At 60.2% G+C, this 57,671-nt stretch carries 42 protein-coding genes (1 of these 42 running past the window's edge); 31 read left to right on the top strand and 11 right to left on the bottom strand.

Annotation, left to right across the window (positions count from 1 at the left end; all coding sequences use genetic code 11):
• The 5 genes from ACYU7Z_RS16665 to sucD form a co-directional block, all read left to right on the top strand.
• Positions 1-1,613: the 3' portion of an NADP-dependent malic enzyme gene (locus ACYU7Z_RS16665; RefSeq protein ID WP_460572527.1), read on the top strand. The gene continues 715 nt to the left of window position 1, outside the view; the window shows 1,613 of its 2,328 coding nt (coding positions 716-2,328); its start codon lies off the left edge, out of view; its stop codon occupies positions 1,611-1,613.
• Between the two features lie 4 nt (positions 1,614-1,617).
• On the top strand, positions 1,618-2,364 hold the full coding sequence (locus ACYU7Z_RS16660; RefSeq protein WP_460572525.1) for an MlaE family ABC transporter permease: 747 nt from the start codon (positions 1,618-1,620) through the stop codon (positions 2,362-2,364).
• On the top strand, positions 2,361-3,206 hold the full coding sequence (locus ACYU7Z_RS16655; protein ID WP_460572523.1) for an ABC transporter ATP-binding protein: 846 nt from the start codon (positions 2,361-2,363) through the stop codon (positions 3,204-3,206). The genes ACYU7Z_RS16660 and ACYU7Z_RS16655 overlap by 4 nt, the downstream gene beginning before the upstream one ends.
• A 172-nt stretch (positions 3,207-3,378) precedes the next feature.
• Entirely contained in the window at positions 3,379-3,912 is a 534-nt protein-coding gene (locus ACYU7Z_RS16650; RefSeq protein WP_460572521.1) for a hypothetical protein, read from the top strand.
• Positions 3,913-3,979: 67 nt separating this feature from the next.
• Positions 3,980-4,858, top strand: a complete 879-nt coding sequence (gene sucD, locus ACYU7Z_RS16645) for a succinate--CoA ligase subunit alpha (protein WP_460572519.1) — start codon at positions 3,980-3,982, stop codon at positions 4,856-4,858.
• 74 nt (positions 4,859-4,932) lie between these two features.
• On the opposite strand, the gene ACYU7Z_RS16640 is transcribed toward sucD, so the two are convergent.
• Positions 4,933-5,748: a DUF4476 domain-containing protein gene (locus tag ACYU7Z_RS16640; protein ID WP_460572517.1), complete on the bottom strand. Its 816-nt coding sequence runs from the start codon at positions 5,746-5,748 to the stop codon at positions 4,933-4,935.
• 144 nt (positions 5,749-5,892) lie between these two features.
• Here ACYU7Z_RS16640 and ACYU7Z_RS16635 point away from each other — a divergent pair, with 144 nt between their 5' ends.
• From ACYU7Z_RS16635 to ACYU7Z_RS16550, 18 genes are all read left to right on the top strand, one after another.
• Entirely contained in the window at positions 5,893-11,940 is a 6,048-nt protein-coding gene (locus ACYU7Z_RS16635) for an alpha-2-macroglobulin family protein (protein ID WP_460572515.1), read from the top strand.
• Between the two features lie 15 nt (positions 11,941-11,955).
• Entirely contained in the window at positions 11,956-13,020 is a 1,065-nt protein-coding gene (locus ACYU7Z_RS16630) for an NAD(P)/FAD-dependent oxidoreductase (RefSeq protein ID WP_460572513.1), read from the top strand.
• 400 nt (positions 13,021-13,420) lie between these two features.
• Positions 13,421-13,582: a hypothetical protein gene (locus tag ACYU7Z_RS16625; RefSeq protein WP_460572511.1), complete on the top strand. Its 162-nt coding sequence runs from the start codon at positions 13,421-13,423 to the stop codon at positions 13,580-13,582.
• A 19-nt stretch (positions 13,583-13,601) separates the two neighbouring features.
• Complete coding sequence (locus ACYU7Z_RS16620; protein ID WP_460572509.1) at positions 13,602-14,201, top strand: zinc ribbon domain-containing protein; 600 nt, start codon at positions 13,602-13,604, stop codon at positions 14,199-14,201.
• Between the two features lie 18 nt (positions 14,202-14,219).
• Positions 14,220-15,212 carry a hypothetical protein gene (locus ACYU7Z_RS16615; RefSeq protein ID WP_460572507.1) on the top strand — a complete coding sequence of 331 codons (993 nt, stop codon included), beginning with the start codon at positions 14,220-14,222 and terminating at the stop codon, positions 15,210-15,212.
• 81 nt (positions 15,213-15,293) lie between these two features.
• The gene (locus ACYU7Z_RS16610) at positions 15,294-17,060 is read left to right on the top strand and encodes an OmpA family protein (protein WP_460572505.1); all 1,767 of its coding nucleotides are present in this window, start codon (positions 15,294-15,296) and stop codon (positions 17,058-17,060) included.
• Between the two features lie 51 nt (positions 17,061-17,111).
• Positions 17,112-17,885, top strand: coding sequence for an ABC transporter permease (locus tag ACYU7Z_RS16605; RefSeq protein WP_460572503.1), 774 nt, complete (start codon positions 17,112-17,114; stop codon positions 17,883-17,885).
• Position 17,886: 1 nt separating this feature from the next.
• Positions 17,887-18,681, top strand: a complete 795-nt coding sequence (locus ACYU7Z_RS16600; protein WP_460572501.1) for an ABC transporter ATP-binding protein — start codon at positions 17,887-17,889, stop codon at positions 18,679-18,681.
• Between the two features lie 39 nt (positions 18,682-18,720).
• Positions 18,721-19,047, top strand: coding sequence for a hypothetical protein (locus ACYU7Z_RS16595; RefSeq protein ID WP_460572499.1), 327 nt, complete (start codon positions 18,721-18,723; stop codon positions 19,045-19,047).
• Positions 19,044-19,385: a hypothetical protein gene (locus tag ACYU7Z_RS16590; protein ID WP_460572497.1), complete on the top strand. Its 342-nt coding sequence runs from the start codon at positions 19,044-19,046 to the stop codon at positions 19,383-19,385. Before ACYU7Z_RS16595 ends, ACYU7Z_RS16590 begins: the two co-directional genes overlap by 4 nt.
• Positions 19,386-19,406: 21 nt before the next feature.
• Entirely contained in the window at positions 19,407-20,570 is a 1,164-nt protein-coding gene (locus tag ACYU7Z_RS16585; RefSeq protein ID WP_460572495.1) for a glutathionylspermidine synthase family protein, read from the top strand.
• A gap of 96 nt (positions 20,571-20,666) precedes the next feature.
• Positions 20,667-22,496: an aspartate--tRNA ligase family protein gene (gene aspS / locus ACYU7Z_RS16580; protein WP_460572493.1), complete on the top strand. Its 1,830-nt coding sequence runs from the start codon at positions 20,667-20,669 to the stop codon at positions 22,494-22,496.
• Between the two features lie 43 nt (positions 22,497-22,539).
• Complete coding sequence (locus tag ACYU7Z_RS16575) at positions 22,540-23,022, top strand: hypothetical protein (protein WP_460572491.1); 483 nt, start codon at positions 22,540-22,542, stop codon at positions 23,020-23,022.
• A gap of 418 nt (positions 23,023-23,440) precedes the next feature.
• On the top strand, positions 23,441-24,268 hold the full coding sequence (locus ACYU7Z_RS16570) for an alpha/beta hydrolase fold domain-containing protein (protein ID WP_460572489.1): 828 nt from the start codon (positions 23,441-23,443) through the stop codon (positions 24,266-24,268).
• Between the two features lie 30 nt (positions 24,269-24,298).
• Positions 24,299-25,171, top strand: coding sequence for a prolyl oligopeptidase family serine peptidase (locus tag ACYU7Z_RS16565; RefSeq protein WP_460572487.1), 873 nt, complete (start codon positions 24,299-24,301; stop codon positions 25,169-25,171).
• A 203-nt stretch (positions 25,172-25,374) separates the two neighbouring features.
• Positions 25,375-26,220: a DUF4846 domain-containing protein gene (locus tag ACYU7Z_RS16560; protein ID WP_460572485.1), complete on the top strand. Its 846-nt coding sequence runs from the start codon at positions 25,375-25,377 to the stop codon at positions 26,218-26,220.
• 274 nt (positions 26,221-26,494) lie between these two features.
• Positions 26,495-27,760, top strand: a complete 1,266-nt coding sequence (locus ACYU7Z_RS16555; RefSeq protein WP_460572483.1) for a replication-associated recombination protein A — start codon at positions 26,495-26,497, stop codon at positions 27,758-27,760.
• 122 nt (positions 27,761-27,882) lie between these two features.
• Positions 27,883-29,367, top strand: coding sequence for a sensor histidine kinase (locus ACYU7Z_RS16550; RefSeq protein ID WP_460572481.1), 1,485 nt, complete (start codon positions 27,883-27,885; stop codon positions 29,365-29,367).
• Positions 29,368-29,411: 44 nt separating this feature from the next.
• Here the strand turns inward: ACYU7Z_RS16550 and ACYU7Z_RS16545 are convergent, their stop codons facing one another.
• Positions 29,412-29,912 (bottom strand): GAF domain-containing protein, encoded by a 501-nt coding sequence (locus ACYU7Z_RS16545; RefSeq protein WP_460572479.1) that lies wholly within the window; start codon positions 29,910-29,912, stop codon positions 29,412-29,414.
• A gap of 320 nt (positions 29,913-30,232) precedes the next feature.
• Between ACYU7Z_RS16545 and ACYU7Z_RS16540 the strand changes: the two genes are divergently transcribed.
• The 4 genes from ACYU7Z_RS16540 (at position 30,233) to ACYU7Z_RS16525 (ending at position 33,796) form a co-directional block, all read left to right on the top strand.
• Positions 30,233-31,585 (top strand): M20/M25/M40 family metallo-hydrolase, encoded by a 1,353-nt coding sequence (locus ACYU7Z_RS16540; RefSeq protein ID WP_460572477.1) that lies wholly within the window; start codon positions 30,233-30,235, stop codon positions 31,583-31,585.
• A gap of 153 nt (positions 31,586-31,738) precedes the next feature.
• A complete protein-coding gene (locus tag ACYU7Z_RS16535) occupies positions 31,739-32,050 on the top strand; it encodes a GIY-YIG nuclease family protein (RefSeq protein ID WP_460572475.1) in 312 nt (103 codons plus the stop codon).
• Positions 32,051-32,167: 117 nt separating this feature from the next.
• Entirely contained in the window at positions 32,168-32,680 is a 513-nt protein-coding gene (locus tag ACYU7Z_RS16530) for a GNAT family N-acetyltransferase (protein WP_460572473.1), read from the top strand.
• 132 nt (positions 32,681-32,812) lie between these two features.
• Entirely contained in the window at positions 32,813-33,796 is a 984-nt protein-coding gene (locus ACYU7Z_RS16525; protein WP_460572471.1) for a hypothetical protein, read from the top strand.
• Positions 33,797-34,356: 560 nt separating this feature from the next.
• Here the strand turns inward: ACYU7Z_RS16525 and uvrA (ACYU7Z_RS16520) are convergent.
• A complete protein-coding gene (uvrA, locus tag ACYU7Z_RS16520) occupies positions 34,357-37,359 on the bottom strand; it encodes an excinuclease ABC subunit UvrA (RefSeq protein WP_460572469.1) in 3,003 nt (1,000 codons plus the stop codon).
• A 206-nt stretch (positions 37,360-37,565) separates the two neighbouring features.
• Here uvrA (ACYU7Z_RS16520) and ACYU7Z_RS16515 point away from each other — a divergent pair, with 206 nt between their 5' ends.
• From ACYU7Z_RS16515 to ACYU7Z_RS16505, 3 genes are all read left to right on the top strand, one after another.
• On the top strand, positions 37,566-38,375 hold the full coding sequence (locus ACYU7Z_RS16515) for a hypothetical protein (RefSeq protein ID WP_460572467.1): 810 nt from the start codon (positions 37,566-37,568) through the stop codon (positions 38,373-38,375).
• Positions 38,376-38,453: 78 nt separating this feature from the next.
• Positions 38,454-39,110: a phosphatase PAP2 family protein gene (locus ACYU7Z_RS16510; RefSeq protein ID WP_460572465.1), complete on the top strand. Its 657-nt coding sequence runs from the start codon at positions 38,454-38,456 to the stop codon at positions 39,108-39,110.
• A 19-nt stretch (positions 39,111-39,129) separates the two neighbouring features.
• Positions 39,130-41,064 (top strand): sensor histidine kinase, encoded by a 1,935-nt coding sequence (locus ACYU7Z_RS16505; RefSeq protein WP_460572463.1) that lies wholly within the window; start codon positions 39,130-39,132, stop codon positions 41,062-41,064.
• 57 nt (positions 41,065-41,121) lie between these two features.
• On the opposite strand, the gene uvrA (ACYU7Z_RS16500) is transcribed toward ACYU7Z_RS16505, so the two are convergent.
• The 8 genes from uvrA (ACYU7Z_RS16500) to ACYU7Z_RS16465 all read right to left on the bottom strand — a co-directional run bounded on the left by uvrA (ACYU7Z_RS16500) (position 41,122) and on the right by ACYU7Z_RS16465 (position 52,274).
• Positions 41,122-43,674 carry an excinuclease ABC subunit UvrA gene (uvrA, locus tag ACYU7Z_RS16500; RefSeq protein ID WP_460572461.1) on the bottom strand — a complete coding sequence of 851 codons (2,553 nt, stop codon included), beginning with the start codon at positions 43,672-43,674 and terminating at the stop codon, positions 41,122-41,124.
• A 45-nt stretch (positions 43,675-43,719) separates the two neighbouring features.
• Positions 43,720-43,941 carry a hypothetical protein gene (locus ACYU7Z_RS16495; protein ID WP_460572459.1) on the bottom strand — a complete coding sequence of 74 codons (222 nt, stop codon included), beginning with the start codon at positions 43,939-43,941 and terminating at the stop codon, positions 43,720-43,722.
• Between the two features lie 203 nt (positions 43,942-44,144).
• On the bottom strand, positions 44,145-45,065 hold the full coding sequence (locus ACYU7Z_RS16490; RefSeq protein WP_460572457.1) for a pirin family protein: 921 nt from the start codon (positions 45,063-45,065) through the stop codon (positions 44,145-44,147).
• Between the two features lie 52 nt (positions 45,066-45,117).
• Complete coding sequence (locus ACYU7Z_RS16485; protein WP_460572455.1) at positions 45,118-48,006, bottom strand: DEAD/DEAH box helicase; 2,889 nt, start codon at positions 48,004-48,006, stop codon at positions 45,118-45,120.
• A 48-nt stretch (positions 48,007-48,054) separates the two neighbouring features.
• A complete protein-coding gene (locus ACYU7Z_RS16480) occupies positions 48,055-49,995 on the bottom strand; it encodes a T9SS type B sorting domain-containing protein (RefSeq protein WP_460572454.1) in 1,941 nt (646 codons plus the stop codon).
• A gap of 153 nt (positions 49,996-50,148) precedes the next feature.
• Complete coding sequence (locus ACYU7Z_RS16475; protein ID WP_460572453.1) at positions 50,149-50,823, bottom strand: ferredoxin reductase domain-containing protein; 675 nt, start codon at positions 50,821-50,823, stop codon at positions 50,149-50,151.
• A 9-nt stretch (positions 50,824-50,832) separates the two neighbouring features.
• Entirely contained in the window at positions 50,833-51,486 is a 654-nt protein-coding gene (folE, locus tag ACYU7Z_RS16470) for a GTP cyclohydrolase I FolE (RefSeq protein ID WP_460572451.1), read from the bottom strand.
• Between the two features lie 128 nt (positions 51,487-51,614).
• A complete protein-coding gene (locus ACYU7Z_RS16465) occupies positions 51,615-52,274 on the bottom strand; it encodes a sigma-70 family RNA polymerase sigma factor (RefSeq protein WP_460572450.1) in 660 nt (219 codons plus the stop codon).
• 476 nt (positions 52,275-52,750) lie between these two features.
• On the opposite strand from ACYU7Z_RS16465, the gene ACYU7Z_RS16460 reads away from it, so the two are divergent.
• Positions 52,751-57,671: beta strand repeat-containing protein (locus tag ACYU7Z_RS16460; RefSeq protein WP_460572449.1), on the top strand; the 4,921-nt coding region annotated here is incomplete at its 3' end.

Raw genomic sequence — 57,671 nt, 5'->3', positions numbered from 1 at the left:
CTTTTGCCAACGCCAGGCCCGGCACGACGCTCGATATGGCGATGAAAAACGCCGATGTGTTTGTCGGCCTCTCCATCGGCAACGTCGTTACCGCCAATATGGTGAAGAGCATGGCCAAGCACCCCATTGTGTTCGCGATGGCCAACCCCGATCCCGAGATCCCCTGGGACGAGGCCAAGAGCGCCCGCAAGGACCTCATCATGGCCACGGGCCGCTCCGACTTTCCCAACCAGGTCAACAACGTACTCGGCTTCCCGTATATCTTCCGCGGCGCCCTCGACGTTCGCGCCACCGGTATCAACGAGGCAATGAAGCTCGCAGCCGTCAAGGCCCTCGCCGAGCTCGCACAGAGCCCCGTGCCCGATATCGTGAACCTCGCCTACAACACGAAGACCATCTCCTTTGGTCCCGAGTATATCATTCCGAAGCCGCTCGACCCGCGCCTGCTGGCCACCGTGGCCCCTGCCGTGGCGCAGGCCGCGATGGAAAGCGGTGTGGCACAGCGCCCCATCACCGACTGGGACGCCTACCGCACGGAGCTCAACAAGCGCCTCGGCCTCGACAACCAGGTACTCCGCGTGCTCAACTCGAAGGCCCGCCGCGACCCGCGCCGCATCGTCTTCGCGGAAGCCGACAACATCAAGATCCTGAAGGCGGCGCAAGCCGTTATCGACGAAGGCATCGGCTATCCCATCCTCCTCGGCGATGAGAACCGCATCCGCAGCATTGCCCTCGCCAACGGCATCGACCTCGAGGGCCTGCCCATTTACGACCCGCGCTCCGATATGATGGAGGACCTCCGCAACCAGTACGGGGAGCTCTTCTTCCAGAAGCGTGGCCGCAAGGGCTTCAACGCCTACGAGAGCAAGAAGGTGATGAAGGACCGCAACTACTTTGGCTGCATGATGGTGGAAACCGGCGATGCCGACTGCATGATCTCGGGCCTGTCGAAGAATTATCCCGATACGATCCGTCCCGCCATCCAGTGCATCGGCACCGAGGAAGGCGTGAGCAAGATCGCGGGCATGTACCTCATGCTCACGAAGCGCGGCCCGATATTCCTGGCCGATACCACGGTGAACTTCCACCCCACGGCCGAGGAGCTCGCGGAGATCGTCCGGCTCGCGGCCAAGGAAGTGCGCCACTTCAATATCCAGCCGCGGATCGCCATGCTGAGCTATTCCAACTTCGGATCGTCCAACTCCGAGGAAGCGCACCTCGTGGCGCGTGCCCGCGAGATCGTGAAGAAGCAGGACCCCACGCTGATCGTCGATGGCGAGATGCAGGCCTCGGTAGCCTTCAACAACGACCTGATGAAGGAAAACTACCCGTTCAGCGAGCTGGTCGACAAATCGGTCAATACGCTCATCTTCCCCAACCTGTCGGCGGGCAACGTCGCCTACAACCTCCTCAAGGAGCTTGGCGGCTCCGAAGCCATTGGCCCGATTTTATTAGGTCTGAAGAAGCCCGTCCATATTCTGCAGCTCGGTAGCTCGGTACGGAATATTGTGAATATGGCTACTATTGCAGTGGTGGACGCACAGATCAAGAACCAGCAGGCTGCGGCGGACGCGATCCGGCGCTCTCCCTGGTGGAAACGATTGAATAAATAAACGAATGACGAAATTTCTTACGGACGTAGGGCGGTATATCAAAATGATCCGCAGCATGTTTTCCCGCCCGGAGAACCTGAAGATGTACTGGAAGGAATTCATGCACCAGTGCTCGGAGATCGGTATCGGCTCGCTGGGCATCGTGGTGATCATCTCGGTGTTCATCGGTGCCGTATCGGCCGTACAGACCGCCTACCAGCTCACCAACCCCCTCATTCCGGCCGAAACGATCCCGCAGATCGTGCGCGACACCGTGATCCTCGAGTTCGCCCCGACGCTCGTCTGCATCGTGCTGGCGGGTGTGGTCGGCTCCAAGATCGCCGGCGAGCTGGGCAACATGCGCGTGTCGGAGCAGATCGACGCCCTCGAGATCATGGGCATCAACACGAAGGCGTACCTCGTGATGCCGAAGATCATTGCCTCGCTTGTGGTGATCCCGATGCTGATCGTTCTGGCGGCCGTGCTCGGCATCTGGGGCGGACGCATCGCCTCGGTGGCCTCGGGCATTATCGACGCCACCACCTACGACCGCGGCCTCCATATGGCGTTCATTCCCTACAACGTATTCTTCGCCCTGTGCAAGGCCTACACGTTTGCCTTTTTCATCTCGAGCATACCCGCTTACTTCGGCTACCACGTCAGCGGCGGCGCCCTTGAGATCGGCCGTGCCTCCACCAAAAGCGTGGTGGTCACCTGTGTAACGATCCTGTTCGCAGACTATGTACTCTCCGCCCTACTGCTACAAGTATGATTGAAGTTAAGAATCTCAAGAAAGGCTTTGCCGGCAAGACCGTGATCTCGGACGCCAACGTAACGATGGAGGCCGGTAAGTGCAACCTCATTATCGGCTCTTCGGGCTCGGGCAAAACGGTGCTGATGAAGTGCATGGTTGGCCTCTTTGAGCCGGATGCCGGGCAGATCCTGTATGGCGGCCAGGACTTTACCGCGATGGATGTGAAGCAGAAGAAGGAAATACGCAAGGAGATCGGGATGCTTTTCCAGGGCTCGGCGCTCTTCAGCTCGATGACGGTGGAGGAGAATATCATCTTCCCGCTCGATATGTTCACCCAGCAAACGCACCGGGAGAAGCGCAACCGTGTCAACGAAGTGCTGGAGCGCGTCAACCTCAAGGGCGCCAACAAGAAATTCCCCGCCGAGCTATCCGGTGGTATGATGAAGCGTGTCGGCATAGCCCGCGCCATCGTACTCAACCCGAAATATCTTTTTGTCGACGAGCCCAACTCGGGCCTCGATCCGCAGACCTCCGGCCTGATCGACCAGTTGATCAAGGAGATCACCATGGAGTATAACATCACCACGGTCGTCAACACCCACGACATGAACTCGGTGATGGAGATCGGCGACCATATCGTGTACATGTACCAGGGGCACAAGGAATGGGAAGGCAACAACAAGGAGATCATCTTCTCCAAGAACCAGCGCCTCAACGATTTCATCTTCGCCTCCGAGTTCCTCCGCGACGCCAAGGATATGCGCCAGCTCGAGGAAACCGGCAAGATCGCCAACGACCGCAACATGGAGCAGCTCACCAGCGACGACGCTCCCGAGCTCGTGCCCCCGCCGGAGGAGTAATGTGGTGATGTGGTAATGTGCTGATGTGGTAATGGGGTCGTCTTCAACCAGCGTGACGCTATGCTCACGAACCTGTCTGAACCTTCCCTGAACCCTACCTGAACCTTCGTGAACCTCCTCAACCTTCCCTGCTAACAATTTATTTCCCTAACTTCCTTCCCAAAACCTGCTAATGGAATACAATGCAACTGCGGAGCAGGAAGTGCTCCGCGACAACCTCCCCCCGAAATTACCCCAAGGCCTCAATGTGCTGACCATCCTCACGTTCATCGGCTGCGCGCTCGGGATCATCGGCGTCCTTGCCGGTACGGTGATGAGCAAAGACTACGCGACGCAGAAGGCGCAGCTCGAAGATGCCGCCGATAAGGCTGGTGATGGCTTTGCCGGCAAGATGGTGCAGTCACAGCTCGAGTCGCTCAACAAGCATCCCGAGTATTACCAGAATATGTACGACTACCGCTACATCCTCTTCGGATCGATGCTGGTATTTATCGTCATGTGTGCTGTCGGCGCCTACCGGATGCGGCAGCTGCGCAAGAGCGGCTTCCTGATCTACACTATCGGCGAGCTGGCACCCATCCTGGTGACCATCATCCTCGTGGGCTTCGGTGGCGACGGTACCTGGAAAACCTACAGCGGCTACCTCCTTCCGATTATTTTCGTGGCCCTGTACGCCATGCAGCGCAAGTACCTCGTGCGCGAGTAAGGACTGCTCGCCTTCTTTCGGGGCATTACGGTATTTCCTTACTTTTGCCCAACTTTTAAAAACCGATATGAGCATTCTTGTCAATAAGGAATCGAAGGTCCTGGTCCAGGGCTTCACCGGCACGGAAGGCACCTTCCACGCCTCGCAGATGATCGAGTACGGCACCAACGTCGTTGGCGGCGTTACCCCCGGCAAGGGCGGCAGCGACCACCTCGACCGCCGTGTGTTCAACACCGTGGCCGATTGTGTGAAGGAAACCGGCGCCAACGTGTCCATCATCTTCGTACCGCCGGCATTTGCCGCCGATGCCATCATGGAAGCCGCCGAAGCCGGCGTTGCCCTCATCGTGTGCATTACCGAAGGCATCCCGGTGCAGGATATGGTGAAGGTGAAAAACTTCCTCCAGGGCAAGAACGTTCGCCTCATCGGGCCCAACTGCCCCGGTGTTATCACCGCCGACGAATGCAAGGTGGGTATCATGCCCGGCTTCGTATTCAAGAAAGGCCGCATCGGCATCGTTTCCAAGTCGGGTACCCTCACCTACGAGGCGGCCGACCAGATCGCCAAGGCAGGCCTCGGTATTTCCACGGCCGTGGGTATTGGTGGCGACCCCATCATCGGCACCACTACCAAGGAAGCCGTTGAGCTCTTCATGAACGACCCCGAAACCGACGCCATCGTCATGATCGGCGAGATCGGTGGTGGCATGGAAGCCGAAGCAGCCCGCTACATCCAGTCGACCGGGAACAAGAAGCCGGTTGTTGGTTTCATCGCCGGCCAGACCGCTCCTCCCGGACGCCGCATGGGCCACGCAGGCGCCATTGTCGGCGGCGCGGAAGACACGGCTGCCGCGAAGATGAAGATCATGGAAGAATGCGGCATCCACGTGGTGTCGAGCCCCGCCGATATCGGCAAGACCATGGCCTCTGTTATCGGAAAGAAATAATCCAACAGCATTCATAGAAAAAGCCCCGACGTTTGTTGGGGCTTTTTTATGGCGTTTTTCAAGGAAAGGGTTGCTCAGGGATTTTGCGTGCGCATCCAGGCCGTGAGCGATTCCTTGGAGCTCGAAAACTCGAAGGCGTCCATCACCTGGAAAAAGTTGTTGCGGTCGGTGGTGCGGGGGTAAGCCGTCTTGGCCACTTCGAGCCGGTCGTTGTCGAAGCTGAATTGCTGCATCAGCTGCTTCACCTGCGCCGCGGTTACGCGGTTGGAAGCCAGCGCATTTTTTACGAGCGAGAGCCTGGTGTTGTCGAAGTTCTCGTTGTGCAGCTGCTGCAGGAGGGCTGTGAAGTTCGATGCAGACATCGTTCCGTAGCCGCCATTGTTGTAACCACCGTTGCCGTAGCCACCGTTGTTGCCGTTGCCGCCGTTGCCCCAGCCGCCGGAATTGTTGTTACCGCCGCCGTTGCCGTTGTTCCAGTCATTGTCGTTCCAGCCGCTGTTATCGGGATAGCCACCGTTGCCCCACTGGTCGTAATCCGTATACACGTTGCCGTTGAGGCGCCGCTCGTCCACATAGGCGCGGCCAAACCGGTTGATCATGACATCGACGTGCGTGTAGGGCTTCACCTGCACCTGCGTGCTGAAAAGAACGTTCCGGCCGCCGCCATTGCCGTTGCCGTTGCGCCGGCTGAAAACACGGATGCTGTGGCGACCCGCGGGAACGTGGTCGATGTACACGACATTGTCGCTGGGCGTGTAATAGCGGTTGTCCACTTGCACCACCAGGTTGGTGATCCCGGCGAACGTTACGGTCAGGCGTCCTTCGTCGTAATAATGCGCGAAGCTGCTGCTGAATGAGATGGCGAGTAAGAGGGTAAAAATTGTTCTCATAAAAATTGTCTCCTTGTTGGTAAGATCGGGAAAATGGATGAGTGGTTTGATGCTGGTTTATAAACAAACGTTAAAGCAATCGGGGCAATTGCCGGCTGACCATTCCGCTCTATATTCACAGCTGCACCGGAAACCGCAAACAATATGAAACGCCTCCTCTTGCTCCTGCTGCTCGCGGCGGGCAGCCTCTCCAACGTTCATGCGCAATCGAAAATATGGTATGATGCGCAATGGGCAAGGGTCGACAGCCTGGTGAATGGGGCGGGCCGCCCGCAGGCTGCGCTCCGCATCACCGACACGGTATATGCTGCTGCACGCCGCCAGGGCAACGAGGCGCAGTTGCTCCGGGCCATCTATTACCGCGGCACGCTCCGGAGCCAGAGCCGTGAAAACAATACGGCGGCCAGCATCCGCGAGCTGGATTCTGAGGCCGCGTCGCTCAAGGCTGTGCCTGCGGCGGTTGTCCATGCCATGATTGCCCGGCAATACAATGATTACCTCGTGGCCAACCTATGGCGCATCCGGCAGCGTGGCGAAGTCACAACAGACACATCGTCCGACATCGGAACCTGGTCGGTGCGCCGGCTACTGGCCGCTGCCGAAAACGAATACCGCCTTGCCCTGCAGCCGAAGGCCGCCCTGCAGGCCCAGCGCACCGATACCTGGGCGCCCTTGCTGCTGCGCGGCACCGAGCCGCGCCTGCGGCCCACGCTTTACGACCTGCTGGCGCATCTCGCCCTGGAATTTTATGCCAACAGCTCGTTCAACAATGCGCTTCCGGGCCGCGACTACAAGCTCGACGCCCCCTGGCTGTTCGCCCCTGCGCCCGTATTTATACGGTCGGTACCCGACAGCAGCAATCGCCCCGAGCTGCAGTCCGTACGCCTCTACCAGGAGCTGACAAGACTCCATCTTCGGCGCGGTGATTCGATGGCCCTCGATGCTGTCGAGGCAGAGCGCCTCTTATTTGCTTACGACCAATACGACGGCGCCGACAAGGACAGCCTGTATGTGCAGGCCCTGCGGGCACGGATTGGCGGCGAAGGCGCACGACCGAACGCGGCTGCACGCTATCTGCTTGCCCTCTGGTACCGCGGACGCGCCGACGGCTACCAGCCACTGAAAGACACGACCTGGCGCTTTGCGAATCAGGCAGCCCTCGACCTGCTGCAGCCGCTCCTCTCCGATAGTGCCCGCAGCCCCTTCTATTGGGCCCAGGCCAGCAACCTCGTGCTGCAGATCCGGCAGCCGTCGCTCGAGGTACGTGTCGAGAAGGTCAACCTGCCGGGCGCTCCGTTCAGGGTACTGCTTGACTGGCGCAATCTGCAACAGGTGTATTTCAAAATCATCCCGGTAGAAGATTCGCTCTCGTTCATGCTGGCCCGGTCGGAAGACTGGAAACGCTTCTTCGCCCGCAAGCAGGTGGCCGGCTGGGCCCAGTCCCTCCCCGACACACGCGATGCGCAGCTGCACAGCAGCGAGCTGAAAGCGGATGCCCTCCCCGTGGGCCGCTACCTGCTCCTGGCAAGCAGCACGCCGGAGTTCAGCCCCACCGAGAGCTATGTAGCCGGCACTTTCTTTTACGTATCCGGCCTGGCTTACCTGCAACAGGAAAACGAATTGATCGTCCTGAACCGGTCTACAGGCCGCCCGGTAGCGGATGCTAACATCCAATTGTACTTCGTTCAGTACCGTAGCAGCAACGGCCGCATGATGCGCAACAGCCTCGGCAGCGCCGTCAGCAATGCACAGGGACGCGCCCGCCTGCCGTTCCAGGCTAATGGCTACGGCCCTTACCAGCTCGACATCCGCCATGGAAACGACCACCTGTTTCTTTCAGATCAAACCGACGTCTTCTACAAGCCCTGGTCGCCGCCGGCAGTAGCGCAGCCAACTGCCAGCAACGTGTACCTGTTTACCGACCGGTCGATCTACCGGCCGGGGCAAACGGTTTATGTGAAAGGACTCGTAGTGGACCAGAACGAGGTGACCCGTCTTGTTCCAAACAGCACATCCTGGCTTATTCTCCGGGACGTCAACGGCAAGGAGCAGGGAAAGCTGCAGGTAACGACCAATACATTTGGCTCCTTCCAGGCCAGCTTTGTGCTTCCGGCAGGCGGCCTTACCGGCAGCTTCACACTGTCTACCGAAGGCTGGAACGGCTATGCGCAGGTTTCGGTTGAAGAATACAAGCGCCCGAAGTTCGAGGTCCGCTTCGACAGCCTGCGGCAGGCCTACCGGGTGGGCGACTCGGTACGCAGCAGCGGCCGTGCCGTTGCGTACGCCAGCAATCCCCTTGGCTCGGTGCCGGTGCGGTACCGCGTTACACGGAGTACTATCATACCGTATTTCTACTACTGGCGCTGGCCCGTAAACGAACCGGCCGTCGAGATCGCACATGGCGAAACCAGTACCGACGCAGACGGGCAGTTTGCCATCCGCTTCCTGGCGAGGCCGGCAACCGGGATTGATTCGGCCAGCAATCCAAGCTTCGAGTACAGGGTATACGTCGACGTCACCGACGCCAACGGCGAAACCCACAGCAGCCTCCAGCTGATCCGTGCCGGCTACCGTTCGCTGTTCCTCGAGGCAAATCTGCCGGAGCGTCTTCCGGTCGACTCTTTCCGCCTCATCCCACTATCGCTGACCAACGCGAACGGGGAGCGCAGCCCCGGCCGCATCGAAGCCCGTATTTCTACAGTGAAAGCAGAAGAGCGTCTCCTACGCCCCCGCCTGTGGGAAGAACCGGACCTGCACCTGCTCCCACGCGACAGTTTTGTGCGCTGGTTCCCCAATGACCCCTATGCCTCGGAAGCGCAGCCGGCGAGCTGGCCGCTTTCCGGCGAAAAGCTGCGCTGGGCCGACAGCCTGCGGGAGAATGCGCTCCTCCTGCCAACGGGAACGAAACTGCCTCCCGGCTTCTACGAACTCGAACTGATCACGGCCGACAGCGAAGGCCGCACCGTACGTGAGCGCCGTCGCTTTGAGCTCACTGCCCCGGGCCATAGCAACCGGCCGCAGTATTTCACAGTCACTCCCTCCACAACGAGCACGGAGCCCGGAGTACCCGTCCGGGTGACGCTCCAATCGGCTACCGGTCTGAGTGTGTACCAAATGCTGCAGCGACGCGGTACAGGCGCCCGGATCACCCAGTCGTTGACCAGCCTGGAATTGAGTGCCCCGGGTACAACGGTGGAGTTGCCCGTCACAGAGGGCGACCGCGGGGGTCTCAGGGCCGATTATATTACGGTTCGCGACAACCGCGTGTTCCGGGAAACCATTCCCGTTGACGTGCCCTGGTCGAATAAGATGCTCCGGGTTTCACTGGCAACATTCCGCGACAAAGCGTTACCGGGCAGCAGGGAACAATGGCAGCTGACGGTGCGCGGCCCGAAAGGCGAGCAGGTAGCGGCCGAAATGCTGGCATCGATGTACGACGCATCGCTCGACCAGCTGAAGCCGCATAGCTGGCCGGTACCTGCTGTCTGGACGAACAACAACTTCCCGGAAAGGGTGACCAGCGATGGCGGCTTCAGCAGCAGCCAGCCGCACACACTCTACCGGGAGCTGGTACAGAAAACAATTCCCGACATAACATCTGACCGCTTTTTGTTTGATGAAAATTACCAGTACTACAGCAATGCCCTTCAGGGGAGGATATCCGGGCTGAACGTTTCCGCCAATGGCCAGCGGCGCATGCGGATGGCCACGGCGATGCCAGCGGCGCAGGCAGGGTTTGACATGGCTGAAGCGGCCGAAGTGGACAAGGTCATGGAGAACAGGTCGTTTAAATATACTACTGCGAAAACAGACACTGCATCTGCAGAGCCGGCCGCGCCCGGCGGAGCAATCGTACCGCGGCGCAACTTCAACGAGACGGTCTTTTTTTACCCGCAGCTCCAGACCGACAGCAGCGGCGCCATCCGGTTTTCCTTTACGTTACCGGAGGCACTCACCCGCTGGAAGTTCAACGCCCTCGCGCACAGCCAAGACCTCGCTTTCGGAACAGCTTCAGCCTCGATCATCACTCAGAAGGATCTTATGGTGCAGCCCAACCTGCCGCGCTTCCTGCGGCAGGGGGATCACCTGCAAATCGCTACCAAGGTTGTGAACACGTCCGGGAAAGAAATGACCGGGCAGGTGCAGCTGGAGCTCTTTGACGCCGCAACCGGGACGGCCGTGGACGGCTGGTTTCAGAACGTGTTCCCGAACCAGTACTTCACCGTTGATGCCAACAGCAGCGAGGCCGTCACCTTTCCTGTGGAAGTACCGTATTTATACAACAGCGCCCTTACCTGGCGCATCACGGCGCGCTCCGGCGACTTTTCGGATGCGGAAGAAAACACGCTGCCCGTGCTGAGCAGCAAAATATTGGTCACAGAAACGTTGCCACTACCGATGCGGGGCAACGGCAGCAAGAGCTTTACGTTCGAAAAACTGCTGCAATCGGGTAGCAGCGAAACGCTCCAGCAGCAGGGCCTGACGCTTGAATACACCGCAAACCCGGCCTGGTATGCCGTGCAGACACTCCCCTACCTCATGGAGTACCCGTATGAATGCACCGAACAGACCTGGAACCGGTATTATGCCCATGCGCTTGCAGCCTTTGTGTTGCAAAAAGCACCACGCATCAAGGCCGTTTTCGAACGCTGGCAGCACTTCGACACTGCGGCCTTGCAGTCAAACCTGGAAAAAAACCAGGAGCTTAAATCGGCACTGCTCGAAGAAACACCCTGGGTGCTTGCCGCTACGAGCGAATCGCAGCGGAAGAAGAACATTGCCCTCCTGTTCGACCTCAGCAAACTGGCCGCGGGCCAGCAGCGTGCGGTCGAAAAACTGCAGCGCCTGCAGCAGGACGATGGTTCCTTCCCCTGGTTTGCCGGCGGCCCCTCCGATCGTTATATCACCGAATACATCATCAGCGGCATCGGCCACCTCCAGGAATTAGGCGTACCGGTAGACGCCGTGCTCCCGATCCGCGAACGCGCGCTGCTCTATACCGACCAGCAGCTGCGTCGGGACTATGAGCAATTGCGCGCATCAAAAGCCGACCTCAAAAAAGTAACACCCAACGGGCTCCAGGTGCTGCACCTGTATGCACGCAGTTTTACACGCAATCGACCTGGCGACGCGAACCGCGCCGCTTTCGACTATTACCTCGGTCGTCTCGACAAGGCCTGGCTCACTATGTCCAAACGTCTGCAGGGCATGACGGCACTGGCCCTTTCCCGGTATGGATCGAAGAAAGTGCCGGGGGATATCCTGCAATCGCTTCGGGAGACCGCGGTGCACAACGAGGAGCTCGGCATGTATTGGAAAAATGTAGGCTTTGGTCGTAGCTGGTATTGGGCGGATGCGCCCATTGAAACGCAGGCCCTGCTGATCGAAGCATTCGCAGAGATCGGAAGAGATACGGCGACGGTGAATGAGCTCCGGACCTGGCTCATCAAAAACAAGCAGACCAACAGCTGGAGTACGACCACAGGGACAGCTGATGCCTGCTACGCGCTGCTGCTTCGTGGCAGCGACTGGCTAACATCGACTCCTCGGGTGCTGCTGCAGGCCGGATCAGTGCAGGTGAGCAGCGATACCGCCTCCGAAGCCGGCAGCGGCTATTTCCGGAAAACGGTACCGGGTAACCTCGTTCGCCCCGAGATGGGACACATCAGCGTGCAGGTCCAGGGCGACAGCAGCCGGTCGGGAGCACCCAGCTGGGGCGCCGTTTACTGGCAGTACTTCGAGGAAATGGACAAGGTCACAGCCGCTGCTACTCCGCTCTCGATCGAGCGAAAGATATTCCGCGAGGTCGTCACCGATAAGGGTCCCGAGCTCCACGCGCTCGAATCGCCGGCGTCGCTGCACGTGGGCGATAAAGTGCGGGTACGCCTTTTACTGCGCTCCGACCGGCCTATGGAGTACGTGCATCTCAAAGACCTCCGCCCCTCCTGCCTGGAGCCTGTAGACGTGCTCAGCGGCTACCACTGGAAAGACGGGCTTGGATATTACCAAAGTACACGCGACCTCAGCACGAACTTTTTCATTCACTACCTGCCACGCGGAACCTATGTATTTGAATACACGCTTTTTGTAACGCACAAGGGTGACTTCAGCGCGGGCCTGGCAAGCATCCAGTGCATGTATGCACCGGAGTTCAGTGCGCACAGTGAAGGACAAAGAGTAAGCGTGGAATAGGCCTATTTTTGACGCATGACGGTCGACTACCTTATTGTCGGGCAGGGCATAGCCGGCTCGCTTCTCGCCTGGTTCCTGCTACAGGAAGGGAAGCGCGTGTGCGTGGTTGACAAGGAAGCGGACGCGACCGCCTCCAAGGTGGCTGCGGGTATCATCAACCCGGTTACGGGCCGTCGCTACCACACCACGTGGAAAGCCGACGAGCTGCATCCTTTCGCCTGGAAGACCTACTCCGATCTCGGAAATCATTTCAACACGACCTACATACACCGTAAGAACATTGTTGAATTCTTCCCGGGGCCGGATGCGCGCAATTTGTTTGTCGACCTGGTACAGGGCGGCAATACGTACATGAGCGCTTACCCTGACCAGAACCGCTTCAACGACCAGTTGCGCTATGACTTTGGATGCGGACAGATCGCACCTGCCTATGTAACGAGTCTTTCACTGCTGCTGGCTGACATCCGCAAGATGCTGCTGGATACAAATGCGCTGCTCTCCGGGAGCTTCGACCACGACGAGCTGCAGCTGCGCGACGGTTCGGTGCAGTACCGCAGCGTGACTGCAGAAAAGATCATCTTTTGCGAAGGCGCAGCCGGACCCGGCAATCCCTGGTTTCAACTACTTCCTTATGCACTCAATAAAGGCGAAGCCCTGATCATCGAATGCCGCGATCTTTCGCCCGATCATATTTATAAAAAGGGATTCCTGCTCGCGCCGCTTTCGGTGCAGCACACATTCTGGGCAGGCTCGAGCTATGCGTGGAACGAGCTGGACTCCGGCCCGACTGAAGCCTTCCGGGAAAAAACGATCGCGCTGCTGGAAAGCTTTTTACGGTTGCCCTTCTCCGTTATCGGCCACAAGGCCGCCGTGCGGCCGGCAACAGTCGAGCGCCGCCCCTTTGTCGGACTCCATCCGGTACATCCGCAGATCGGCATCTTCAATGGCCTGGGCACCAAAGGAACCTCCCTTGCCCCCTACTTCGCCCAGCAGTTAACCAACCACCTGCTTCACGGTGCGCCCCTTACCCCGGAAGCGGATGTCCGCCGCTTCAGCCGCCTGCTTTCGAAAAGCGCCTGACCGTAGATCTACGGGGCTGCCCAATTTGCAACAACGTTCCAAATAAGGCCGCTCAGCCTCTTATATTTGCGCTGAACCACCTATTTTACCGGTCATCACAGGTACTTAACCATTTGTGAAAGCAAACATACCGCTCCTACCGGATTCCTTTTGTGGCCTGCTCCCGCTGCATTTATCTTTGATTCTTCAAATCAAACGGCGCACTGCGCTACTGAAAATGACACACATACTCGATGCCTTGTTTGCCCGCTTCCGTCAGCGTGTAAAGCCCCCGGCAACGATCTCCTGACTGTCCTGACCCCTTCCCTGCTAAAGAACAGCACACAGATTTCCCAGAAGCTTTTACCGCTCCCCTGACCGGGAGCAACCGCAACGGTTTTTCGTTGCTTAACATTCGGCCATGAAAAAGTTTTTCAGCCTGGCCGCAGGAATTGCTATGGCATTTATCCTGCTGCTGGCAGCAACCTGGTTGCACTACCCGGCCCGTGGCGTGCTCCTGCCTGGATTTGATTTCCCGGCGGAGCGCCTGCAGGACCTGATCCGATGCAGCCCCTTCGTGTAAGGAACAAAAACCACTACATATGAACATTGGAAAGAAGATTCTTTCGGCACTCGTAGAGATGCCGGAAGAGCCAAGGCCCGCGAATGCGCCGCCAACTAACGTTAATGCACAAACGAAAGCAGACAGCGCCGAACTGGACAAGTTCCGCAGGCATTTTGCGCACTTGCTCGACGAGGCCAATCTTCCCGGCCCGGACTACTACGAGTTCGCGCGGATGACCGCCGCGATGAACATGCTTCCGGAGGAAGGCGCACGCTACCAGGCGGCCTTTGCAGGCCTGCAGGTGCAGGGGCTCAACAAGCAACGACTTGTCGAATCGGCACAGCAGTACCTGCACTTGCTCGAAGAAGACGCGCAGCGCTTTATTGCTTCGCTGGCGTCGGCCGCGACCGAAAAAGTAGAAGCCCGCGAAACGGAACTCGAAGCGCAGCAGCGGCGGATTGCCGAACTGAGCGCCGAACTGGCTTCGTTGCAGGATCGAATAAGCACCCTGAAAGCGGAGATCGAAGCGAACAGCGGAAAGCTCGAAGGTGCGCGCACAGCCTACCAGTTGGTGCTTTCGGAAGAGCAGGCACGTATCCGGCAACACCTGGAGAAGATCCAGAAACATATTTCCTAACGACAAAACACAAACACAATGATCAACGCAATTCAAAAAACAAATAGTTCAGGCTACTGGTCTGAGCCCAAAAACATCGCCACGGCTATCACCGGACTTGCCCTCGCGGGCGGGCTGGGCTATGCATTCGTCACCTACGTTCTTCCGTGGCTGACAACGGTTGCCTGGAACCTCGTAAACCTGATCATCGCAGGTGTGGTACTGGGATTCCTGCTGCTGCTCGTCAGCAACCGGAAGTTCTGGAGGGCCCTGAAATACCTCTCCGAGTTCCTGGCGAATTACAGCATAGGCCTGGCCATCGAGCTGAATCCGTTTGCCATCCTGCAGGCCCGTATCGACCAGGGCCACTCCGACCGGAATACGCTTTATAAGCAAACCGTCAAGCTCAAAGGAAAGCATAGCGAGCTCCAGGAAAAGCTGAAGGAAAAAGACGGCGAAATGCAGCTCAACATACGCAAGGTGAAAGTGCTGCAATCGGAAGGCGCCGCGCCCCGGCAGATGGACCTTTATGCCAACAACGTGCTGCGCTGCCGTGAGTATATCGACAACGTAACACCGATCGTCGGCGACCTCGGAAAGCTCATCTCGTTTGCCGATGCGGCTTACGAGGAAAGCGGGATCATGCTCGAAGATGCCAAGCTGGATCTGGAGGCGAAGAAAGACCTCTATTATTCGGTAACAACGGGCATGTCGGCTGTATCGAGCGCGCTGCGCGCGTTCAAGGGCGATGACGAGCTCAACCGCGATGCGGACCGCGCCCTGGCCCTCCTGAAGACACAGATCAACGAAAAGATCGGGCATATCAAGTCGGCCATCGACCTCACCTCGAAGTTCATGGATGACCGCGTGCTGGAAGACAAAGCCAAGGCTTCGCAGGTGCTCGAGATGATCCATGGCTTCGATGCACGCTCCGACTTCCACTACAGCAGCCAGTCGCTCGAAAAAAACAAGGACGAAGGCCATCTGAAAGGCGTGACGGTTGCCGACCGCTACCGCGGACTCCTGGACTAACGGCAATCGTTGGTCGTATCACAGAATCGTTACCTGAACCAAACTACGTACAACAAATCGCAAACAATAAACTTCAATAAAATGACACTCAAACTCAAACCTGCAGGCAAGCTTTTAGTTATTGCCTCGATCGTAACCGTTGGTATTCTAAGTGTGCGCTGGTACCAGAGCCGCCCGAAAGCGGTAACCGAATCGCTCGTGCTTGGCAAGGTGGCGCTCCCTGATGCGCCCGAAGCTTCGCTTTCCGCCAATGCCGTTCAATTGCCGCTTCCCTCGACCGAGCCTTCCGGCAACGGTGGCACCCGCATCACCTGGGAGCGGATGGCCTGGAACAGCCAGTTCTCCGGTATGTATGCCAACGGTGGGGTGCGCACCACGAAGGGATCACTCTTCGATGCCGCCAAAGTAGACATCACCTACCTGCGCCAGGACGACTGCAACAAGCAGATGGCCGACTTGGTGAAGTTTGCCCAGTCGTACAAAGACGATCCCGCAACGCCGGCGGTGCTGATCACGTTCATGGGCGATGGTATGCCGGCCTTTATGACGGCACTTTCCAAAGAGCTCGAGCCCCTTGGCCCGGAGTACCAGCCCATCATCCTGCCGATGGCGCACGGTAAATCGTACGGCGAAGACCAGGTGATGGGTCCGCAATCCTGGAAACAGGATCCCCGCAACGCCGTGGGCCACTCGGTGGCCGGTGTGCTGCGCGACGGCGATATCAACATCCTGCTCAAGTGGGCGGGCGATAATGGCCTGCGCGTTAACCCCGACGAAACGACCTGGGACCGCAACGCCATCAACCTCATTGCAGCAGCCGACTTCCTCGATGCCCCGGCCAAGTATATCGCCGGCTACAGCGAGAAACGCAAGCTCGTTGAAGGCGGCCGCACAACCGGCAGGGACACTGTCGTGGGCGTGGATGCCGTTGCCACCTGGACACCGGGCGACGTAAACGTGGCCAGCAAGAAGGGCGGACTGGTGACCATCGCAAGCACCCGCCAGTATGCGGCGCAGATGCCCAACCAGACCATCGCCATCAAGAAGTGGGCTTATGACCACCGCACCGATGTCGAGAATATGATCATGGCGCTCGCACAGGCCGGCGACCAGGTACGCTCCTTTGCCGGGGCGAAGCAATTCGCCGCCCGCGTCAGTGCTGAAGTATACAACGAGCAGGACGCCGCGTACTGGCTGAAGTACTACAACGGTGTGGAAGAAAAGGACCTGCAGGGCCTCAAGGTTTCGCTGGGTGGCTCGATGGTCTTCAACCTGGCCGACATGGCCAACACCTACGGACTTGGCGCCGACCATGTAGACCGCTACAAGGCCGTGTACAACACCTTCGGTAGTCTCATGGTGCAGCTCTACCCCTCGCTGATGCCTTCGTACCTGCCCTATGAGAAAGCCGTCGACAAGTCGTTCCTGTTCTCGGTGATCTCGAATCACCCCGAATTGCTCCAGGGCAAGGCACTCGAAGCGCGTTATGCCGCGAATATCACGTCGGAGGTTTCTTCAAAATCCTACCGCATAGTATTCGAAACCGGCTCGGCGAGCATCGACCCGCAGTCCTACGCTGTGCTGGATGAGATCTTCTCGTCGGCCGTCGTTGCCGAAGGCCTTAAAGTGGGCGTATACGGCCACACCGATGCCGCCGGCTCCGATGCCCTGAACCGTTCGCTTTCCGAACAACGCGCCGCCGCCGTGAAAGCCTACCTGCTGCGCAAGGGGCTCCGCAACGACCGCGTTGAATCGAAAGGCTTTGGCGCCAGCCAGCCCGTTGCCGACAACAGCACCGAAGCGGGCCGCCGTCAGAACCGCCGCGTCGAAATCGTACTCGGCGAATAACAAACCAGGAGGGGCGCTGCAATGCGTCCCTCCTTTCCAAACCAAACGATTATGAAACGCTTGTTCACACCTTTTGAACTTATCAGCAGGAAAAACACGCTCCTGCTGCTTGGAGGCCAGCTGCTGCTGGTCCTCATTTTCTGGCAGCGATACGCCCACGGTCTCTTACCCGGCCCGTTGTCGGTGGGCAACGCATTGGGAAACCTTGTCCAAAGCCGCGTACTCTGGGAGCAGGTGTTTGTGAGCCTCGGCCTGACGCTCGAAGCGCTCGCACTATCGATCGTGCTCACACTCGTACTTGGCTACGCTTCGGTACTGCCCTTCTTCCGCGGGCTTGCCCGGTTCCTGATCGCCTGCCGCTACCTCACGATCACGGGTCTCGTCTTTGTGTTCACGCTGCTTACCCGCGATGGAGGCCAGCTCAAGCTGTCGCTCCTGGTGTTCGGCATGCTGCCGTTTTTTGTCACGTCCTTTCTGTCGGTTCTGGAATCGAGCAACCCGCAGGAATTCGAGTTGTGCAAAACCCTCGGCTACAGCAACTGGGCGGCGCTATACGAGACCGTTGTGATCGGCAAAGCCGACAAGGTGCTGGAACTGCTGCGGCAAAACTTCGCGATGGCCTGGCTGATGATCACGCTCGTCGAAGGCCTCAACATGAGCGAGGGCGGCATCGGCACCCTGCTGATCAAGTACAGTAAATACAACGATCTCCCGCATGTACTGGCCCTGCAGGTGGTGCTCTTCGCAACCGGCCTCGGCTTCGATGCCGCGCTCGGCGGATTGCGCCGCTGGCTTTTTCCCTACACCCGCTTTAAAACCTTATAAGATGCAAACCTACCAGAAAGAAGAAGTGCTGCTCGACGTTCAAGGGCTCGAACGCAGCATCAATGGCCGGCCCATACTCAGCGACATCAACTTTACGATCCGCAACATCACGCGGCCCGGCGTGGCGCAGGGGCAGGTGGTAAGCCTTATCGGGCGAAGCGGCATCGGGAAGACCCAGCTGTTTCGCCTGCTTGCCGGCCTGGAAATTCCCGACAAAGGCGCCGTATTGCTCGACGGCACGCGACCGGTACGGGCCGGCGACATGGGTGTCATTTTCCAGAACTATTACCTGTTCGAATGGCGCACGCTGTACGAATCGCTGTGGCTTGCCGCGCGGCAGAACGATTCGCTGCGCGCGAATGCGAAGGAAGCGATCAACGGCTACGCCGCCGACTTCGGGCTGGCAGACCGCCTGCAATGCTACCCCCAGCAGCTTTCGGGCGGACAGCGGCAACGGGCTTCCATCCTCCAGCAACTGCTGAAGGGCGCCGACTTCCTCCTGCTCGACGAGCCCTTCTCGGGTCTTGACCTGTGCATGATCGAAAAAGTATCGGCGCTGCTGCGAAACGTTTCACTCAGCCACGAGCGAAAAACGCTGCTCATCGTATCGCACGACATCGCGGCCTCGGTTGCTTTGTCGGATACCGTATTTGTACTGGGCCAGCGCCCGGGGATCGCGGGTGCCACGATCACACACACAATGGACCTGATCGACCGGGGACTCGCCTGGGAGCCAGAGATTCGCCGCCTGCCCGGGTTCCGCGATACCGTGGAGGAAATCGGCGCCTGCCTGTAAGCAGGAATGAGGTAATTTTCGAACCGCTAATACAAATGCATGTCAAAAAAAATACTGCTGGCCGCCGCGCTGACCCTTGCCCTCGGCGCCTGCAATGACAAAGACGAAGAAGAGGACATCACGCGCGACGTGAACCACAACGGCTCGGTGGAGTCGACGCTCGAAGTAACCGACCTGGACAGCGCGCACCGGCTGCTCAGCACACGCCACAAAGTGTGGGTTCGCGATACAGTATACCGCACGATCGTGTATACCGACACCCTGCCGGCACTTGGCCTCGAGCATACCGTTGCCGAAAACGAGGAAGGCGACCAAAAGCCCGTGACCGTGAAAAAAGATTACGAAATCTACCTGACCGTAAAATGAAAAAGACCCGCCACATCGAGCTTATCCTGATCACCGCGGCACTCGCGTCCTGCAACCAGCCGAAGAAAGAATGGGACAGCGGCGACACAAAAGAGGGCGTCTACCTGCGAAGCGACACGACAGCCCCGTATACCCGCGCGCACCGCTACCATGGCGGCGGCGCAGCACTCTGGTACTATGCCTTCCGCCCCTACGGCAACTACTATGGCAACTCCTACCAGCGTGCGGGTTATTACTCCGATGCACTTCACCCTTCCTCGAACGTTGGGAGCAACAATTTTAAAAGCGGCGTCACGCGGGGTGGCTTCGGGCGCGGCGCCTTCAGCGTCTCGTCGTGACGGGGCACAAAACAGGACATCATGCAACGACATAGCATCAGCCCGCGCCACAACTGGCAGAAGTCGGTGGAGGCGCTTGGCTTTGGCTTTCATACAACCAACGTTCCCTATTGGGATGAAAGCGCTTACTACTCATTTGCAATGGACGAGATCCTGCAGCTCGAACGGGCAACCGCCGAATTGTGGGACATGTGCCTGCATGCCGTGCAGCACGTGCTCGACGAAGGGCGCTACGCCGAATTCGCGATCCCCGAATGGATCGTGCCCCTTATCGCGCGGAGCTGGACCGAAGACCACCCGGCGCTCTATGGCCGCTTCGATCTTTGCTACAAGAACGGCCAGATCAAGCTGCTCGAGTTCAATGCCGACACGCCAACGAGCCTTTACGAAGCGGGCATCGTGCAATGGTTCTGGCTCCAGGATTTCGCGAAAGACAAAGACCAGTTCAACAGCATCCACGAAAAACTGATCGACACCTGGCGCTACCTGAAGCCATACCTGAATGTCGGTGCGGATGCAAAGGCCAACCTCGCGGGACCGATGCTCCATTTTACCTGCCTGAAGGAAACACTCGAAGACCTGACGAACACGGAGTATATCCGCGACTGCGCGATGCAAGCCGGGCTCGATACGAAGCTGGTATTCGTGGATGATATCGGTTGGGACGCCGATCGCAACGAGTTTGTTGACGGCCAGGAGCAGCCGATCCGGAATATCTTCAAGCTCTATCCCTGGGAATGGCTGCTGCAGGATGATTTCGGGAAGAAGATCCCGGAAGACCGCAACCGCGCCTTCTGGATCGAACCCGCCTGGAAGATGATCCTTTCCAACAAGGCCATTCTTGCCGTGCTGTGGGAGCTGTACCCCGGTCATCCGCTGCTGCTGCCGGCCTACTTCGATCCGAAAGACATGACCCGGTTTGTCAAAAAGCCGATCCTCGGGCGCGAGGGCGCCAACGTGCATATCGTGCGCGACGGGCAGCTGGAGCAGTATACCGACGGCCATTACGGCCGCGAGGGCTATGTGTTCCAGGAGCTCTTCGAGCTGCCGGAATTCGACGGAAACTACCCGGTCATCGGCTCCTGGATCATCGGCCAGGAACCCGCGGGGATGGGCATCCGCGAAGCCGATGGCCTGGTGACGGACAACAAAAGCCGCTTTGTGCCGCACCTGATAGATGGCTGATCTCTGATGGATGATGTCTGATATATTGACTTCTCCCCTATTTCAGCCACCAGACATCCTACATCCGACATTATCTTTGGCGCCCAAATCAGACCTATGTTCCGTTCTCATACCTGTGGCGAGCTTCGCCTGCAACACGCCGGCAGCACCGTCACCCTCGCCGGCTGGGTGCAAAGCATCCGGAAATTCGGCTCCATCACGTTCGTGGACCTGCGCGACCGCTACGGCATCACGCAGCTGTATTTCAACGAGGAGCTGAACCCGCAACTCGACGCCGACCCGCTGGGCCGTGAGTTTGTGCTGCAGGCCACGGGCACCGTTACGGAGCGCACCAACAAGAACCCCAACATTCCGACGGGCGAGATCGAGCTCACGATCACTTCGTTTACGATCCTCAACCGGAGCGCGGTTCCGCCCTTTACCATCCAGGACGACACCGACGGCGGCGACGACCTCCGGATGAAATACCGCTACCTCGACCTGCGCCGCGGCGCCGTCAAAAAGAATATCGAGCTGCGCTATGCCGTCAACCGCGCCACGCGCGACTACCTGCACCAGAACGGCTTCATGGATATCGAGACGCCGTTTCTTATCAAAAGCACTCCCGAGGGCGCGCGCGACTTCGTGGTGCCCTCGCGGATGAACCCGGGACAATTCTACGCGCTGCCGCAAAGCCCGCAAACCTTCAAGCAGCTGCTGATGGTGAGCGGCTATGACCGCTATTACCAGATCGTGAAGTGCTTCCGCGACGAGGACCTCCGCGCCGACCGGCAGCCCGAGTTCACGCAGATCGACTGCGAGATGGCCTTCGTGGAGCAGGAAGACATCCTCAACATGTTCGAGGGACTGGTGAAATACATTTTCAAAGAGGTAAAAGGCATCGATTACAGCGATGCGGTAGAGCGCACCACCTGGGAAGAAGCCATGTGGCACTACGGCAACGACAAGCCCGACATCCGCTTCGGGATGAAGCTCGCCAACCTCAAGTCGGCCTTCCGCCGAACGGGTGTGCTGGAAGCCAACGGCGCGCTGATCAACGGTGCAGATTTCAAAGTATTCGACGAAGCCGAGACCGTGCTTGCGATCGCGGTGCCGGGTTGCAGTGAGTACAGCCGCAAGCAGACCGACGAGCTCACCGATTGGGTGAAGCGTCCGCAGATAGGGATGAAAGGACTTGTATTCATTCGCTGCAATGCCGACGGTACCTACAAGAGCTCCGTTGATAAATTCTATAGCGAGGAAAAGCTGAAAGCCATTGCCGATGCAGCCGGTGCGCAGGCAGGTGACCTCGTGCTGATACTCGCGGGCGCAGAAGAGCGCACACGCAAAGCGATCTCCGAGCTTCGCCTCGAGCTGGGCGAGCGTCTCGGGCTTCGCCGCAAGGACGAATTCAGGCTGCTGTGGGTGCTTGACTTCCCGCTGTTTGAATATGCCGAAGAAGACAACCGCTGGGTGGCCCGTCACCACCCCTTCACGGCGCCGAAGCCCGACCAGATCGCAACGATGATCGACAATAACCCGGAGATCGATAACCCGGAAAAATACCTGGAGCATCCCTATTCGGGGATCAAGGCCAACGCGTACGACATGGTGCTCAACGGCAACGAGATCGGCGGCGGCTCCATCCGGATCTTCCAGCGGCAGCTGCAGGAGAAGATGTTCGCAGCCCTCGGCATGAGCGAGGAGGAAGCGCAGCACAAGTTCGGCTTCCTGCTTGGCGCCTTCGAGTACGGAGCGCCGCCCCATGGCGGTATCGCCTTCGGCTTCGACCGCCTCTGTGCGCTCCTGGGCGGCTCCGAAAGTATCCGCGACTTTATCGCCTTCCCCAAGAACAACAGCGGCCGCGACGTCATGCTCGACGCGCCCTCGGAGATCGATGCGAAGCAGTTCACCGAGCTGCAGATCAAACTCAATCTCGCGGAATAAGCAAAGAAGTATCTTTAAGTCCCGCAGCCGCGGGACTTTTTTTATGCTGCTCACCGAGGAAACCTATAAGCCCAGAAAATACACGGCCCTGCTCCCGCTGCTCGCGCCGCTGTGCATGGCTTTCTTCTTTAATGGACGCGACTGGGCGCAGCAAAAGGCGATCGGCTGGATCACGGCGGGCTGCATCGTAGCCTCGGTAATCATCTACCTGCTGCTGCGCGCGGTGTCCGTTGCCGTAACGCAGCAGGGCCTGCTCTTCAAAGCGCTGCCCGGCGAGCGGTTGCTGGAATGGAAGTCGCTGCGCTCGGTGTATGTGCACCGCGTCTGGTCGGGCAGATCGAGCCAGCTCGAGCTTGTATTTGCTACCGGCGAAGGCGGGCGTCCGGCCACGCTCAACACAAAGCTGTATTCGCGGCGCAGCCTGCAGGGACTCGCATCGGCGGTGCTGGCGATGGCGCCGCAGGCGGAGGCCGATGAGAAAGTACGCGGCTTCGCCGAAGGGCGCTTCCCCTGGTACGTTCGCTGAGCCACATACGCGGTGTCATTAGCAAAATGAAAATAGTGTAACGACCATTCAGTGTTGCACGGGCGTGCCGCCGGGCCGTTCGGGCCTGGGCACCGGGGAACAACGCGCCAGGGCAACCGCGAAAAGACCGGCAATAGCGAGCCCCAACAAGAGGGCAAGCAGCCGGAACCCAAGTTCGTGAACGAGGTTCGACCGCCGCTTTTCTTCGGCTTGCAGTTCGGGCAGGTTTAGCTGGGCAAAGGCCCCGGGCAGTGGAGCTCTCGAGCGCTTCATAACAATACATACTGTGCTGCGGGCGAAAAGGTTGGGTGACGCTCAAAAAAAAGCACGGCTATTAACGAATCCTTCTCGCTTCGGGGCATACATCTTGCGCTTCGGCAAGTTGCAGATGCGAACCTTTTTCTCCCTCCTTTTTGCCATGATCGTACTTACTTCCTGCCAGCAGGGACAGGGCACCGAACCGGCCCTCGATCCCGCTGCACCCTATACCCTTTCCAATGTTTCGTATGGAAGCGACAGCGCGCAGCGCCTCGACGTTTACCTGCCCGCCGGCCGCAGTCAGCGCAGCACACCCGTGATGATCCTCGTGCACGGCGGCGGCTGGAGCGGAGGCAACAAGGCCGACTTCAACAGCTACATCAGCGACTTCCGGGTGCGGATGCCGCAATATGCGTTCGTGAACATCGACTACCGGCTTGTCAACGGAAGCAGCATCCTCCTCCGCGAGCAGGAAGCCGATGTGGCGGCCGCGGTTCGCTTTGTGCAGGAGCAGTCGGGCCGCTACGGCGTGGACCCGCAAAAGATCGTGCTCCTCGGCGCCTCCGCCGGCGCGCACCTCGCGCTCCTTCATGCCTACAGGCATCCCGACAGCGCGATCAGGGCCGTGGTGGATTTCTTCGGCCCCACCGACCTCGTGGCAATGGCGGAGCGGCCCTGGCACCCGCTGGTGCCGCTGGCGCTGCAAATGATACTGGCGAAGACCTATCCCGAAGCACCCGAATTGTACCGTGCGGCTTCGCCGGCCTGGCTGGTGCGGCCCGGCGTGCCCCCGACGCTGATCCTCCAGGGCGGCTCCGACGGGGTGGTACACCCGGCCCAGAGCCGCGCCCTTGCCGCCCGCCTCGAAGGCGCCGGCGTAGCCCACGAGCTGGTGCTCTACCCGAAGGCGCAGCACGGCTGGTACGGGACGACGCTTCAACGCTCGTTTGACACGGTCCAGCGCTTCCTGCAGGTGTATGTACGCTAAATCGCGTACTTTCGGGAACCAACTAACGCTATGACGAAGATGCTGACGGCGGCCTTTGCCGCCTTGTTGTTGCTGACAGCCTGTACCACGCGCGATACGACCGATCCCTGGAACGCGCCGCCCATGCCGGCGGACAGCCTGATGAACCTGTCGTACGACAGCGATACCTCCACCAAGCTTGATCTTTACCTGCCTACTGGCCGCAGCCAGGACAGCACCCCCCTGTTGGTACTCCTTCACGGCGGCAACGGCGATTTCTGGGCCTCCGGCGACAAGCGCGACCTGCAGCGCTGGGTGCGCCAGCTGCGTACGGCGCTTCCCAACTGGGCCATCGCCAACGTCAACTACCGGCTCAATACGAACCCGCCGGTCAACGCGTTTCCTGCCCAGGAAACCGACCTGCAGGTGGCCATCAACTACCTCTATAACAACCGCGTCAACTGGCATATTTCCGACCGCATCGTACTGGCCGGCTACAGCACCGGCGGCCAGCTTGCCCTGCTTCAGTCGTACAAGCGCGCCAACCCGGTGGCCATCAAGGCCGTCGCCGCCTTCTCCGGCCCTTCGGACCTGGAAGACTTTTACAACTACCAGCCCTCGACCCTCCAGTGGCGCCTCCAGCAGCTGATGGGCGGATCGCCCGCGAGCAACTCGGTGCTGTACCAGGAATCAAGCCCAAAGACCTTCGTGGGGCTCCATACCATCCCGACCTTCCTGGTGCAGGGCATGCTCGACTCGGTGGTTCCCTACGGCCAGACCGATGCGCTCGAGGCGCGTCTCGCATCCAACGGCATCCCGCACAGCTACCTCTTCTACCCCGGCGAGAAGCACGTGTACGCCGACTCAACGCTCGGCAAGGCGCTGGATTCGATGGCGACCTGGCTGAAGGCAAGGGTGAGGTGAGGTGAGCGGTGAGCGGGTGAGCAGCAGGACCCGGCAATCGTGAATCGTCAATCGTGAATGCCTCGGTTGTGGCCCGGAACCAGCACTTGCCCCCTGACCCTCTGGCCCCCTGAACCTTCTGAACCATCTTAACCTCCTGAACCTTTTCCCGGCTCTTTCTTATGGAATTCCGCGGCCCCGGCATCCCAGCCGAAACCGGAATCATGACCGCGCTCCCTTCCTTCCTGGTCGGAGGTTTGCTTTTCCTGTTCCCTTGCGATCAGCATCGCGTTTGCCTGCCCCCGGCCTTCCGTAGTTCTACAACAGCTGCGCTCCCGCCGGGCAATACGATCGAGACGCGGTTTCCGCCGCCTGCGGGCTTTGTACGCAAACCCGCAGCAGCCGGCTCTTTTGCCGCATACCTCCGCGGGCTGGCGCTGAAGCCTCCGGGTGCGAAAGTCCATTACTACAACGGTGCGCTGAAAGATGCCGACGTATATGCCGCCGTGCTTGACCTCGACGTGGGCAGCCGCGACCTGCAGCAGTGCGCCGACGCGGTAATGCGGCTCCGCGCCGAATGGCTCTGGTCGGCCGGCCGAAAGAACGAGATCTCCTTCCACCTCTCCGACGGCTTTCGCGCCGACTACCGTCGCTGGCAGCGGGGCGAGCGCATCGGGCTCCGCAACGGGCATGCCTTCTGGCGAACGGCCGCTGCGCCCGACGATGGATACCGCTCCTTCCGCCAGTACCTCGACCTTGTGTTTACCTATGCCGGCACGCTTTCGCTGGCGGGCCAACTGAAGCCACGGCCGCTGCCGGAGCTCTCCATCGGCGATGTCTTCATCCGGGGCGGCTCGCCCGGCCACGCCGTTATCGTGGTGGATGTGGTGGAAAATGCACGCGGTGAAAAACGGTTTCTCCTGGCGCAGAGCTACATGCCCGCGCAAGACATCCATGTGCTGAAAAACGAAGCGAACAGGGACGGCTCGCCCTGGTACAGCAGCAACTTCGGGACGGTACTGGAGACGCCGCAATGGGATTTTAAGGCTAATGAGCTGCGAACCTGGTAACTGGTTGGCGGGCGATAGCCCGTCATTGCGAGCGTAGCGAAGCAAACTCCTCCGCTAAGCGGAGTGCTTCCGGCCAAGTAGAGATTTTCATTGAAGCGTACTTAGCTGGGACGAGCTTTCGGTTTGTGGAGTTTCCTTCGCTACGCTCGCAATGACGCCAAAGGCGTCTCAGCATCCTCCACTCCCGACTTCCCACTTCGCTCATCTAACATCTGAAATCCGACATCAGACATCAGACATCTCCGCCTGGCTTGGTCTTTTAGTACTTTGGGCCATGACTACGGCTCCCCTAGCAGAACGGATGCGCCCCGAAACACTCGAAGACCTCGCCGGGCAGCAGCATCTCACCGGTCCCGGTTCCATCCTGCGCACGGCCATCCAGCATGGCAAGATCCCCTCCATGATCCTGTGGGGACCTCCGGGTACCGGCAAGACGACCATCGCCCACATCATCGCGCATACGCTCAACGTCCCTTTCTTCCAGCTCAGCGCCATCTCTTCGGGTGTGAAGGAAGTCCGCGACGTCATCGCGCAGGCGCAGAAGCTGACCGGCGCCGTGCTCTTTATCGACGAGATCCACCGCTTCAACAAAAGCCAGCAGGATGCGCTGCTCGGCGCGGTGGAGAAAGGAACAGTAACACTCATCGGCGCCACAACCGAAAACCCATCGTTTGAAGTCAACTCGGCCCTCCTGAGCCGCTGCCAGGTGTATGTACTGAAGGCGCTTGCGCCCGACGACCTGGTGTCGCTGCTGCGGCAGGCGATGGAGCGCGACCCCTGGCTGAAGACAAAGCAGATCGACCTGCAGGAATCGGAAGCCCTTCTGACCATCTCCGGGGGCGATGCGCGGAAGCTGCTCAACCTCTTCGAGCTGGTGGTGGAAGCGTTGCAGGGAAGCGAGCCCATCGTGATCACCGATGCCGTGGTGATGGAAGTGGCCCAGCAGCGGATCGCCCTCTACGACAAAAGCGGGGAGCAGCACTACGACATCATCTCGGCCTTTATCAAAAGCATGCGCGGCTCCGACCCCAACGGCGCCATTTACTGGCTGGCGCGGATGATCGAAGGCGGCGAGGACGTGAAGTTCATCGCCCGCCGCATGCTCATCTTCGCCGCCGAGGACGTGGGCAACGCCAACCCGACGGCCCTCGTGCTCGCCAACGCCACCTTCGACGCGGTGAGCAAGATCGGCTACCCCGAATCGCGGATCATTCTTGCGCAGTGCTGCACCTACCTCGCATCATCACCCAAGAGCAATGCCTCCTATGTGGCCATCGAAGACGCCATCCGGACCGTCCACGACAAGGGCGACCTCCCGGTGCCCCTGCACATCCGCAACGCACCCACGGGCCTGATGAAGCGGATGGGCTACGGGAAAAATTACAAGTATGCTCACGACTACGAAGGCAGCTTCGCCGAGCAGGAATTTCTCCCGGAAGAATTGAAAGGAACCGCTTTCTACACACCCGGCAAAACGCCACGCGAAGAGGAGCTCCGGAGGTTTCTCAAAAGCCGCTGGGGCGGTAAATACGGGTATTGATAGAATATCTCGGATCTAGGATGTCGGATCTCGGATCTCAGATGTCGGATCTCAGATCTCAGATGTCGGATTTCGGATTTGAATTGCCCTGCCTTCCGGATAGATTTTTGTGCCATGTAAGCATGTATTCGAATATCCGGGAAAAGGAGCACCAGCTCTTGCTCGATGCGATCAAGGAGCACGCCATCTTCATGATCGACAAGGAGGGCTATATCATTTCCTGGAACGATGGCGCACAGCGGCTCAAAGGTTTTACAGCGGATGAGGTGCTGGGGAAGCACTACCGGATCCTGTTTGCGCCCGAAGACCAGCAACAGGGCCGGCCGGAGCGGGCGATGCGCAGCGCGTTGGAAAAGGGTAAGTTCACCGAAGACTGGTGGCGCGCACGCAAGGACGGCTCGCGCTTCTGGGCCCACGTGAGCCTTCAGCCCATCTACGACGAAAACCAGCAGCACATCGGCTTCGCCAAGATCACGTCCGACATCAGCGCACAGAAGCGGCTCAACGAGCTCAACGACTTCCTCATGAACGAGGTGACAGGCTACGCGATCTTCCTGCTCGACAGCGAGGGAAAGATCGCGAAATGGAGCAAGGCCGCGGAGAGCATTGTCGGCTACAGCGAGACGGAGGCCCTGGGCCGGACGCTGGCACTGTTCAGCATCAATACAAACAGCACGGAGAGTGAAGCCGAAGCGGCCCGCCATCTTGCGGAAGCAAACGGCAACCGCTACGAGGAAGAGGGCTGGAAGCGCCATAAGGACGGCCGGCAGTTCTGGGCCAACTACGTACTGAGCCCGGTGCACAACAGCGAGGGCTATGTAGTGCTGATCCGCGACCTTACGGAGAAGCGCGCCTTCGAGCAGGAGCAGCTAACCAACAAGGAGCTGTCGGCCCTGAATGAGCAGCTGGAGCGCTTTGTATTCGTGGCGAGCCATGACCTCAAGGAGCCCGTGCGGAAGATCTCGGTGTTTGCGCATATGCTGCAGGCCGGGACCGGCGACCAGCCCTTCATCATCGGGAAAATAATCAGCGCCTGCAAGCGCGTCAGCAACCTGCTCGACAACATCCTGGAGCTATCGCAGCTCACCGCGGCACAACCCGTGCTGATCACCGACCTCAATACCCTCCTTGCCAGGGCGCTCGCAACGCTCGATGAGGAGATCAGGCGTAAAGGAGCGCTGGTACACGTGAGCCCGCTGCCGACGGCGCCCGTTATACCGGAGCAGTTCGAGCAACTGCTGGAAAACCTGATCGGCAACGCGCTCAAATTTGGCTGTGTGGCCGATTGCCGGCCGGAGATATTCGTGGAGTCGGTGATCGTACGGAAAGAATCGCTCAAGCCCGGCGTCCTCAGCGCCCTGAAGCCCAGCGAGCAATACCTGCGGCTGAAGGTCCGTGACAACGGCATCGGCTTCCGCCAGGAATACGCGCCGGCGATCTTCGACCTGTTTGGAAAACTGCACGGCAGCGGCGCCTACGAGGGTACCGGTATGGGCCTGGCGATCTGCAAGAAGATCGCGGAGAACCACGGCGGGCAGATCGCCGCCTTCTCGGAGCCGGGGAAGGGCGCCCTGTTTGTCGTGACGCTTCCCTACTACGAGTCCTGACCGACGTTGGCCACGTTGAATGTCCAGCAAACCAGTTGTGAAAATTACCGCAGCACTTCGGCGGCCATTTCGGCAAGGGCGGTTACGCCTTCCACCTCTTCGGGCAGCGGCTCGCGGTTGTTGCGGAAGTAGGTGCCGAAGGTGCCCAGCACCGTGCCCTCGGAATCCTTGATGGGATAGCTCCAGGCCGCCACGAAGCCCAGGGCCATCGGCAGGTGCCGCAGCTCGGCCCACTTGTCGTCGCTCCGGAAGTCGGGTGTGATGATCATCGTGCCGGTGGCGGCCACGGCGGCGCAGGTGCCTACGCCGGCATTCGGCTTCAGTCCGTCGATCGCCGTGAGGTAATCGTAGGGCAGCCGCGGCGAGGCGCCGTTGCGGAGCAGCCCTTCCTTGTCGAGCAGGAGGATGGAGGCCACGGCATCACCGTTGGGCGCGAGCTGCTCGGCTGCTTCGGCCAGGTGCGTGAGGATCTTGTGGGGAAGCGCTCCCTGCGCACGCATGCGCTGGGCTTGTTCGAGGGTACTGGTAACTACGGGATGAGGCATCAGGTAATGAATGGGAATTCTGTAAGGTACCGAATTCCTTGGAACCCGCGACCGCTTTTGTTTTTGAAAGGCAGCGCCGTTAGTGCTTCCGGGATGATTCTCACTTTTCTACCAAACCTGCCAGTCGACGGCAGGCTCGCCGCGCAAAGGACGCGCAGCGGCGGCATGCATACGCGGGAGAGACTGGATCCCGTTTGCAAGCAAACGGCATCTAGCCATCCTTCGACAGGCTCAGGATGACCGTTGTAATTGTCACGCTGAGCGCAGCCGAAGCGCCATCACCACATTCTCTCCTTACATTTACCCAAACCCACCCGCACATGAGAACCCGCCTCCTGGCACTGCTCAGCGCCGTCAGTATTTCTACAATCGCCTCCGCCCAAACGGTCATCCAGCGCGACCCGCAGCTCGCGGCGATGGTACGCGAGGTTTCCTCCGACTCGCTACGCGCCTATATCAACAAGCTCGTATCCTTCGGCACGCGGCATACCATGAGCGCACCGAACGACCCCAAGCGCGGTATCGGCGCCGCCCGCGACTGGGTGGTACAGAAGTTCAAAGAATTTGGCAAAGCCTCCGAGGGCCGCATGAACGCCTTCGTGGATACTGTTACCCTGCTGCCGGATGGACGCCGGGTGGATGCCCCTACCCTGCTGGGCAACGCCATGGGCATCCTCAAGGGCACCGACCCGAACGACGACCGCGTGTATATCATCTCGGGCCATATCGACAGCCGCGTGACCGACGTGATGAACCGCACGGCCGAAGCCCCGGGCGCCAACGACGACGGATCGGGCACCGCCGCGGTGATCGAGTGCGCCCGCGTGCTGAGCAAGGCAAAGTTCCCCGCCACCATCATCTTCGTGGCGGTGGCCGGCGAAGAGCAAAGCCTGCTCGGTTCCACCTACCTCGCCAACAAGGCGAAGTCGGCCAACTGGAACGTGGATGCCGTGCTTAACAACGACATCATGGGCTCCAACAACAGCAACGAGACCAACATCATCGACAACACAAGGCTGCGCGTCTTCAGCGAGGCCTTCTCGGTACAGGACACCGGCCGCGCCTTCCAGAACATCCGCAACCTGGGCCTCGAAAACGACGGCCGTCCGCGGCAGCTGGCGCGCTACGTGAAGGAGATCGGCGAGCGCTATGTCGACAACATCGAGATCGTGATGGTGTACCGCAACGACCGCTTTCTCCGCGGCGGCGATCATACGCCGTTCGTCAACAAGGGCTACACCGCGGTGCGCCTTACCGAGATGAACGAGAACTTCAACCACCAGCACCAGGATCTGCGTACCGACAGAGGCGTGGTATACGGCGACCTGCCCGAGTTTATGGACTTCGAGTACCTCCGTAAGAATACGGCCGTAAACCTGTCGGTGCTGGCTTCGCTGGCCTCGGCGCCCTCGTCGCCGCAGGAGGTGAAAGTTGAGACCCGCAACCTGACCAACGCCACGCAGCTTTCGTGGAAGGCACCGAAGTGGGGCAAGCCGAAGGGCTATTACGTATTACTACGGGAAACGACGTCGGCGGTATGGCAGAAGAAGTTCTTCGTAACCGATACCAGCGTGTCGCTCCCCTACTCGAAAGACAACTACTTCTTCGGCGTACAGGCCGTGAGCGACGCGGGCTTCGAGAGCCTGCCGGTGGTGCCGACGCCGGGGCGGTAGAGGGCGCGGTGGCAGTCATTGCGAGCGCAGCGAAGCAAACTCGTGCAACAGCAGGCTTAGACGAATCAGGAAAACAGCCATCGGGCAGAAAAACAACAGTATTTCCTGTTGAAAATCTCATGGCGGCGAACCATCGGGAAGCGAATTTGCGCCATGGCTAAACGCGGATTCGTCTATATTCTAACGAATGATTACCGCCGCACTGTACTTTACACCGGCGTCACAAGCAATTTGTTTCAACGCATCTTCCAGCACAGAATTGCCGTAGACCCGCTGCACTTTACGGCGCGCTACAATGTCAAAAAACTGGTTTATTACCAGGAATGGCCTGGGATAATCCAGGCTATATCAGAAGAGAAACGAATTAAGGCAGGCAGCCGCGCAGCTAAAATCGCGCGCATTGAGTCCATGAATCCAATGTGGTTTGATCTGTGGGAAATAGATGTTTCCAACTGGAACATTTAGGAAATCGCATCCTGTTACTGGGCTTTCCTAAAGTGGACGAGTTTGCTTCGCTGCGCTCGCAATGACTCCTTCGCCGGCGGAACCGCATTGGGCTGCGAAGCGTCTTACATTCGCTCCATGATCCAGTGGACCCTCAAGCCCTTCGCCGACCTGACGCCCTTTGAGCTGTACGCACTGCTGCGCCTCCGCAGCGAGGTATTCGTGCTGGAGCAGAACTGCGTGTTCCTGGATATGGATGATAGGGACCAGGGCAGCCTGCACCTTATGGGCTTCACCGACCTTACTCCGACCGAGGCCCGCGCCGGCGAAGAGCCGTCCGGGGCGGAAGACTCCGGGCGCCTGCTTGCCGCCTATACCCGCCTCGTTCCGCCGGGGCTCATTTACAGCGAAGCCTCGATCGGCCGCGTGGTGACGAGCCCGAAGGCCCGCGGACGGGGACTGGGGCGGGAACTGATGGCGGAAAGCATCCGGCGCTGCGGCGAAGCCTTCGGCCCGGGCCCGATCCGCATCGGCGCGCAGCAATACCTCGAGGCCTTTTACAGCTCTCTCGGCTTCCGAACCGTGTCGGAACCCTACCTCGAAGACGGGATACCGCATATCTACATGCTGCTGTCCGGGGAAATACGGTAAGTCGACTCGTAGTTTTCCCATAGACGCATCAGTAATAGTGCTTAATTTTTTAAAAATTGCGGGAGCGAACTCTTTTCACGAAACTTTCGTATCTACTTTCGCTTAACCAAATCCCATCCAAAATCCTACTCTATGAGAAAAACTGTACTCTCGAAGGGCACAGTGCTGCTCCTAACCTTTTCTCTATTATTTTCTGCCGCAGCCAACGCGCAATCGCTGACATTAGCCAATGGCCGCATTGAAGCCGGCGTGGGCCTCGGCCCCCTGTTCTTCCTCGGCGACCTCGGTGGCAACCGCGGCGTAGGTACACGCTTCGTAAAAGACGTGAACTTCCCGGTGACCAAGATGGCCAAAGGCATCTTTGTGCAGTACTACGCACAGGAGTGGCTCGGTGTTCGCCTCGCTGCCAACGCGGGCATGCTGGAAGGCGACGACGCGCTGATCAACGGCAAGGGCGGCTTCGAGGAAGCGCGGAAGATCCGCAACCTCAATTTCCGCAGCAAGCTGCAGGAAGCCTACCTGGCCTTTGAGATCTCCCCTACCGTGTTCATGGAGCGCTACGACGGCCTTTTTCACAAGGTGCGCCCGTACCTCGTAGGCGGTGTCGGTGTATTTCACTTCAACCCCCAGGGTAAGTATTACGCCCCCGACGGCACCTTGAAGTGGATCGACCTGCGCCCCCTCCGCACCGAGGGACAAGGCATGGCCGAATACCCCGACCGCAAGCCCTACAAGCTGACCCAGCTCGAAATTCCGCTCGGCTTCGGCTTGAAGTACTACCTCTCCGACAACGTCTTCATCGGCATGGAAGTACTGCACCGCAAAACATTCACCGATTACATCGACGACGTCAGCACCAACTATATCGACGCCAACCTGTTTGCCCAGTACCTCACGCCCGAGCAGGCAGCCATGGCCAACCAGGTGCACTACCGCCAGGACTTTATCCCCGGTGCTGCTGTAACACGTCCCGCAACGGTGGGCGAGCAGCGCGGCAACCCCAAGCAGAATGACTCGTTCTTCTCGACGATCATCCGCATGGGCTGGCGCTTCAACGACATCCTGGACAGCGACCGCCGCGCCCTCCGCGCCTCTCGTTGCCCCTCCTATTTCTGATAACGATACAACCGGTAAGAGCAGAGCAAAGCGTACAGGGTCGATAGCTGGTTAAAAGCCTGATCCGTTCCCTATACCCCCCTTTCGATTTCCGACAAGATCCTGCTTCGCTACTCTGCTTCCTTACCGGATAACCCGCACCCTTCCCAATCACTACGAAACCGGCCCGTAGATCTACGGGTTCGATCGATGTTTTATAGCTTGCCTTATTTGGTCCTAATGTATCGCCCCGGCTTTCCAGTCGGGGCTTTTTGGGTTACGTAGTAAAGTTGGAAGTGGGAAGTGGGAAGTGGGTGAGCGGTGAGCGGGTGAGCGGTGAGCGGTGAGCGGTGAGCGGGTGAGCGGTGAGCGGGTGAGCGGTGAGCGGGTGAGCGGTGAGCGGTGAGCGGGTGAGCGGGTGAGCGGGTGAGCGGTGAGCAGCGAGCAGCGAGCCATCGCCAGGACGCCAAAGGCGTCGCTTGCGCAACGCCTTTGACCAACTCTTACTTCATAAATCATACATCCGAGATCAAACATCCGAGATCCGAGATCAGAGATCCGAGATCCGACTTCCGACTTATTTACTTCCTCACCGGCATTTCCTCTTTGAGGTACTGCCCCGTGTGGCTTTCCTTCACTTTCAGGAGGCCTTCGGGTGTGCCTTCAAAAAGGATCTGCCCGCCGCCGGAGCCGCCCTCGGGGCCGAGGTCGATGATGTGGTCGGCGACCTTGATGACGTCGAGGTTGTGCTCGATGATGAGCACGCTGTTGCCGCGGTCGACAAGCTTGTTGACGACCTCGAGCAGGTGGTGAATGTCTTCGAAGTGGAGACCCGTGGTGGGCTCGTCGAGTATGTAGAAGGTCTTGCCGGTGTCTTTCTTGGCGAGCTCGGTCGCGAGCTTCACCCGCTGGGCCTCTCCCCCGCTGAGCGTCACGGCGCTCTGGCCGAGGGTGATATAGCCAAGACCCACATCCTGCAGCACTTTTATCTTCCGGTAGATATACGGTACGGCGCTGAAGAACTCCACAGCCTCTTCGACCGTCAGGTTGAGCACGTCGGAGATCGACTTGCCCTTGTAGCGGATCTCGAGGGTTTCGCGGTTGTAGCGCTTGCCGTTGCACTTCTCGCAGTGTACATACACGTCGGGCAGGAAGTTCATCTCGATCACGCGCATGCCGCCGCCTTCGCACACCTCGCAGCGCCCGCTCTTGACGTTAAAGGAAAAGCGGCCCGCGTTGTAGCCGCGGATCTTGGCCTCCGGAAGCGACGCAAACAGCTGGCGGATCTCGGTAAAGAATCCGCAGTAGGTGGCGGGGTTGGAGCGCGGCGTGCGCCCAATGGGGCTCTGGTCGATCTCGATCACCTTGTCGATATGCTCGAGGCCGGCGATCGACTTGTGCGGCATCGGCGTCATCCGCGAATTGTAGCAATGCTTCGAGAGAATGGGATAAAGCGTATCGGTGATAAGCGTCGATTTGCCCGAGCCGCTGACGCCGGTAACGACGATCAGCTTTCCAAGGGGAAACCTGACGCTTACGTTGTGCAGGTTGTGGCCGGTAACACCTTTCAGCACGAGCTCCTTGCCGTTGCCCTTGCGGCGCTCCTTCGGCACCTCGATGCCCCGCTGCCCGTTGAGGAACTGCGCGGTGAGGGTATTGGCCTCGAGCACCTGCTGCGGCGTGCCCTGCGCCATGATGCGGCCGCCGTGGTAACCGGCCTTCGGGCCGACGTCGATAAGGTGGTCGGCGGCGAGCATGATGTCTTTGTCGTGCTCCACCACGAGCACCGAGTTGCCGATGTCGCGGAGGTTCTGCAGCGCCGAGATGAGGCGGTGGTTGTCGCGCTGGTGCAGGCCGATAGACGGCTCGTCGAGGATATAGGTGATGCCCTGGAGTTGCGACCCGATCTGGGTAGCCAGGCGGATCCGCTGCGACTCGCCCCCGGAAAGGGTTCGCGTGGCGCGGTTCAGGGTCAGGTAGGTAAGACCAACATTGAGCATGAACTGCAGGCGCTCGCGGATCTCTTTTACGAGTTCCGATGCGATGACGCGCTGCTGCGGGTTGAGGCGCTCCTCGATCCCCGTAAACCAGGCCATCAGCTCGCTCAGGTCCATCTCGGAGAGCTCGGAGATATTCCGCGCGTCGACCTTGAACCAAAGGCTTTCCTTGCGGAGGCGTGTGCCGCCGCAGGCCGTGCAGGTACTGAGCTGCATAAAGCCTTCGGCCCAGCGCTGGATGGCTTCGCTGGTGCTCGTGGCAAACCAGCGCTTTACCTGGTTGACGACGCCTTCGTATTCGCCCTCGTACGGCTCGCCCATCTCCTCGTCGTTGAACTGGAGCTCCTCGGCCGCGTCGGCGGTTTCCTTGCCAAAGAGCAGCAGGTTGATCGCCTTCTCCGGAAGGTCCTTCACGGGCTTGTCGAGGGATATCTTGTGTCGGCGGGCGAGGGTCTGCACCTGGCGGAAAGCCCAGGCCTCGCGCTCACCACCGAGGGGTGCAATACCGCCCTCGTTGATCGAAAGCTTGTTGTCGGGGATCACCGCCTCGAGGTCGACGGTATAAACCTGGCCGAGGCCCTTGCACACGGGGCAGGCGCCATAGGGCGAGTTAAACGAAAACGAGTTGGGCGAGGGCTCCTCGTAGGAAAGCCCGGTGTCGACGCACATCAGCTGCCGGCTGAAGGTGGCGATGCCGGAGCCTTCGGCAGAAAATGCGTCGGTCTGCTGGCCCGCCTTTGCTTTCGATGCGTTGGATTTCTTTGTCTTTGCGGCCGCGGGCGCCTGTGCTCCTTCTCCGGCTCCTTCCCAGGCAACGAACAGGAGGTCTTTACCGAGCTTGAGCGACTGCTGCACGCTCTGCGAAATGCGGGTGCGCATATCGGGCGTCACCTTGAGCCGGTCGACGACGAGCTCGATGTCGTGGATCTTGTAGCGATCGAGCTGCATCTTCGGCACGATGTCCTGCACCTCTCCGTCGACACGCACCTTTAGGAAGCCTTTCTTGCGCATCTCCTCGAAGAGCTCGCGGTAGTGTCCCTTGCGGCCGCGTACGAGCGGCGCCAGCAGGGAGATCTTCGCGTCTTTATACCGCGTGAAAATATTGTTGACGATCTCGTCCTCGCTCCACTTCACCATCTTCTTGCCGGTGTTGTAGGAATACGCCTCGGAGGCGCGGGCATACAGGAGGCGGAGGAAGTCGTAGATCTCGGTAACGGTGCCGACGGTGGAGCGGGGGTTCTTGTTGGTGGTCTTCTGCTCGATGGAGATCACCGGCGAAAGGCCCGTGATCTTGTCGACATCCGGACGCTCCATCTCGCCGATGAACTGGCGGGCATAGGCGCCGAAGGTTTCCATGTAGCGGCGCTGCCCTTCGGAGTAAATAGTGTCGAAAGCCAGCGACGACTTGCCGGAGCCGCTGATGCCGGTGATGACCACCAGCTGGTTCTTCGGGATCGAAATATCGATATTCTTCAGGTTGTGCTCCTTCGCGCCGAACACTTCAATATACTCGGTACGGGTTTCAACCAACTCCTCCTGCTCGACTTTCGCGGCTCCCTTTTTCCTAGCGGCTCCTTTCACCGGCATTTCCCAAAAATTTTAGTAAGCGAAGATAGGGAGAGTTTGGAGTTTGTAGTTTGGAGTTTGCGGTTGCTATCGTGGAAAAAACAGCTTTTAACACTCCGACCCGAACTACAAACCCCAAACGCCAAACGACAAACTTGATTTTGGCATGGTTTTGCGTAAATGCGAGTCAAACACCTTTACACCCCTTAACACACAATCGCTAACTCATGAAAAACACCTTTTTAACCGCCGCTGCCATCCTGGCTCTGTCCGTTGCTGCCAACGCACAAAACACCACAACCACCCAACCGTCGACCTCGACGCAAGCCCCGACGACGCAGCCTGCGACCACGCAGCCTGTTCAGCCGGCACAGCCCGTTCAGCCCGCTACCACCGCTGCCCCGTCGACAACAGTCAGCGGCCAGACTACGATCAGCGCCCAGACGGCCCGTCCGATGAACACCGCCGACTCGATCCACGCCAAGTACCAGTACCTCCCGATGCCGCAGGCCTGGTCGGTAGACAAAACATTCCCGGTGATCGGCACCTACCAGCTGAACGGCGCCGACGCAACCGCCGCCAACCTGAGCATCGCCCTTGACTCGACCAGCAAAGGCATCGTCTGGATCAGCGGTCTCCCGCAGGGCACGGTAAAGGCGTACCTGGCCAAGAGCCCGGCTACCTACCGCATTATCCCCCAGAAAACGGCTGAAGGAAAATCGGTACCGGAAGGCACCCTGGTTTTCAGCCCGGAAACGAATACCCTCAACATCGCACTCGGCGCTCCTTTTAACGCCGCCGACCCCGCCGCTATCTTCCCCGTCGTAGCGCCCGCCGACTCGGCCGCCATCAGCGCAGGCGTGGCCACGGCCCCCGCTGTTGCCACCGTTAAGGTGAAGCAGCAGGGCGCGAAGTCGAAGAGCAAGTCGAAGAGCAAGGTGACCTACTATACGGCTACCAAGGTGAATGCCCTGAATAACACGGGCAGCAACGCCGCCTTCGGACAGCAGCTCCAGTCGGCCGAAAAGCAGCAATAACTTTTTTCCGATAGCATACACACGAGGACAAAGGAGGCGATCACGCCTCCTTTCTTTTTGTGGTAGCTTTGCGGGCCCATGCGCGCAGCTCAAGAGCATATCTATACCAATTACCGGATGGCGGTGGCCGTTGCCTTTGCGATGGCGCTTGCCGCCGCCGGCCTGCTGATCGGTTTTGGAAAAGACCAGTCGTTCGTTCTCGTCAATGGCTGGAACACGGCTTCGCTCGACCTCGTGATGCCCTGGGTGACGCACCTGGGCAACGGGTTTATCTACGTACCGATCCTGCTGCTTACCTGGTTCTTCCGCCGCGATTTTATCGTCGCCATCCTTGCCGGGATCGTAATCTGCTTCCTGTTTACCCACATCCTGAAGAACTACGTATACCCGGAAGAGCTGCGTCCCTTCAGCCTCGCCGCAAAAAAGATCGCCTTTCATAAAGTGCCCGGAGTGGAGCTGCACGAGAACTACAGCTTTCCCTCGGGGCATACCTCCACGGCCTTTACGATGGCGCTCCTGCTGGCGGCCCTGCAGCGGCAGCGGGCCTGGGTGCTGGCGCTGCCCTTCGTGGCGCTCCTGGTGGGCTTTTCGCGCATCTACCTCGCGCAGCATTTTCTTACCGACGTTACCGCAGGGATCATGGTGGGCATTGCCTCGTCCTTCCTGTCGCTGCTGTTATACCGCCGGGTGCACCGTCGGATCCTCGCGCGGCAAAAAGCAACGATAATACCGTAACTTGTGGCATCACCCAGCCATGCTTACAGAGGATCCCGAACAAACCCTGATCAGCCAGCTATTCGACGCCCAACCCGACTCTGTCGTCTGGTTCGTGCCGGTATTTGCCCCCGGCGACACGGAGACCCCGGTGGATTTCGAGGTCCGCTATTGCAACCTGCGGGCGGCGCTGGTATTGGGCAGCACGCCCGAGCACGTAATCGGTATGCGCGTGCTGGATACCAACCTGCTCGATGACCCAACGCGCGAGCGGATCCTCGAACAGTGCCTCCTCGTGTGGAACAGCAACAAGGCGATCGAATTCAACTATTACAGCACCCACCGCAAGCGGCACTTCAACGTGCAGCGCAGCAAGATACACGGCGGCATCCTGAGCGTCACGCGCGACCGCACCGAGCTGGTGCAGGCGGAGCAGGACCGGCGAAAGCAGGAAGAGCGCTTCCGCGATATCCTTGACACGGCGGCCGACGGCATCCTGGTATTCGAGTCGATACGCGACAGCGCCGGGAACATCGTTGATTTCAAGATCGCCCATGCCAACCGCAGGTCGTACGAGATCGGCGCGCTCCCGTCAACCACCGTGGGCAGCTCCCTCCTGAACCTGCTGCCGCACCTCCGCGGCTCCGAGCAATTCGAATGGCACCGCCACGTGGTGGAAACCGGCCAGCCCTACCGCTTTGAAACGAGCTTCCGCCAGCCCGACGGCTCGGAGTACGGCTGGTTTATCGTATCGCTCACGAAGCTGGACGACGGCCTTGTATCCAACTTTGTCGACGTGACGCTGAGCAAGCGCAACGAGCGGAAGATCCACGACCAGAATTACCTGCTCACGCGGATCTTCGAAAGCTCCATCAACGGAATGTATGCCGCCAGCGCGGTACGCAACCCCGAGGGCCGGGTGATCGACTTCCGGATCGACATGATCAACCGGGCCTACACGCAGCTGGTAGGACTTACCGAGGAACAAACAGTTGGCAAGACCTTCCTGACCCTGTTCCCGGGAGCGCGGCAGAACGGCGCCTTCGACCTGCTTGTGCGCGTGGTGGACCAACGCCAGGCAGAGCGCGACGAGATGCCCTACCGCGATGAGAAGATCAATGCCTGGTACGACCTTGCGGCTTCGCCGCTCGAGCCCGACGGCATCCTGGTGGCCTTTACCGATATCACGAACCGGAAGCTCCTGCAGATACAGCTTGAAGAAAAGATCGACGAGCTGAAGCGCTCCAACCAGAGCCTCGAGGAGTTTGCGTATGCGGCGTCGCACGACCTGCAGGAGCCACTGCGGAAGATCCACTTTTTTGCCGACCGCCTGAAGGCCACCCTGGAGCCGGGCAGCGAGCGCGCCGATATGTTCGCCCGGATGGAGTCGGCCACGGCACGCATGCGCGACCTGATCGACGACCTGCTCTCCTACTCGCGGCTCAATGTGGTGCCGGAAAGCTTCGTCGACCTGTCGCTGTCGGAAATAGTTCAAAAGGTGCTGCAGGACCTCGAGCGATCGGTTGAGGAAAGCGGCGCCCGGATCGATGTCGACCCGCTGCCGGTGGTCCGCGCCGACGAGCGGCAGATGCGGCAGCTGTTTCAGAACCTGCTGAGCAATGCGCTCAAATACCGCACGCCGGAGCGCAGCCCGGTCATCTCGGTGCGCTACCGTATTTGTACGGATAAGGACCTGGAAACCTTCCACCTTCCGCACGAGTCATCCGGCTATTTCCTGGTGGAAGTAACCGACAACGGCATTGGCTTCGAACAGCAGTATGCCGACAAGATCTTCCAGGTGTTCCAGCGACTGCATGGGCGCCGCGAGTACGAAGGAAGCGGCGTCGGGCTGGCCATTGCGCGCAAGGTGGTGATCAACCACCGCGGTGTGCTGACGGCCGAGGGCCATCCCGGTGAAGGCGCTACGTTCCGGGTCTTCCTGCCGCTAAGCATGCTGGTGCAGAAAAAGCAGTAACATCGGTTCCCATAAATCTCCACCCGTTTCACCCGCTAAGGCGTTCACGTTGACGTATCAAAACCGCTTCTCCCCTTCCAGCGCTTTGCGGAGATAAGGAGCCGTCTTGCTTCCCTTTGCCCTGGCTACTACCTCCGGTGTGCCCGTGGCAACGATTCGTCCGCCTTCCTCGCCGGCGCCGGGGCCGATGTCGATCACCCAATCGCTGGCGCCTACCACCTGCATATCGTGTTCTACCACCACTACCGTGTTGCCCGCGTCGACGAGCCGCTCGAGCTGCGTTACGAGGCGCGTTACATCGGAGGGGTGAAGGCCCGTGGTGGGCTCATCGAGCACGTAAAGCGTGTTGCCCCGGCTCAGGCGCTGCAGCTCCGTGGCGAGCTTGATGCGTTGCGCCTCGCCGCCCGAGAGCTCCGTTGCCGGCTGCCCGAGGCGGAGGTAGCCGAGACCAACCTCGTGGAGCATCGAGAGAATGCGGTGCGCGGTAGCCTCCTCCTCGAAAAAATGATAGGCATCGTCGACCGTCATGCCGAGCACGTCGGCGATGCTTTTGTCGCGGTATTTTACCTCGAGTGTTTTTGCCGCGTATCGGGTGCCGCTGCATACCGGGCAGGGCGCGTATACGCTGGGAAGGAACAGGAGCTCCACCATCACGAAGCCTTCTCCCTCGCAGTTGGGGCAACGGCCTTTACCCGTGTTGAAGGAAAAGTAGCCTGCATCGTACTTGCGGCTCTTTGCCAGCTTGGTGGCTGCAAAGAGCTTGCGCACACTGTCGAAGAGACCCGTGTAGGTGGCGAGGTTGGAGCGGGGCGTGCGGCCGATCGGTTTCTGGTCGACGCGCACGAGGCGGCGGATCGCTTCGAGACCGCTCACGATGCGGCCTTCGGTGCGGGGCGCTTCCTCGCGCTGCAGCGGGTCGCCTTCCTCCTCTTCCGGCGGCAGCTCGTGGCCAAGGCTCGCTGCGACGAGCTCCACCAGCACCTGGCTCACCATCGTCGATTTACCGGAGCCCGAAATCCCGGTAACGCTCGTGAGCACGCCGAGCGGAATTTCGGCCGAAAGCCGGTCGAGGTTGTTGCGCGACACGTCTTTCAGCTTCAGCCAGCCGGCGGGCTCACGGCGGCGCCCAACCGCAAGGGGCGCCTCGTCGAAGAGGAACTCCCGCGTCCGCGAGGCGCTTACATGGCGCAGCCCTTCCGCGGGGCCGCTGAATAAGATCTCACCACCTTTTTCGCCGGCGCCGGGACCCACGTCAACGATCCAGTCGGCATGGCGGATCACCTCGAGCTCGTGCTCCACCACGAAGATGGAGTTGCCGGAGGCGCGCAGCCGGTCGAGGGCGCGGAGCAGGGCTTCGGTGTCGGCCGGGTGAAGACCGGCCGAGGGCTCGTCGAGCACGTATACAACGCCGAACAGATTGGAACGCACCTGCGTGGCGAGGCGAAGCCGCTGCAGCTCACCGGGCGAGAGCGTCGGCGTGCTCCGCTCGAGCGTGAGGTATCCGAGACCGAGGTCGAGCAGCACGGTAAGGCGGCCGCATAGATCCTCGGCGATGCGTTGCGCCACGATGGCTTTTTCCTGGTGGCCCTTGCCAATGCGGGCGAGCTCCTTGCTGCTTCCGTCGGCATACGAAGCAAAGAGCGAAAAGAGGCGTGCCAGCGGCTGCCGCGAGATATCGGCTATGTCGTATCCTGCAAACGTCACGGAGAGCGATTCGGGCCGAAGGCGCTTGCCGTGGCAGGTGGGGCATTCGGAGCTGATCATGTATTGCGCGACGCGCTTTTTCATCAGCGCGCTTTGCGTGGTTGCGAAGGTTTGCAGCACGTATTTGCGCGCGCCGGTGAAGGTGCCCATGTAGCTCGGAGGCTCTTTGCGCCTCAGGGCGGCCTTTGTTTCGGCAGGTGTGAAGCCCGCGTATACCGGTACTGTTGGCGATTCTTCTGTATAGAGGATCCAGTCGCGGTCTTTGCGGGGAAGGTCTTTCCAGGGCGTATCGACGTCGTAGCCAAGGGTAACGAGGATGTCGCGGAGGTTTTGACCATGCCAGGCCGGCGGCCAGGCGGCGATGGCGCGCTCGCGGATCGTTTTCGTAGGATCGGGCACCATCGAGTCTTCGGTCACTTCGTACACGCGCCCGAGGCCGTGGCATTGCGGGCAGGCGCCATCGGGCGTGTTGGGTGAAAAGGACTCGGCGTAGAGGATGCCTTGGCCTTCGGGGTAATGGCCGGCGCGTGAATAGAGCATCCGCAACAGGTTGGAAAGCGTGGTGACGCTACCCACCGAGGAGCGGGTGCTGACGCCGCCGCGCTGCTGCTGCAGCGCTACGGCAGGCGGGAGGCCTTCCACCGCATCGACCACGGGCACGGGCATCTGGTGAAAGAGGCGGCGTGCATAGGGCGACACCGATTCGAGGTAGCGCCGCTGCGCCTCGGCGTAAAGCGTTCCGAAAGCGAGCGAAGACTTCCCCGAGCCCGACACACCGGTAAACACCACCAGCGCATCACGGGGAATATCAACCGAAACATTCTTGAGATTGTGTTCGCGTGCACCGCGTACCTGTACAAATCCGTCAGCCCGGCTTTCGGGGGCTGCCTTGGCAGATCCTTTCATGCGGGCAATGCTTCAAATTATGTGCCCTCTGCCGTTTACGGTAAGCTACCAGATGATCTCCCAGCGGCCGCGGGCGTCCTTGCCATACGACAGGCCGTTGCTCATCTGGTGCACCTCGCGGCCCGAGCGGGGATCGACGAAGGAGCGCTGCTCGTATACGCGGATGCCGTTGTTCTCGCGGCTGAGGTATACAATCAGCGCGTTCAGCGTCGGGTCCACGTCGTGGAGCCATTGCTCGTCGCCTTCCCGTACAAATGCCTGGCTCATGGGAGAAATTTAGAAAAGATCGTGCCTGAGGGAGTGGTGAGCAGTGAGCGGTGAGCGGGTGAGCGGTGAGCGGTGAGCGGGTGAGCGGTGAGCGGGAATCGCGAATTCGTGTTCGTCGTACTTACCCGGAAATTGATCAACCATATAAAACTTCAAACTCCAAACCCCAAACTCCAAACCGAAAACCGGAAACCGAAAACGTCCTACGACAACGGCTCCGGCGGCGGCTGTGGCGCGCCTGCGGGCTTCGACTTGTCGTCGGGGAGCGGGATGAATTCGTGGTTGTCGTTGGGCGGAAGGATAATGCGACCCTCCTTCCAATCGGATTTTGCCTGCTCGATGCGCTCTCGGCGCGACGACACGAAGTTCCACCAGATAAAGCGGTCACCCAGCGGCTCGCCGCCGAGCATCAGGAGCGTGCTGGCCTCGCGCGCCAGCAGCAGCGGGTCGACGCCTTTGCTGAATACGAGCATCTGTCCCTCGTGGTAATACTGCCCGGCCAGCTCGATGCTGCCTTTGGCCACGTAGATGGCGCGCTCGGAATGTTCTTTCGGGATGCCGAAGCGGGCGCCTTTGTCGAGCACCACGTGCAGGTAAAACAGCGGCGAATGTGTTTTAACGTCGTTGCGCAACCCGAAGGCGTCGCCGGCGATAAGCCGCATCCAGACTCCGGTGTCGTGGAATACGGGCAGCTCCGCAGGCGTATAATTGGCGAAGCTGGGCGCGTCCTCTTCATGGGCCTCGGGCAGCGCCACCCAGGTCTGGATCATCTCAAGCTGACCACCGGCCAGCGCCTTCGGATCCTCGAAGCGCTCGCTGTGCGCGATGCCGCGCCCCGCCGTCATCCAGTTGACCTCACCGGGACGGATCACCTGCTCCACGCCCAGCGAATCGCGGTGCGTCACCTGGCCGCCAAACAGGTAGCTGACGGTGGAAAGACCGATATGCGGGTGCGGCAGCACATCCATCGAATGGAGCTCCTGCGGTGCAGCCGTTACGGGCCCCGCATGATCCATAAAAATGAAAGGGCCGACCATGCGGCGCTGGCGGAAAGGCAGGATGCGCCGCACGCCGAGATGCGGGCTGATGGCTGCGTTGCGGGCTTCAATAACAAGGTCGAGCATAACGAATGGAGTGTGCCGTAAGGTAGCGCAATGCCGATTGTGTTGCGGCAGCTTAGTGTGCGAGCAGGCGCAGCCACTCGCTGCGGCTCAGGGAAGGCACAAAGGCGCTGTCGCTCTTCACGAGCTCGCCGCTGAGGGCCCGCTTCGTATCCTGCAGCGCGAGGATCTTTTCCTCGATCGTATCGGGACAGATCAGGCGGATGGCCATCACGTGCTTGTCCTGCCCGATACGGTAGGCCCGGTCGATTGCCTGGTTTTCGACAGCGGGATTCCACCAGGGATCGACGAGGAATACATAATCGGCCTCGGTGAGATTGAGCCCCGTGCCGCCGGCCTTGAGGCTGATAAGGAAAACGCGCGCGTCCGGTTCTTCCTGGAAGCGACGAACGGCTGCACCGCGATCGCGGGTGCTCCCGGTGAGCCAGGCATGCCCGATGCCGCGCCTGTCGAGCTCCGCGCGGATCAGTTCGAGCATCGAAACGAATTGCGAGAACACAAGCACCTTATGACCCGGCACGAGGCTTTCGAGCTGCTCAAGCAACACGTCGATCTTCGACGAGGCATCCGCGCCGACGCGCTCGGCGCCGAGAAGCAGCGGCGAATTACAGATCTGCCGCAGGCGCGTCAGCCCGCGGAGCACATGCAGCGTATTCCGCTCCACGTCCTCATCAGCGTTTCCTTCGAGGAAAGCGCGGAACTCGGCTTCGCAGGCATCGTAGGCTGCGCGCTGCTCCTCGCCCATCGGGCAATGCAGCACGATCTCTGTTTTCTCGGGCAGCTCTGTGGCCACTTCCGACTTGCTGCGCCGCAGCACAAAGGGCGCGACGCGCTGCTGCAATTCAGCGGCCCGCCTGCTGCTTTTGAACTGGTCGATTGGTACCGAGAAAAGCGCGCGGAACGAGCGCGGGCTGCCCAGCAAACCCGGGCAGGCAAAAGACAGTTGCGCGTACAGGTCCAGCGTGCCGTTTTCCACCGGCGTACCGGTGAGCGTAAAGCGGTTGCGGGCTTTGAGTCGATTCACCGCATCATAGCGAAGCGATGAAGGATTCTTGATCTGTTGCGCTTCGTCGAGTACGAGGAGATTGAATTCCTGCTGCCCGATCCAATGCAGGTCCGAAAGCAGCGTACCGTAGGTTGTAAGCACCACGTCGTGCTCCGCAAGGGCCTTCAAGCCCTGTACGCGCTGCGAACCATACAGCGTGAGCACGCGCAGCGAGGGAGCGAAGCGCGCAAGCTCGGCCTGCCAGTTGAAGACGAGCGAGGTGGGGACCAGCACGAGATCGGGCGCGCTGCGGCCGGCTTCGCGTTGCGCCAGCAGCAGGCCGATGGCCTGGACGGTCTTGCCAAGACCCATATCGTCGGCGAGGCAACCACCGAAGTTCTGCTCGTCGAGAAAACGAAGCCAGTCGAGACCGCGCTGCTGGTAGGGACGCAGCTGCGCGTTGAGGCCGCGCGGGAGGCCGTATTCGGGGATCTCGCCCGAGCGGAGCAGCGTCGATTCATAGAAGCCCACTTCCTGCTTAACCTCCTCTTCCCAGCTTTCTTCGGCAAAGAGCTGCCTGAGTGTTTTGAAAGCGGTTTTGGGCACGCGGAGCTCTTCGCCTTCGGCATCTGCGGCGGCAAACCAGGATTCGAATTGCTGCAGCCATTCGGCGGGCAGCACACCGAGTGAGCCGTCGTCGAGCGACACGTATTTGCTCCGGTTGCGGACGGCCCGCTGCAGCTGCGCCAGCGACGCCTTCTGCTTGCCGTAGCGCACGCCGATGATGGCGTTGAACCAGTTGATGCCACTGCGGACGCGCACCTGCACATCGGGCTTATGCGGGCTCCACCTGTTTCCTTTCAATTCGGAAAAGCCAAGGACACCGATGCCTTCTTCGCGCCATTGCGCAAAAGCTTCGAGAAACCATTGCTCGTCGAGGAAGCGGCGGCGGTGTAAGTAGAAATACGGGAGGTCGCCGGCGAGCTGCTCCCCAAAGAGCGGGTGCTGGCGGAGGAGCAGGGCGATAAAATCGGCCTCGGCCCGCTCGTCGCGCTGGAGCTGGAAGAGCGCGCCGCTCTTGTCGCCGGCGTAGAGCGGCCGCCGCGAGCGCACGGGCACCTCGGTATCGCCGTATTGCATAACGGGGTTGATCAGCACGTAGGGCCCGAGCTCGGACAGGTAGATGAGGCGCTCGGGTGGCGTGTACAGGCCCATTGCCTCCGCATCCTGCCGGGGCAAAGCCTGCGCGTAGCTGTAGACAACGGTGAGCTGCTCCTCGAGCTGCGAGAGGATGGACTTCCGGAAGGCCGCGAAGTCGTCGGGGCGCAGGCGCATTCCCGAAGGATACTGCAGGAAAAAGCGCAGTGCCTTGTGCAGGTGTGCATTGGCCGGCAGGTAAAACGTATCGCCGTTGGCGACGAAATACCCGTACTGCAGCTGCAGCTTCCGGATGTCGGCGGGAGCGGCATCGAGCGTCAGCTGCGGCTGGATATCGTAGAAGCCTTCCGACTGGCTTACGAGAAGCACGAGATCGTGGAGGGCGCCACCGCGGGTAAGGGGCTGAACAGATCCGGCAACAACGCTTTCGGAAAACTCGGTATTGTGGCGGCAAAAGAGAAAGCCCGGCGCGTTCTGCCATACCACCTGCAGGGCCTCGAAGCCGGCCCCATCGGCGGCTGCCGTGGGGTTGTTCTGGAAGCGGCTGACGGCAGCGTAGAAGCGCAGCTCGTCGGGGTCCTCGCACTGGAGCACGGCCTGGAGCGGATCGATCGGTGTCAGCGGATTTTTAAGCTTGCCTTCCTTTGTTGTCGGCGCGTGGTAAAGCTGGATCTCAAGCTTTTTGTGATAGCGGTATTGCTTCAGCAGGAGCAGCCTGCAGCCGCCGGCCGAAGCGGCACCGGGCATGCGTGCCTCCGGGCGGTGCAGGAGTTGTTCTTCGAGGTCTTTCAGCGGCAGCATCGGGGCGGCAAGCTACGCCATTTCCCCGTCTCCCGGCCGCTGGCCCCGCTACCGGACCAGGTCCACAAAGCCGCTGAGGCGCTGGCCGGTATCGGCCACCTGCAGCACGTAGTAGTAGGTGCCGGTCGGGAGCGGCTGCCCGTTGCGGCTGCCGTCCCAGGCCGGTGCGCTGTTGACGCTTTGGTATACGGGCTGCCCGTACCGATTGAATACATCGACCGTATAACTACGGTACGCGCCGAGCGCCTCGATCTCCCAGCGGTCGTTGCGGCCATCGCCGTTCGGGGTAAACACATTGGGCACGTCGATGCGGCGGAAGACGCGCACCCGCACCGTATCGGCGCTTTCGCCACAACCGAGGAGTGAGGTGGCAGTCAGGATATAGGCCGTGTCGACCTGCGGACGAATTACGGGTTGCAGCTGTGCCGGGTTGGAAAGGTAGTAGGCGGGTGTCCAGGCTGCCGTCCATTGGTTGCCGAGAACAGAGCCAAGGAGACGTGCCGAGTCGCCGAGGAAGAGGATCCGGTCGGGGCCGGCAGCGACCTGCGCACGGTGCCACACATTGACCTGCACGAAGGCCGTGTCGGCACAGTTGCCGTTCGATACGATCACGCGATACCCCATCGTATCGGGCGGATTGGCGAAAGGATTGGCGGCAAGGCGGTCGCTCAGGTAATCGGCCGGCTGCCACTCGAAGGAGCTTCCACCCGAGGCACTGAACTGCGTACCCGTGCCCTGGCAGAAGGCCAGCGTGTCGTCGGCCACTGTTGCCTGCGGCATGGGGAAGACGGTCACGGTGGTGGTTTCGGTCCAGCTGCAATTGTAGGAGTCGGTGGCGTTTAGCGTGTAGGTGCCTGCCTTCGAGGCATCGAGCGGCCCCAGTGCCACTGCGCTGCCGCTGGCAGCAAAGGCGCCGGGGCCCGTCCAGGTATAGGTGCTGGCGCCGGCCGCCTGCAGCGCAATGCTGCTGCCCGCGCAGGCAGGGCCGGTATTGCTGGCCGCCAGCGCCGCCGGGCGACCGATCACGAATACGGTAAGTGGCGGCGACGCTACGGTGCACGTTGCGGTGCCCCAGTTGGCGGCCTCGGCAACGGCCAGCCGGAAGCGATAGCTTCCCGGCGCCGTCGTGGCCGCAAAGACGGCGACGTAGGATTGGGTGCCGGCGCCGGCGATATCGGCCCAGGGACCGCCATCGACACTCCGTTGCCACTGGAAGCGTGGATTGTTGTAGCCCGACGACAAGGCCACGTTGAGTCGCAGCGTGCCGCCCTGCCCGAAGCAAAGGTTTTGCGTGGTGGCCGACGTACCGGCAAAGCCGGGTGTCAGAACCGGGCCGCAGGCGCGGAAGGTGATATCATCGAGCACGAGGTCGTTGCCGCAGCCGCCGGGCGCATTGTTACTGATGCGAAGAACGACGCTGCCCACGGTCGGCGGCGTGAGGAAGCTGAGGCCATACTGCCGCCACTCGGGGGCAGCGCTTGGATTGATGGTGCCGGTGTTGTAGCTCTGGAGGAGCGTGCCGTCGGGCGCCTCGATGCGGAAGGTGAGGTTCGGTTGCACGGCACCGGTACCACAGGAGGAGTTGCGAAGCACATTGAGCACCCAGGCGGAAAACTCGTAGGTGGTGCCGGAACAAAGACCGCGGATCGTATCCTTATAAAAAACGCCCGGGCTCGTGCTGGCGTTGATCAGCATGAAGTAGCCGCCGGCGTCGCCGGTATGGTCGGAAGACAGGTTGTGCCAGGAGTTGGCGAAGCAGTTGCCGGTGCTGTTTCGGATAGCGTAGAAGCCGTCGCCGGGGCAGTCGCTGCTGACGTACTGGTACCCGCCAACCACATCGCTGCTGAGCGCGGGGCCCGGGTTGGCTCCGGCGCCGAAGGTGATATGAACAATGGGATCGCCGAGTGAGCCCGTGCAAATCTGCGCGGAAGCTGGCAATGATGCTGCACAAAACAAAACGAGGATCCAGAGCAAGGACCGGTGGGCCATGGCATTCGGTGGTTTTAAGGCAGCAAGCAGCAGTGCCGTGAAGATACGGCTTCGCTGCTGATTCCAGCACGGAGATGCCGGTGCTCCCGTAAAGCCGCGCTCAATGCAACCGAAGCCACTCCTCTCCTTCCTGGGCACCCTACCTTTTAACCGCTACTTCTCGAATACCACGGCGTCGGGGGCGGCGTGCAGATCAGCCAGGATCTCCTTGAGGGCTTTGACCATCGGCGGCGGGCCGCAGACGTAAAAGTGGCGGCTAAAATCCGTCACATGCGCCTCGAGGAAAGCCCGGTCGATAAAGCCTTTGCCGTAGCGCGTAGCGGGGTCGTTGGTGATCACGTGCACGGCACGGTCGCCGAGCATCGCGTTGAACTCTTCTTCGAGAATGATATCGGCGTCGGTCTTGTTGGAAAAGAAGAGCGTATTCCCTTCGAGCTGTCCATCAGCCTGCAACTGCCGGAGAATGGCGATAAAGGGCGTGACACCCGCGCCGCCCGCAATGAAATAACCGGGGCCTTTGTATTCGATCGCGCCCCATACATCGCGGACAATGAGCTCGTCGCCGGGCTGGAGCCGGTCCAGTTCGGCGGTGACGCCGGGATGATCGCGGTAGCTTTTGATGGTAAACTCCAGGTACGGGGCACTACGCAAGGCCGTGAAGGAAAAGGGCCGCTTTTCGTCGCGCCATCCGTCCCTGTTGATCGATACCTCTGTGGCCTGCCCGGGATGAAAGTCATAGCCGGCGGGCTTGGTGCAGCGATAGCGCTTCACGTCGTGTGTTACCCGCTCGATGCTTTCAATCCGGACTATGTGTTCTGTTGATTCCATACGGTTGCCTTATTTGATCGTCGGTGTTACACAGGACAGGAACTCCTTCCGCACGGCATCGACCTCGAAGCGCCCGGAGTACCGGCTGCTGATGGTGCTGCTGTTCACATCGCCCACGCCTCTTGCGGCCACGCAGAGATGTGCGGCATCGATAAGCACAGCCACATCGGGCGTGTGCAGGGCTTCCTTCAGCGCATCGGCGATCTGCACGGTCAGTCGTTCCTGCACCTGCGGACGCCGCGCGTAGTACTGCACGATGCGGTTGATCTTCGAAAGCCCGATCACGCGGCCGGCCGGGAAATAAGCCACATGAACCTTGCCGATTATCGGCACGAAGTGGTGCTCGCAGGTGGAATAGAGCGTGATGTTCTTCTCCAGCAACATGCCGTCGTAGCCGTAGCTGTTATCGAAGAGTGTCATCTTCGGCCTATTGGCCGGGTTGAGCCCGCTGAAGGTTTCGCGGAGATACATTTTCGCCACGCGCTGCGGCGTTCCGCGCAGGCTGTCGTCGTTGAGGTCGAGGCCGAGCAGGAGCATGATCTGCCGGAAGTGCTCGCTGATGAGGCGCATGCGTTCCGCCTCATTGATCTCCTGCTTCCCGCCATCGGCGCGGACGCTCTGCAACGGGGCGCTGAGAAGATCCGTATCATCATTTGTTTTCATGGTACCCATTTGTTGAAAGGAATGTTTGATTACAACATTCCAGAGCAGCCGGGCTTCGGAAAAGTTACAAGGCCCCGGCAAAAGTTTCTGCCGGGGCCCTTACATTTTTTTAAAACAGCTCAAGCTCCTCAGGGGCCTGCAATCCGTGCAAACACGCGGGCCACGATGCCATCGCAGTACGACAGGTGAAAGGAATAGATCTCGGCACGGCTGTATACGTCCTCGATCTCCTTCTGAAGCAGGGCCCTGGAACGGTTGAGACGAACTTTTACATTGCTTGTGCTGATGCCGAGCACTTCGGCGGTTTCCGCAACCGACAGGCCCTCCACCTCGCGCAGTATAAATACGGTACGGTAGATCGCAGGCACGCGTTGCAGGCTCTGCTCGATGATGCCGGATAATTCCTTGTTCACAAGACCCGCTTCTGGCGCCGCCGCGACCGTGCCTGTGGATGTCAGCGCCTCGGGAAATTCGCCCGGGAAGGACTCCCGCTTGTGGGCGCCGTATTTCAATTTATACAAGCACTTGTTGCTCATGATCCGCGACAGCCAGGTTTTGTAGGAAGCACGCCCCTCGAATTGCGCAAGATTTTCGAAGGCCGACACGTGGGCCTCCTGCATGAGGTCTTCCGCGTCGTGGTGGCCGAAGCCGTAGCCGCGGGCAATGCGGTAGAGCACAGGATTATAGCGGCGGATGAGTATCTCGAACAGGGCCACGTCGCCGGCCAGCACCCGCTGGCGGATGGCATCATCGGTAAGGGCGGCGATCTCGGTGAGGATATCGTTCATGCGGTTTCGATTGGAGGTTGACGGCGCCAGGAGCAAGTTCCGAATTTCCGGACACATAACATCCCGGCAATACGACAGAGCAGGCGGGCGCGGAAAAGGTTACAAGCGCAACAGTTTTCCGGATTGCCGCAGGCCAGGAGAATACCGGAATTTCCCGTGCCGATTGGTGTGGGAATGCCCCTACTTAGCGGCGAGAGCCCGGCTGCCTTGCCGTGATGAACCTCTTGCCTGCGCTCATTTCCAGCAAGCCCTTCGTTGCAGGAGCCTTGCAAGCAAGGGATTGCGCTGCAGGGTTTCAAAGGCCGCGCTCCTACTGACCAGAATGGCTTTTTTTTTGTTAATGTTTTACTAACCTCCCTCTCATCTTCCCTATTCAACTACGCGAAACAACAGGCAGCTCCGCCCGGGGAGCTCTATTGTAGTTCAGTCAACCCAGGACGCAGCGATTGAATCAACCTTAAAACACCGCGACCGACATGTCTTCCGACAAAAGACCCGCTCTATGGGCTTTCTTCTGCGCAGGGCTTTCCAGGAGCCTCGTCGGTGTGCGCAAGCCTTTTTCCTATGTAATCGTCTGTCTTCTTTTTTCGATGCCGGCACTCGGGCAATGCCCGCTCATCAGCAGTGCGCCGCAGGCGCAATCGGGCTGCAGCGGCGGCTCGGCCACCTTTTCGGCCGGCCTTGCTGCCGGCAGCGGCACCGTAACCTACCAGTGGCAATACAGCCCGTCGGGGGGCAGCTTTACGGATGTTCCGGGCGAATCGGGCAGCAGCAGCTCCTCTCCTATTACGATGACCCTCTCGCCGCTGGGCAGCAGCCCGGCGATGGATGGCTATGAATACCGGCTGATCGTTACCGATGGCAATGGCTGCTCCGATACTTCATCGGCGGCCTCTCTCAACGTCAACCCGTTGCCGACCATCAGCGTGCCGACGCCGGCAGACATATGCAGTGGCGGCAGCGCGACGCTGACCGCAAGCGGCGCCAGCAGCTATACCTGGAGCCCGTCGGGCAGCCTCTCGGGGAGCAGTGGTTCGAGTGTCAGCGCATCGCCCGGCTCAACAACCACGTATACCGTAACAGGCACCGATGGCAACGGATGCAGCAACAGTAAGACGGTAACGGTGACGGTCAATCCACTTCCCAACGTCTCCGTGAGCCCGGGCAGCGCAACGATCTGCACCGGTGATACCAAAACGCTGAACGCGAGCGGCGCGGCATCGTACACCTGGAGCCCTTCTTCGGGCCTGTCGGCAAGCACCGGGGCGACGGTCACAGCCAGCCCGGGCAGCACAACCACTTACACCGTAACCGGAACAAGCGCCGATGGCTGCAGCAATACCGACCAGGTCACGATTACCGTGGCCTCGGACCCGAACGTGAGCATCTCGCCCTCCTCGCCCGATATCTGCAGCGGCGGCAGTACGACATTAACCGCCAGCGGCGCCAGCAGTTATTCGTGGTCCCCTTCCTCGGGCCTTTCGGGCACAAGCGGCAGCTCGGTAACCGCCTCTCCCCCGGCCACCCGTACTTATACGGTTACGGGAACCAACGCGGCCGGCTGTACGGCAACGGCCACAGTAACGGTTACGGTCAACCCGCTGCCGACAATTTCGGTAGCGACCCCGCCGGACATCTGCAGCGGGAGCAATGCGACGCTCAGCGCGAGTGGCGCAAGCAGCTACAGCTGGAGTCCTTCCACGGGCCTTTCGGGAACAACAGGATCTTCGGTCACCGCCAGCCCGGGGAGCACGACGACCTATACGGTTACCGGTACGGATGGCAACGGCTGCAGCAACAGCGCAACGGTAACGGTGACGGTCAACCAGTTGCCCAATGTCTCCGTAACCCCTGCCAGCACGGCGATCTGCGCCGGGGGGAGCACAAACCTCACTGCGAGTGGCGCCGCAACGTACAGCTGGAGCCCGTCGGGCAGTTTATCAGGGAGCAGTGGTGCCAGCGTAACGGCAAGTCCTTCGTCCAGCACAACGTACACGGTCACCGGCACGAGCGCCAACGGCTGCAGCAATACCGCCCAGGTGACGGTCACGGTCAACGCAAACCCGACGGTGACGGCCAGCGCGGCGGTGCCGGCGATATGCAGCGGCAGCAGCACGACCCTTTCGGCAGGCGGCGCGAGCACGTATACATGGAGCCCGACGGGCAGCTTATCGGCCGGCAGCGGATCGCCCGTTACCGCGAACCCAACGACAACAACGACCTATACGGTTACGGGCACGAATGGCGCCGGCTGCACGGGAACGGCCAGTGTTACGCTCACCGTGAATCCCCGGCCCACGGTGACGGTGTCGCCGGCAGCCACCATTTGCAACGGCAGTACTACGACGCTGAGTGCCGGCGGTGCGAGCACCTACAGCTGGAGTCCCGCTACGGGTCTGTCGGGAACGAGCGGCGCTTCGGTTACCGCGTCGCCGACGACTACGACCACCTATACGGTTACCGGCACGGACGGCAATGGCTGCACCAAAACGGCAACTGTAACGGTAACAGTAAACGCGAAGCCCACGGTAACGGTCTCGCCCGCATCGCCCGCGGCCTGCAACGGGCAGGCGACCACGCTGACCGCATCGGGCGCATCGACCTACAGCTGGAGCCCGGCCACCGGTCTTTCGGCCACAACGGGCGCTTCCGTGTCGGCAAATCCATCATCGGCAACTACCTACACAGTGACCGGCACCAATGCAGCCGGTTGCGTCGGAGCCGCTACGGTGAATGTCGGAGTCGGCAGCAGCATTACCATCACGAGAGACCTGCCTTCGGATACGGTGGGTTGCCAGAACAGCCCGATCAGCCTGGTTACCAGCGCCACCGGCACACCGACCCCCACCGTGCAATGGCAGGTCTCTTCGGACGGCGTTACGTGGTCGAATATCAATGGTGCTACCAACCCCATTTATTCGTTCAATGCCTCACCCAGCCAAGATGGTAAAAGGTACCGGGCGGTATACACAAATATTTGCGGGCAGGTGGTTTCAAACGCCGTAATCCTGCACGTTGGCGCCCCGATCAACATCGGCAGCAACCCGGTTTCGCAGGTCGGTTGCAGCGATGCGGGGTCGGGGCCGACCGTCACGTTCACCTCGTCGGGCAACGGCGGCAACGCCACCGTGACCATGTCCTGGCAATACAGCGCCAACGGCATCGACTGGGTGGATATTCCCAATACATCGACCACCTCCGTCATCGGAAACTACTCTACCAGCTATTCACCGCCGGCAGGATCTCCGGCTGGCTTTTACCGGGCGAAATATACCAACGGCGGCTGCGTAGAGAGTTTTTCCGGCTCCGCCCAGTATACCATTCAGCCCACTCCTGCAGCGCCCGCCACTGCGCCGGTATCGTATTGCCAGGGCGCCACGGCGGTTCCGCTCACGGCCACGGCGAGCGGCGGTAATACCTTGCTCTGGTATACCACTCCAACGGGCGGCACTGGCTCTACCACGGCCCCGACACCTTCAACGGCTACAGTCGGCACCACTACGTATTATGTGAGCCAGAAGACGAACAGCGGCAGTTGCCAGAGTCCACGCAGCTCGCTGACCGTAACGGTGTACGCCAACCCTAGCGCGCCGGCCGTGACAACGCCGGTGACGTACTGCCAGGGCGCCACGACAAGCCCGCTGACAGCAACAGCCAGCGCCGGCAACAGCCTGCTGTGGTATACCACGCCTACGGGCGGCACCGGCTCGGCAACAGCGCCAACGCCATCTTCGGCAACGGTGGGAAGCAGCACCTATTACGTTGCGCAGGTAACTCCCTCGGGCAATTGCATCGGGCCGCGGGCGGCGATCACGGTAACGATCAGCGCGGTTCCTGTCGTCAACCAGCCCCCGAGCCAAACGCTTTGCGCCGGCGCAAGCACTTCGGCGGTGACCTTCAGCGGAACACCCGCCAGCGGGGTAACTTATGGCTGGACCAATAACAATACGGCTATCGGCCTGGGTGCCAGCGGCTCGGGCAACATTGCGTCGTTTGTTGCGACGAATACGGGTACAACGCCTATCTCGGCAACGATCACAGTAACACCTACGGTGACCACGAACGGAGTTACCTGCACGGGAACGCCAAAGACGTTTACCATTACTGTGAACCCGAAGACCGTGATCACGACGCCGCCGGCCAACGTTTCGGTGTGCGCCGGTGGTACGGCCACATTTACCGTTGCGGCAACGGGAACGGGTCCGCTTAGCTACCAATGGTTCGACTTCGGTCCGTCGGGAAGCAGCAGTACGGCGGTCGGCAGCGGCAGCAGCACGCTCACGCTGACCAATGTAACGGTGGCGATGAACGGGAACCGGTACCGGGTGACGGTGACGGGGCCCTGCGGCACGGCAACCTATGATTTCGCGGTGCTGACGGTGCTGGCCAACCCGGTGCTGACGGTGAATGCGCCGGCGGTCTGCGCCAACGCGCTCCCGGCGACGATCTCGGCAACCGCGACACCGGCGGGAACCTATACCTATGCCTGGACGGTGCCTTCGGGTGCAGGGGCCCCGGGTAGCGTTGCGAGCTTTACGACATCGGTTGCAGGGCTTTATTCGGTAACCGCCACGAACAGCAATGGCTGCGCCGGCACGGCGTCGGCCACGCTGCAGGTAAATCCGAATCCAACGGTTGCTGTGACTGCGCCGCTTGCGATCTGTGCCGGCAAGAGCACGACGCTGACGGCTTCGGGGGCAACCACGTATTCGTGGAGCCCGGCCACCGGGCTATCGGCAACGACGGGCGCTACAGTCACTGCGAGCCCGGCGACCACAACGACGTATACGGTAACCGGTACGACCAGCGGTTGTTCGGGAACGGCGACGACAACCGTGACGGTAACACCGAATGTAACGTCGACGCAGAGCATTTCGGTCTGCTCGGGGCAGCTTCCGTACAGCTGGAACGGGCAGAGCCTGGGTGCCGCGGGAAGCTACCAGGCCGTGCTCACTTCGGCGCAGGGTTGCGACAGCACGGTTACGCTGACGTTTACGGTAAAGCAGGGCGTGCATACCGACACCACGGCTACGGCTTGTACTACCTTCAGCTGGCATGGACAGAGCTATACTACCAGTGGCAACTACAATTTCTTCTCCACCGGTGTCAACGGCTGTCCCGATACGGTGACCCTGCACCTCACCATCAACCAGGGTGTGCATACTGATACCACGGCTACAGCCTGCTCTGTGTTTGTATGGCATGGAGCTACGTACACAACCTCGGGCAACTACAACTTCTTCTCCACCGGTGTCAATGGCTGCCCCGATACGGTCACCCTGCACCTCACCATCAACCAGGGCGTGCATACCGATACCACAGCTACCGCTTGTACCACGTTCAGCTGGCATGGATCCACTTATACTACAAGTGGCAACTACAACTTCTTCTCCACCG

It is taken from the genome of Flaviaestuariibacter terrae, assembly GCF_054777635.1.
Note: the sequence above shows the minus strand (reverse complement) of the source record. Positions and strands in the feature narration are given on the sequence as shown.

Coding starts and splice junctions, on each gene's coding strand:
- ACYU7Z_RS16605 (WP_460572503.1), top strand. CDS start 17,112: ATGAAACGCTTGTTCACACCTTTTGAACTTATCAGCAGGAAAAACACG.
- ACYU7Z_RS16530 (WP_460572473.1), top strand. CDS start 32,168: ATGATCCAGTGGACCCTCAAGCCCTTCGCCGACCTGACGCCCTTTGAG.
- ACYU7Z_RS16495 (WP_460572459.1), bottom strand. CDS start 43,941: ATGAGCCAGGCATTTGTACGGGAAGGCGACGAGCAATGGCTCCACGAC.
- ACYU7Z_RS16660 (WP_460572525.1), top strand. CDS start 1,618: ATGACGAAATTTCTTACGGACGTAGGGCGGTATATCAAAATGATCCGC.
- ACYU7Z_RS16490 (WP_460572457.1), bottom strand. CDS start 45,065: ATGCTCGACCTTGTTATTGAAGCCCGCAACGCAGCCATCAGCCCGCAT.
- ACYU7Z_RS16465 (WP_460572450.1), bottom strand. CDS start 52,274: ATGAACGATATCCTCACCGAGATCGCCGCCCTTACCGATGATGCCATC.
- sucD (WP_460572519.1), top strand. CDS start 3,980: ATGAGCATTCTTGTCAATAAGGAATCGAAGGTCCTGGTCCAGGGCTTC.
- folE (WP_460572451.1), bottom strand. CDS start 51,486: ATGAAAACAAATGATGATACGGATCTTCTCAGCGCCCCGTTGCAGAGC.
- ACYU7Z_RS16655 (WP_460572523.1), top strand. CDS start 2,361: ATGATTGAAGTTAAGAATCTCAAGAAAGGCTTTGCCGGCAAGACCGTG.
- aspS (WP_460572493.1), top strand. CDS start 20,667: ATGTTCCGTTCTCATACCTGTGGCGAGCTTCGCCTGCAACACGCCGGC.
- ACYU7Z_RS16585 (WP_460572495.1), top strand. CDS start 19,407: ATGCAACGACATAGCATCAGCCCGCGCCACAACTGGCAGAAGTCGGTG.
- ACYU7Z_RS16550 (WP_460572481.1), top strand. CDS start 27,883: ATGTATTCGAATATCCGGGAAAAGGAGCACCAGCTCTTGCTCGATGCG.
- ACYU7Z_RS16570 (WP_460572489.1), top strand. CDS start 23,441: ATGATCGTACTTACTTCCTGCCAGCAGGGACAGGGCACCGAACCGGCC.
- ACYU7Z_RS16480 (WP_460572454.1), bottom strand. CDS start 49,995: ATGGCCCACCGGTCCTTGCTCTGGATCCTCGTTTTGTTTTGTGCAGCA.
- ACYU7Z_RS16615 (WP_460572507.1), top strand. CDS start 14,220: ATGATCAACGCAATTCAAAAAACAAATAGTTCAGGCTACTGGTCTGAG.
- ACYU7Z_RS16545 (WP_460572479.1), bottom strand. CDS start 29,912: ATGCCTCATCCCGTAGTTACCAGTACCCTCGAACAAGCCCAGCGCATG.
- ACYU7Z_RS16555 (WP_460572483.1), top strand. CDS start 26,495: ATGACTACGGCTCCCCTAGCAGAACGGATGCGCCCCGAAACACTCGAA.
- ACYU7Z_RS16635 (WP_460572515.1), top strand. CDS start 5,893: ATGAAACGCCTCCTCTTGCTCCTGCTGCTCGCGGCGGGCAGCCTCTCC.
- uvrA (WP_460572461.1), bottom strand. CDS start 43,674: ATGAAAGGATCTGCCAAGGCAGCCCCCGAAAGCCGGGCTGACGGATTT.
- ACYU7Z_RS16475 (WP_460572453.1), bottom strand. CDS start 50,823: ATGGAATCAACAGAACACATAGTCCGGATTGAAAGCATCGAGCGGGTA.
- ACYU7Z_RS16590 (WP_460572497.1), top strand. CDS start 19,044: ATGAAAAAGACCCGCCACATCGAGCTTATCCTGATCACCGCGGCACTC.
- ACYU7Z_RS16485 (WP_460572455.1), bottom strand. CDS start 48,006: ATGCTGCCGCTGAAAGACCTCGAAGAACAACTCCTGCACCGCCCGGAG.
- ACYU7Z_RS16620 (WP_460572509.1), top strand. CDS start 13,602: ATGAACATTGGAAAGAAGATTCTTTCGGCACTCGTAGAGATGCCGGAA.
- ACYU7Z_RS16565 (WP_460572487.1), top strand. CDS start 24,299: ATGACGAAGATGCTGACGGCGGCCTTTGCCGCCTTGTTGTTGCTGACA.
- ACYU7Z_RS16610 (WP_460572505.1), top strand. CDS start 15,294: ATGACACTCAAACTCAAACCTGCAGGCAAGCTTTTAGTTATTGCCTCG.
- ACYU7Z_RS16535 (WP_460572475.1), top strand. CDS start 31,739: ATGGCTAAACGCGGATTCGTCTATATTCTAACGAATGATTACCGCCGC.
- ACYU7Z_RS16540 (WP_460572477.1), top strand. CDS start 30,233: ATGAGAACCCGCCTCCTGGCACTGCTCAGCGCCGTCAGTATTTCTACA.
- ACYU7Z_RS16600 (WP_460572501.1), top strand. CDS start 17,887: ATGCAAACCTACCAGAAAGAAGAAGTGCTGCTCGACGTTCAAGGGCTC.
- ACYU7Z_RS16630 (WP_460572513.1), top strand. CDS start 11,956: ATGACGGTCGACTACCTTATTGTCGGGCAGGGCATAGCCGGCTCGCTT.
- uvrA (WP_460572469.1), bottom strand. CDS start 37,359: ATGCCGGTGAAAGGAGCCGCTAGGAAAAAGGGAGCCGCGAAAGTCGAG.
- ACYU7Z_RS16625 (WP_460572511.1), top strand. CDS start 13,421: ATGAAAAAGTTTTTCAGCCTGGCCGCAGGAATTGCTATGGCATTTATC.
- ACYU7Z_RS16560 (WP_460572485.1), top strand. CDS start 25,375: ATGACCGCGCTCCCTTCCTTCCTGGTCGGAGGTTTGCTTTTCCTGTTC.
- ACYU7Z_RS16525 (WP_460572471.1), top strand. CDS start 32,813: ATGAGAAAAACTGTACTCTCGAAGGGCACAGTGCTGCTCCTAACCTTT.
- ACYU7Z_RS16505 (WP_460572463.1), top strand. CDS start 39,130: ATGCTTACAGAGGATCCCGAACAAACCCTGATCAGCCAGCTATTCGAC.
- ACYU7Z_RS16595 (WP_460572499.1), top strand. CDS start 18,721: ATGTCAAAAAAAATACTGCTGGCCGCCGCGCTGACCCTTGCCCTCGGC.
- ACYU7Z_RS16650 (WP_460572521.1), top strand. CDS start 3,379: ATGGAATACAATGCAACTGCGGAGCAGGAAGTGCTCCGCGACAACCTC.
- ACYU7Z_RS16640 (WP_460572517.1), bottom strand. CDS start 5,748: ATGAGAACAATTTTTACCCTCTTACTCGCCATCTCATTCAGCAGCAGC.
- ACYU7Z_RS16515 (WP_460572467.1), top strand. CDS start 37,566: ATGAAAAACACCTTTTTAACCGCCGCTGCCATCCTGGCTCTGTCCGTT.
- ACYU7Z_RS16575 (WP_460572491.1), top strand. CDS start 22,540: ATGCTGCTCACCGAGGAAACCTATAAGCCCAGAAAATACACGGCCCTG.
- ACYU7Z_RS16510 (WP_460572465.1), top strand. CDS start 38,454: ATGCGCGCAGCTCAAGAGCATATCTATACCAATTACCGGATGGCGGTG.